Annotated in this window: 50 protein-coding genes and 1 pseudogene (1 of these 51 running past the window's edge); 33 read left to right on the forward strand and 18 right to left on the reverse strand. The window is 46.3% G+C overall.

Features of this window, described 5'->3' with window-relative positions:
* The 6 genes and pseudogenes from C942_RS20655 to gloA form a co-directional block, all read left to right on the forward strand.
* Window positions 1-419, forward strand: a pseudogene (locus C942_RS20655) (electron transport complex subunit RsxC); the annotation flags it as partial.
* 2 nt (window positions 420-421) lie between these two features.
* Window positions 422-1,468, forward strand: coding sequence for an electron transport complex subunit RsxD (gene rsxD, locus C942_RS20660; RefSeq protein WP_007469920.1), 1,047 nt, complete (start codon window positions 422-424; stop codon window positions 1,466-1,468).
* 11 nt (window positions 1,469-1,479) lie between these two features.
* Window positions 1,480-2,115, forward strand: coding sequence for an electron transport complex subunit RsxG (gene rsxG, locus C942_RS20665; RefSeq protein ID WP_007469922.1), 636 nt, complete (start codon window positions 1,480-1,482; stop codon window positions 2,113-2,115).
* The gene (locus C942_RS20670; protein WP_007469924.1) at window positions 2,112-2,804 is read left to right on the forward strand and encodes an electron transport complex subunit E; all 693 of its coding nucleotides are present in this window, start codon (window positions 2,112-2,114) and stop codon (window positions 2,802-2,804) included. The genes rsxG and C942_RS20670 overlap by 4 nt, the downstream gene beginning before the upstream one ends.
* A 127-nt stretch (window positions 2,805-2,931) precedes the next feature.
* Window positions 2,932-3,573 carry an endonuclease III gene (nth, locus tag C942_RS20675; protein ID WP_007469926.1) on the forward strand — a complete coding sequence of 214 codons (642 nt, stop codon included), beginning with the start codon at window positions 2,932-2,934 and terminating at the stop codon, window positions 3,571-3,573.
* Window positions 3,574-3,715: 142 nt separating this feature from the next.
* A complete protein-coding gene (gene gloA / locus C942_RS20680) occupies window positions 3,716-4,108 on the forward strand; it encodes a lactoylglutathione lyase (protein WP_007469929.1) in 393 nt (130 codons plus the stop codon).
* 76 nt (window positions 4,109-4,184) lie between these two features.
* Here the strand turns inward: gloA and C942_RS20685 are convergent, their stop codons facing one another.
* On the reverse strand, window positions 4,185-4,517 hold the full coding sequence (locus tag C942_RS20685; RefSeq protein ID WP_157372669.1) for a hypothetical protein: 333 nt from the start codon (window positions 4,515-4,517) through the stop codon (window positions 4,185-4,187).
* A 167-nt stretch (window positions 4,518-4,684) separates the two neighbouring features.
* Here C942_RS20685 and C942_RS20690 point away from each other — a divergent pair, with 167 nt between their 5' ends.
* Entirely contained in the window at window positions 4,685-5,296 is a 612-nt protein-coding gene (locus tag C942_RS20690) for a superoxide dismutase (protein WP_007469932.1), read from the forward strand.
* A 36-nt stretch (window positions 5,297-5,332) separates the two neighbouring features.
* On the forward strand, window positions 5,333-5,776 hold the full coding sequence (locus C942_RS20695; RefSeq protein ID WP_007469933.1) for a DUF2753 family protein: 444 nt from the start codon (window positions 5,333-5,335) through the stop codon (window positions 5,774-5,776).
* A 71-nt stretch (window positions 5,777-5,847) separates the two neighbouring features.
* On the opposite strand, the gene C942_RS20700 is transcribed toward C942_RS20695, so the two are convergent.
* Window positions 5,848-6,144 carry a hypothetical protein gene (locus C942_RS20700; protein ID WP_007469936.1) on the reverse strand — a complete coding sequence of 99 codons (297 nt, stop codon included), beginning with the start codon at window positions 6,142-6,144 and terminating at the stop codon, window positions 5,848-5,850.
* 135 nt (window positions 6,145-6,279) lie between these two features.
* Window positions 6,280-7,125, reverse strand: a complete 846-nt coding sequence (gene motY, locus C942_RS20705; protein ID WP_232428205.1) for a flagellar protein MotY — start codon at window positions 7,123-7,125, stop codon at window positions 6,280-6,282.
* Window positions 7,126-7,391: 266 nt separating this feature from the next.
* Between motY and rnt the strand changes: the two genes are divergently transcribed.
* The 3 genes from rnt to C942_RS20720 all read left to right on the forward strand — a co-directional run bounded on the left by rnt (window position 7,392) and on the right by C942_RS20720 (window position 12,201).
* Complete coding sequence (gene rnt / locus C942_RS20710) at window positions 7,392-8,057, forward strand: ribonuclease T (protein WP_007469940.1); 666 nt, start codon at window positions 7,392-7,394, stop codon at window positions 8,055-8,057.
* Between the two features lie 420 nt (window positions 8,058-8,477).
* Window positions 8,478-9,707 (forward strand): outer membrane protein transport protein, encoded by a 1,230-nt coding sequence (locus C942_RS20715; protein ID WP_007469943.1) that lies wholly within the window; start codon window positions 8,478-8,480, stop codon window positions 9,705-9,707.
* A gap of 55 nt (window positions 9,708-9,762) precedes the next feature.
* Window positions 9,763-12,201: a lipase gene (locus C942_RS20720; RefSeq protein ID WP_007469945.1), complete on the forward strand. Its 2,439-nt coding sequence runs from the start codon at window positions 9,763-9,765 to the stop codon at window positions 12,199-12,201.
* A gap of 68 nt (window positions 12,202-12,269) precedes the next feature.
* Here C942_RS20720 and C942_RS20725 read toward each other — a convergent pair whose 3' ends face one another.
* Window positions 12,270-12,875, reverse strand: coding sequence for a peroxiredoxin C (locus tag C942_RS20725; RefSeq protein ID WP_007469947.1), 606 nt, complete (start codon window positions 12,873-12,875; stop codon window positions 12,270-12,272).
* A 368-nt stretch (window positions 12,876-13,243) separates the two neighbouring features.
* Here C942_RS20725 and C942_RS20730 point away from each other — a divergent pair, with 368 nt between their 5' ends.
* Window positions 13,244-14,566 carry a Na+/H+ antiporter family protein gene (locus C942_RS20730; protein ID WP_036801357.1) on the forward strand — a complete coding sequence of 441 codons (1,323 nt, stop codon included), beginning with the start codon at window positions 13,244-13,246 and terminating at the stop codon, window positions 14,564-14,566.
* A 121-nt stretch (window positions 14,567-14,687) separates the two neighbouring features.
* On the opposite strand, the gene C942_RS20735 is transcribed toward C942_RS20730, so the two are convergent.
* Window positions 14,688-15,029, reverse strand: a complete 342-nt coding sequence (locus tag C942_RS20735; RefSeq protein WP_007469953.1) for a Grx4 family monothiol glutaredoxin — start codon at window positions 15,027-15,029, stop codon at window positions 14,688-14,690.
* 325 nt (window positions 15,030-15,354) lie between these two features.
* Here C942_RS20735 and sodB point away from each other — a divergent pair, with 325 nt between their 5' ends.
* A complete protein-coding gene (gene sodB / locus C942_RS20740) occupies window positions 15,355-15,939 on the forward strand; it encodes a superoxide dismutase [Fe] (RefSeq protein WP_007469955.1) in 585 nt (194 codons plus the stop codon).
* A gap of 87 nt (window positions 15,940-16,026) precedes the next feature.
* Here sodB and asd read toward each other — a convergent pair whose 3' ends face one another.
* On the reverse strand, window positions 16,027-17,145 hold the full coding sequence (gene asd / locus C942_RS20745; RefSeq protein WP_007469957.1) for an aspartate-semialdehyde dehydrogenase: 1,119 nt from the start codon (window positions 17,143-17,145) through the stop codon (window positions 16,027-16,029).
* 796 nt (window positions 17,146-17,941) lie between these two features.
* On the opposite strand from asd, the gene nhaC reads away from it, so the two are divergent.
* The 7 genes from nhaC (at window position 17,942) to fldA (ending at window position 28,581) form a co-directional block, all read left to right on the forward strand.
* Window positions 17,942-19,378 carry a Na+/H+ antiporter NhaC gene (gene nhaC, locus C942_RS20750; RefSeq protein WP_007469959.1) on the forward strand — a complete coding sequence of 479 codons (1,437 nt, stop codon included), beginning with the start codon at window positions 17,942-17,944 and terminating at the stop codon, window positions 19,376-19,378.
* 555 nt (window positions 19,379-19,933) lie between these two features.
* Window positions 19,934-20,665: a nucleoside recognition domain-containing protein gene (locus C942_RS20760; RefSeq protein WP_007469961.1), complete on the forward strand. Its 732-nt coding sequence runs from the start codon at window positions 19,934-19,936 to the stop codon at window positions 20,663-20,665.
* Window positions 20,665-21,126 carry a YjiG family protein gene (locus C942_RS20765; protein WP_007469963.1) on the forward strand — a complete coding sequence of 154 codons (462 nt, stop codon included), beginning with the start codon at window positions 20,665-20,667 and terminating at the stop codon, window positions 21,124-21,126. Before C942_RS20760 ends, C942_RS20765 begins: the two co-directional genes overlap by 1 nt.
* A 98-nt stretch (window positions 21,127-21,224) precedes the next feature.
* Window positions 21,225-22,361, forward strand: a complete 1,137-nt coding sequence (locus C942_RS20770) for a M20 family metallopeptidase (protein WP_007469965.1) — start codon at window positions 21,225-21,227, stop codon at window positions 22,359-22,361.
* Between the two features lie 566 nt (window positions 22,362-22,927).
* Window positions 22,928-24,277: a hydroxylamine reductase gene (gene hcp, locus C942_RS20775; RefSeq protein ID WP_007469967.1), complete on the forward strand. Its 1,350-nt coding sequence runs from the start codon at window positions 22,928-22,930 to the stop codon at window positions 24,275-24,277.
* Window positions 24,278-24,435: 158 nt separating this feature from the next.
* Window positions 24,436-28,005 (forward strand): pyruvate:ferredoxin (flavodoxin) oxidoreductase, encoded by a 3,570-nt coding sequence (gene nifJ / locus C942_RS20780; protein ID WP_007469969.1) that lies wholly within the window; start codon window positions 24,436-24,438, stop codon window positions 28,003-28,005.
* Between the two features lie 81 nt (window positions 28,006-28,086).
* Window positions 28,087-28,581, forward strand: a complete 495-nt coding sequence (gene fldA / locus C942_RS20785; protein ID WP_007469971.1) for a flavodoxin FldA — start codon at window positions 28,087-28,089, stop codon at window positions 28,579-28,581.
* A gap of 106 nt (window positions 28,582-28,687) precedes the next feature.
* On the opposite strand, the gene C942_RS20790 is transcribed toward fldA, so the two are convergent.
* The 3 genes from C942_RS20790 to yejK all read right to left on the reverse strand — a co-directional run bounded on the left by C942_RS20790 (window position 28,688) and on the right by yejK (window position 31,751).
* Window positions 28,688-29,074 carry a nitrous oxide-stimulated promoter family protein gene (locus tag C942_RS20790; RefSeq protein WP_332308711.1) on the reverse strand — a complete coding sequence of 129 codons (387 nt, stop codon included), beginning with the start codon at window positions 29,072-29,074 and terminating at the stop codon, window positions 28,688-28,690.
* Between the two features lie 117 nt (window positions 29,075-29,191).
* Window positions 29,192-30,481 (reverse strand): Hpt domain-containing protein, encoded by a 1,290-nt coding sequence (locus tag C942_RS20795; protein WP_007469975.1) that lies wholly within the window; start codon window positions 30,479-30,481, stop codon window positions 29,192-29,194.
* Between the two features lie 256 nt (window positions 30,482-30,737).
* Window positions 30,738-31,751: a nucleoid-associated protein YejK gene (gene yejK, locus C942_RS20800; protein ID WP_007469977.1), complete on the reverse strand. Its 1,014-nt coding sequence runs from the start codon at window positions 31,749-31,751 to the stop codon at window positions 30,738-30,740.
* 74 nt (window positions 31,752-31,825) lie between these two features.
* On the opposite strand from yejK, the gene C942_RS20805 reads away from it, so the two are divergent.
* Window positions 31,826-32,044 (forward strand): YejL family protein, encoded by a 219-nt coding sequence (locus C942_RS20805; protein WP_007469979.1) that lies wholly within the window; start codon window positions 31,826-31,828, stop codon window positions 32,042-32,044.
* Between the two features lie 46 nt (window positions 32,045-32,090).
* Complete coding sequence (locus C942_RS20810; RefSeq protein ID WP_007469981.1) at window positions 32,091-33,950, forward strand: DUF3413 domain-containing protein; 1,860 nt, start codon at window positions 32,091-32,093, stop codon at window positions 33,948-33,950.
* Window positions 33,951-34,017: 67 nt separating this feature from the next.
* Here C942_RS20810 and C942_RS20815 read toward each other — a convergent pair whose 3' ends face one another.
* Window positions 34,018-34,293 (reverse strand): hypothetical protein, encoded by a 276-nt coding sequence (locus C942_RS20815; protein WP_007469983.1) that lies wholly within the window; start codon window positions 34,291-34,293, stop codon window positions 34,018-34,020.
* Between the two features lie 155 nt (window positions 34,294-34,448).
* Here C942_RS20815 and C942_RS20820 point away from each other — a divergent pair, with 155 nt between their 5' ends.
* Entirely contained in the window at window positions 34,449-35,144 is a 696-nt protein-coding gene (locus tag C942_RS20820; RefSeq protein ID WP_007469984.1) for an SDR family oxidoreductase, read from the forward strand.
* 290 nt (window positions 35,145-35,434) lie between these two features.
* Window positions 35,435-37,054: a sensor domain-containing diguanylate cyclase gene (locus C942_RS20825; protein WP_007469988.1), complete on the forward strand. Its 1,620-nt coding sequence runs from the start codon at window positions 35,435-35,437 to the stop codon at window positions 37,052-37,054.
* On the opposite strand, the gene C942_RS20830 is transcribed toward C942_RS20825, so the two are convergent.
* From C942_RS20830 to C942_RS20850, 5 genes are all read right to left on the reverse strand, one after another.
* Window positions 37,051-39,036 carry a DNA topoisomerase III gene (locus tag C942_RS20830; protein WP_007469989.1) on the reverse strand — a complete coding sequence of 662 codons (1,986 nt, stop codon included), beginning with the start codon at window positions 39,034-39,036 and terminating at the stop codon, window positions 37,051-37,053. The genes C942_RS20825 and C942_RS20830 overlap by 4 nt on opposite strands.
* A 230-nt stretch (window positions 39,037-39,266) precedes the next feature.
* Window positions 39,267-40,361, reverse strand: coding sequence for a tRNA 2-selenouridine(34) synthase MnmH (mnmH, locus tag C942_RS20835; protein WP_007469991.1), 1,095 nt, complete (start codon window positions 40,359-40,361; stop codon window positions 39,267-39,269).
* Window positions 40,361-41,398 carry a selenide, water dikinase SelD gene (gene selD, locus C942_RS20840; protein ID WP_007469993.1) on the reverse strand — a complete coding sequence of 346 codons (1,038 nt, stop codon included), beginning with the start codon at window positions 41,396-41,398 and terminating at the stop codon, window positions 40,361-40,363. The genes mnmH and selD overlap by 1 nt, the downstream gene beginning before the upstream one ends.
* Window positions 41,399-41,532: 134 nt before the next feature.
* Window positions 41,533-42,081 carry an NAD(P)H nitroreductase gene (locus C942_RS20845; protein WP_007469995.1) on the reverse strand — a complete coding sequence of 183 codons (549 nt, stop codon included), beginning with the start codon at window positions 42,079-42,081 and terminating at the stop codon, window positions 41,533-41,535.
* A 220-nt stretch (window positions 42,082-42,301) separates the two neighbouring features.
* Window positions 42,302-44,314 carry an NADPH-dependent 2,4-dienoyl-CoA reductase gene (locus tag C942_RS20850; RefSeq protein ID WP_007469996.1) on the reverse strand — a complete coding sequence of 671 codons (2,013 nt, stop codon included), beginning with the start codon at window positions 44,312-44,314 and terminating at the stop codon, window positions 42,302-42,304.
* A 261-nt stretch (window positions 44,315-44,575) separates the two neighbouring features.
* Here C942_RS20850 and sppA point away from each other — a divergent pair, with 261 nt between their 5' ends.
* The 3 genes from sppA to C942_RS20865 all read left to right on the forward strand — a co-directional run bounded on the left by sppA (window position 44,576) and on the right by C942_RS20865 (window position 48,416).
* Window positions 44,576-46,429 (forward strand): signal peptide peptidase SppA, encoded by a 1,854-nt coding sequence (gene sppA, locus C942_RS20855; protein WP_007469999.1) that lies wholly within the window; start codon window positions 44,576-44,578, stop codon window positions 46,427-46,429.
* Between the two features lie 83 nt (window positions 46,430-46,512).
* A complete protein-coding gene (gene ansA / locus C942_RS20860) occupies window positions 46,513-47,523 on the forward strand; it encodes an asparaginase (RefSeq protein ID WP_007470001.1) in 1,011 nt (336 codons plus the stop codon).
* Window positions 47,524-47,732: 209 nt separating this feature from the next.
* On the forward strand, window positions 47,733-48,416 hold the full coding sequence (locus tag C942_RS20865; RefSeq protein WP_007470003.1) for a glutathione S-transferase family protein: 684 nt from the start codon (window positions 47,733-47,735) through the stop codon (window positions 48,414-48,416).
* A gap of 69 nt (window positions 48,417-48,485) precedes the next feature.
* Here the strand turns inward: C942_RS20865 and C942_RS20870 are convergent, their stop codons facing one another.
* Window positions 48,486-48,779 carry a YeaC family protein gene (locus C942_RS20870; RefSeq protein WP_007470005.1) on the reverse strand — a complete coding sequence of 98 codons (294 nt, stop codon included), beginning with the start codon at window positions 48,777-48,779 and terminating at the stop codon, window positions 48,486-48,488.
* Window positions 48,780-49,042: 263 nt separating this feature from the next.
* Here C942_RS20870 and C942_RS20875 point away from each other — a divergent pair, with 263 nt between their 5' ends.
* A complete protein-coding gene (locus tag C942_RS20875; protein WP_007470007.1) occupies window positions 49,043-49,864 on the forward strand; it encodes a DUF2989 domain-containing protein in 822 nt (273 codons plus the stop codon).
* 65 nt (window positions 49,865-49,929) lie between these two features.
* On the opposite strand, the gene msrB is transcribed toward C942_RS20875, so the two are convergent.
* Window positions 49,930-50,331 (reverse strand): peptide-methionine (R)-S-oxide reductase MsrB, encoded by a 402-nt coding sequence (gene msrB, locus C942_RS20880; RefSeq protein ID WP_007470009.1) that lies wholly within the window; start codon window positions 50,329-50,331, stop codon window positions 49,930-49,932.
* 349 nt (window positions 50,332-50,680) lie between these two features.
* Here msrB and gap point away from each other — a divergent pair, with 349 nt between their 5' ends.
* Window positions 50,681-51,676, forward strand: coding sequence for a type I glyceraldehyde-3-phosphate dehydrogenase (gene gap / locus C942_RS20885; RefSeq protein ID WP_007470011.1), 996 nt, complete (start codon window positions 50,681-50,683; stop codon window positions 51,674-51,676).
* Between the two features lie 386 nt (window positions 51,677-52,062).
* Complete coding sequence (locus C942_RS20895) at window positions 52,063-52,938, forward strand: D-hexose-6-phosphate mutarotase (RefSeq protein ID WP_007470013.1); 876 nt, start codon at window positions 52,063-52,065, stop codon at window positions 52,936-52,938.
* A gap of 72 nt (window positions 52,939-53,010) precedes the next feature.
* Here the strand turns inward: C942_RS20895 and C942_RS20900 are convergent, their stop codons facing one another.
* Complete coding sequence (locus tag C942_RS20900; RefSeq protein ID WP_007470014.1) at window positions 53,011-53,391, reverse strand: VOC family protein; 381 nt, start codon at window positions 53,389-53,391, stop codon at window positions 53,011-53,013.
* Window positions 53,392-53,923: 532 nt separating this feature from the next.
* Between C942_RS20900 and C942_RS20905 the strand changes: the two genes are divergently transcribed.
* The 3 genes in view from C942_RS20905 to C942_RS20915 are tightly spaced (at most 38 nt apart) and all read left to right on the forward strand, a layout consistent with a single transcriptional unit that may run on beyond the window.
* Complete coding sequence (locus C942_RS20905) at window positions 53,924-55,858, forward strand: PrkA family serine protein kinase (protein ID WP_007470016.1); 1,935 nt, start codon at window positions 53,924-53,926, stop codon at window positions 55,856-55,858.
* A 38-nt stretch (window positions 55,859-55,896) separates the two neighbouring features.
* On the forward strand, window positions 55,897-57,168 hold the full coding sequence (locus tag C942_RS20910; protein WP_007470017.1) for a YeaH/YhbH family protein: 1,272 nt from the start codon (window positions 55,897-55,899) through the stop codon (window positions 57,166-57,168).
* A 30-nt stretch (window positions 57,169-57,198) separates the two neighbouring features.
* Window positions 57,199-57,671, forward strand: partial view of a SpoVR family protein gene (locus tag C942_RS20915; protein WP_007470019.1) — the 5' end (the start) only. The gene runs 1,057 nt beyond the window's last position; only the first 473 of its 1,530 coding nucleotides appear in the window; the start codon lies at window positions 57,199-57,201; the stop codon falls past the right edge of the window.

Below are 57,671 nucleotides of genomic sequence, written 5' to 3' on the forward strand. Positions count from 1 at the left end.
CTGCGACTGCAGAAGCCACTGAGCCAACTGAAGCTAAAACAGAAGATCCAAAAAAAGCCGCTGTTGCCGCAGCAATTGCCCGTGCCAAAGCGCGCAAAGCAGCCAAAGAAGCGATACAGAAGCAACCTGAGACAGCTGACATCACTGCTGAATCTATTGCTGAGACGATTGAAGAAGTTGACCCGAAAAAAGCGGCGGTCGCTGCTGCCGTTGCGCGAGCTAAAGCCAGAAAAGCGGCGAAAGAGTCACTTAAAAATCAGTCGGAAAAAGCTGAAAGCTCAACGGATACAGTTGTCGACACTATTGATGAAGTCGATCCGAAAAAGGCAGCCGTCGCCGCAGCTATTGCTCGCGCTAAAGCACGCAAAGCAGCTCAACAAGCTGCAAAAGAAGCACAACAGAATAACGAGGAAAATTAATCGTGGCTTTTAATATTGCCAGTTCACCCCACACTCACAGCCGTCGCAGCACCAGCGATATCATGCGCACTGTGATCCTCTGTACGGCACTTGGTGTTGCCGCTCAGTGGTATTTCTTTGGCTGGGGTGTACTCATTCAGATCCTGCTGGCATCTTCCACTGCTCTTATCTCCGAAGCTGCAGTCATGAAACTGCGTAAACGCCCGGTATTACCGTACCTGCGTGATAACAGTGCTCTGCTGACCGGTGTATTACTTGGGATTGCTATTCCGCCGCTGGCGCCATGGTGGATTACGGTTATTGGCGTCGTCTTCGCCATCGTAATTGCAAAACACCTTTACGGTGGCTTAGGCCAAAACCTGTTCAATCCAGCAATGGTCGCCTACGTTGTTCTACTGATTTCCTTCCCGGTTCAGATGACAACCTGGCTGCCACCATCATCACTGGCAGCTTCACCGGTTTCGCTGATTGACAGCCTGTATGCCGTTTTCACCGGTTTTACTCAGGATGGTTACAGCGTACACCAGCTGAAAACCTCCTTTGACGGTGTCACCATGGCAACCCCGCTGGATACATTGAAAACGTCTCTGACCACTGGTCATACAACAACTGAGATCCTTGCAAACCCGGTATTCAGTGTTATTGCCGGCATCGGTTGGGAATGGGTGAACATCGGCTTCCTGCTTGGTGGTCTGGTTATGCTGAAAATGCGCATTATCCAGTGGCACATCCCGGCAGGCATGCTTGGTTCCCTGTTCGTAATCAGCACTGTGGCCTTTATGATTCACCCGGATGCGACAGCTTCTCCACTGATCCATCTGTTCTCAGGCGCAACCATGCTGGGTGCATTCTTTATTGCTACTGATCCGGTTTCGGCTTCAACAACGGTAAAAGGACGCCTGATCTTCGGCGCTCTGATTGGTTTGCTGGTTTACCTGATCCGCACCTGGGGCGGCTTCCCTGACGGTGTCGCCTTCGGTGTTCTGCTGGCAAACATGTGTGTGCCACTGATTGATTACTACACTCGTCCACGAACTTACGGTCACTAACAGGAGCTAGCATGCTAAATGCAATGAAGAAAAACGGCGGTGTGCTGGCTGTATTTGCTCTGCTGTCGACATCTCTGGTATCAGTTACCCACTTACTAACAGAAGGCCGAATCCAGGAGCAGCAGCAAAAAGAACTGCTTAAGGTGCTAAACCAAGTTATTCCGGCAGAAAGCCATGACAACGAGCTTTATAAAAGCTGTACTCTGGTAGCCAGTGAACAGTTTCTAGGTACACCGGAAGCCATGCCTGCTTATCTAGCGAAAAAAGAAGGCCAAGTCTCAGGCGTTGCTATTGAAGCCATTGCACCGGACGGTTACAACGGAGCCATTAAACTGATTGTAGGTCTTGATATTGAAGGCGTAGTAACTGGCGTTCGTATACTCAGCCACAATGAAACACCGGGACTTGGCGACAAAATCGATACCCGCATCACCGACTGGATTTACAGCTTTACCGGAAAAAAGCTAGAAGGTGAAAAAGATTCCCGTTGGGCAGTTCGCAAAGATGGCGGTGACTTTGACCAGTTTACCGGTGCCACTATCACACCGCGTGCTGTTGTCGGTGCAGTAAAGAATGTGTCGCTTTACTATCAGCGCCACCAGCAGGAACTGTTTAACCAACCTCTGAACTGTCAGGGTGAATCATGAGTATGAATAAAGAACTGATGAAAAATGGCCTGTGGAACAACAACCCGGCCATCGTTCAACTGCTGGGGCTGTGTCCCCTGCTTGCAGTCTCAGCGACTGTCACTAACGCACTCGGTCTGGGCATCGCTACCACACTAGTACTGGTCAGCTCAAACCTTATCGTTTCACTAGTTCGTAAATGGGTACCATCTGAAGTCCGTATTCCGGTTTTCGTAATGATTATTGCAGCGCTGGTAACCTGTGTTCAGCTGCTGATGAATGCCTTCACTTATGGCCTTTACCAGTCTTTGGGTATCTTTATCCCATTGATTGTAACCAACTGTATCATCATTGGCCGTGCTGAGTCTTTTGCCTCTAAGAATGACCCAGTTCCTGCGGTACTTGATGGTTTATGGATGGGCCTAGGTATGACTTCTGCGCTGGTTGTGCTGGGAGCAATGCGAGAGGTTCTGGGCAACGGCACCCTGTTTGACGGCGCTGATCGTTTATTAGGCGAATGGGCTGCATCACTACGTATCGAAGTATTCAGCTTTGACAGCAGCTTCCTGCTAGCAATGCTGCCACCGGGTGCCTTTATCGGCGTCGGCTTTATGATCGCCCTGAAAAACGTCATTGATAAGAAACGTGAACAGAAAGTCGCAGATAAAAAGCCGACTATCGAACGTGCTCGCGTAACTTCAGCGAACTAAAAACGAATAAAATCCGCAGCAGACCACATAAAACAGGCCGCTCACCCTGTTTCTGGCCCTACACCAGAGCAATGAGACGCTGCGGAGTCAGTCAATATTCAGATCAAGAAGCAATCAGGAAGCAATAATGAATAATCAAAAACGCGTTCAGATCCTTGAACGTCTTCGAGCTGAAAACCCACATCCAGAGACGGAACTTAACTGGAGTACTCCGTTCGAACTATTGATTGCCGTTCTGCTGTCAGCTCAGGCAACAGACGTTAGTGTCAACAAGGCAACAGATAAACTTTATCCGGTTGCTAACACGCCTCAGGCTATGCTGGATCTGGGCGTTGACGGTGTTAAGGAATATATCAAAACTATCGGGTTGTTTAATTCCAAAGCCGAGAATGTCATTAAGACTTGTAAAATCCTGTTAGAGAAACATGGCGGTGAAGTACCGGAAAGCCGTGAAGCACTGGAAGCTCTACCGGGTGTAGGACGCAAAACAGCAAATGTTGTGCTGAACACCGCTTTTGGCTGGCCGACTATTGCCGTCGACACCCATATCTTCCGCGTTTCTAACCGCACAAAATTCGCTATTGGTAAGAATGTCGATCAAGTTGAGCAGAAGCTGCTGAAAGTCGTTCCTAAAGAGTTCAAAGTTGATGTTCACCACTGGCTCATCCTGCACGGCCGCTACACCTGTGTAGCCAGAAAGCCACGTTGCGGCAGCTGCATCATTGAAGACCTCTGTGAATTTAAAGATAAAGTCTACCCGGATGAATAATCTCGAAAGGCCATTACGATTGTGTAATGGCCTTTTTCTTATCACATAAGATTATCAAAAATATTACCAATGATAATTTTTCATTGTTACAGACAGACGTTAATCTAACCCATATCAATATCAGCACATTACCGGAGTAATTATGGCAAACGGACGCATTCTTCATACCATGCTGCGCGTGGGCGATCTCGACCGCTCTATTGAGTTCTATACCGATGTCATGGGCATGAAACTGCTGCGCAAACACGACAACGAAGCATATAAATACACGCTGGCTTTTGTCGGTTATGGTGATGAGTCAGAAGGAGCCGTCATCGAGCTGACCTACAACTGGGGAACCACAGAATACGATATGGGTAATGCCTTCGGCCATATTGCTATCGGCGTTGAAGACATTTATGCCACCTGTGATGTTATTAAAACAGCTGGTGGTGATATCACGCGCGAACCAGGTCCAGTTAAAGGCGGCACGACGCACATTGCATTCGTTACCGATCCTGACGGCTATAAAATCGAACTGATTCAACGCAAATAATGACAAACTGACACTGATTTCCAAACAAAACAGGCAAAGTTCGGTAAACTTTGCCTGTCTATCTTTATTCTGATTTCTATTCTACTTTGCCAAAATACTCTGTGATAGTGGCTCTGAATTCGTTGTCCTTCGTCGGGTCATTAAACTCAATTGAGTAGTAAGGCATGATACTTTCCTTGAGCTGCTCACCAATCAGCAGCTCAAGATTTTCAACGCTGACAGTACTGGTGACTTCATAAGTATCAGCCATATTCAGTTCCATCTGCTCAGCTTCTTCAACAGTGATTTGCTTTGCCTTAATTTTGCTTGCCAGTTCACTTTCAACTTTATAGGCATCACTTCCAACTATTGTGTCATCGGCAAAGACAGAACCGACACCGAACATAAGAAGTACGAGTAATTTCTTCATTGCCACAGCCCTTTTGCTTAGTTTTGTCGATATATCGTTCTCAATGTAGTTCTTTTAACGACACCTTCAGCTCCAAAAATAAGAATGAGTAAAAGTGGCACAAACTTTATGGTTGATAATGAGAATAATTATCACTAACATAGTTAAAAAACCAAGAGAGTACGATCATGTCATTCACATTCCCGGAGCTCCCTTACGCCTATGATGCGCTGGAGCCATATATCGACACAAAGACCATGAAAATACATCATGGCAAACACCATAAAACCTATTTCGATAAATTCATGACGGCAATTGCCAACACTGAACTGGAACACCAGTCTTTCCACGATATATTTGCATCCATTTCTGAACACTCCCCCGCAGTCCGCAACCATGGTGGCGGCTTTTTCAACCACAATCTTTACTGGCAATGCATGTCACCAAACGGTGGAGGTCAACCCGGCGGCCTGCTGGCCGAAGCAATCAACTGCCATTTCGGCAGTTTCGAACATTTCAAAGAAGAGTTCTCAGAAGCAGCTGCCAATCATTTCGGTTCTGGATTCATCTGGCTCTGCGTTTGTGAAGGCCGGCTGGAAATCGTCACCACCAGCAACCAGGACAACCCGCTGATGGATATTTCCACTCATCGCGGCGAACCGATTCTGGCTCTTGATGTTTGGGAACACGCCTATTACCTGAGCTATCAAAACAAACGTCCGGAGTATATTGATGCATGGTGGCACGTAGTTGACTGGCCTCAAATAGAACAAAATTTTCTCGACTCTTTATACATATAACCGTTACAGGCATAACAAATTCAAAGGAGCCGAATCATGGATGTATCATGCTGGGAACGCCACACACTGCTGGCAACCAAAGCCGAAAAAGACAATCTGCCAATGATGTCTGTGATGCATTACCAGCTGGCGCTGGCAGAATCTCAACAGTTAGAACCTGTACACGGTACTGAAGATGAGCTTGAAGATTTACTGACTATCAAGGTAATTTCCTGCCATAACCTCGCCTCTTTCTGGCGAAAAGCCGGAGATAAAGAATATGAGCTGAAATATCTGCAGCTAGCCTCAGAACAAATCATGACCATGCTGCCGCAATGCCCGCACAAAGCTTGCAATGCCTTTGTTGATTCTCTTGGCTGCTGTAAATCGGCATTAATTGAGTTTCTGAAAAGACACCCTAACCCAATTGTCGCCCAACAGGTCGCAAACATGAATACCAGCACCCAATGCGAACTGATCGCCAGATTCAGACTTCAATAAAAAGTATATTTCCGGGGAAAAATAACAGGAAGAAAAAAGCGAGGTATAGACCTCGCTTTTAATTTATTTAGTTATTCTTTGTATTCAGTAACCATTGCCTGATAATGATCTTTGTTCCTGCGAGGAACAAAATACACTACCGAATAATACTCTGCAGAACGGTTTTCTAGATTTTTGATTATTTGATCATCAAGGCGTGCCATATCTTCAGTGTTATAAACCAAATAATAGGCCGATTTATTCAACCCCATAGCAGCGGCTTCAGCACGAGTTACCCTCTGTGCATCACCATTACCCAGAGCTGCATAAGCACCTGACGCAGATACTGCACCTAACGCAAACAACATAACAGCAAGAAGCTTTTTCATTCCGAAGCACTCCTTCCATTGAAGTCTCATTTTCAATGTAGCCGATAAATTCCAAACTGAACAATAAACTAATTAGCAAAGCGCAGGAGTTTAATCATCCAGTTTAAAATTTACACAGTGCTTGTTTCGTTCCGGTTAGATTATTGTTCTACCCAGAGAAATCACTACGCGACGGTTTTTATTGCGTCCAATTGGCGTTGAATTATCAGCGATAGGACGTCGCTTACCATATGCTTCGACCTGAATGCGATCTTTTGGCAGCCCCATTGCCATAAAATACTCTTCCAATTTTTTGGCTCGGCGTTCAGAAAGCGCCTGATTCACATTTTTACCACCAGTAGAGTCGGTATAAGTCGCCACCAGCACCAAATCAACATCATCGCTATAACGAACGAAATCAGCAATCTGTGACAATCGTTGACGCGAAGGTTTATTCAGCTCATCACTGTTCTTATCGTAATGCAGAACTGTAAAGGCAATATCTTCAAAACTGTATGGTAATAAATTATCAAGGCACTGGCTGAACTGCTGATATGGCTCCTGGAAAGACACAGCAGACAAAGCCACCTCAATACGTTTATCCCTGTGCTGCCAGTCCTGATAACCCAGTGTCGGATAACGCCCGCTTTCCAGCTCCGTAAGCATAGTCCAGGCCATCTGGCCGCCAATATAGCCATCAAACTGTTTAAAAAAAGTAATTCGGGTGATCGGCTCGGCCGCTTCTCCCGGCATCCAGCGAGGTGGCATAGATACCAGGCTGACATCACGGGTCTCCCCCATCGGACGTCGCATCTTCAATTCAAAATCGAGATTAATTTTCTTACTAGCACGAGAAATAAACTGGGCTTCACCGTAGTTCGGAATGTTATGCAGCATCCGGCACTCAAGAGGGGTATCTACCGCCACTTTCCAGTCTGACTGAGCTGGTGTAGCTACGTATTGCTTACTTGCCATCACCGGGCCACTTGCCGTTGCCGCCATCAGCACTGATGCCGACAAGCATAATGATATTGTTCTTTTGCCCATAATCTGATTTACCAGCTCAACCAAAATAACTGTTTATTGTATCGGATCCTGACAAAAAATCTTTAGGGTCACAATGGATACATTCAACCAAATACTAATGAAGAGACATTGGCTCCAACGACGTAAATACAATCCTGTCGGGTTCCCGATAAAGATTATAGGTTTAGCTCCCTTAATGAATCTGACATAATGCCCCCCTCATTTTTATCAACCGCAGTGCTATGAGCCAAGATAACGAACTAAACACGCTAAAAAGTCGCTTTCGCGGCTATTTCCCTGTCGTCATTGATGTTGAAACAGCCGGTTTTAACGCCAAGACCGATGCTCTGCTGGAAATTTGTGCCGTCACACTAAAAATGGATGAAGACGGCTGGCTGAAGCCTGCATCAACCCTTCATTTTCACGTAACACCATTCGAAGGGGCAGTCATCCATAAAGAAGCGCTGGAATTTAACGGTATCCGAGACCCATTCAGCCCGCTTCGTGGTGCAGTAGCAGAAGAAACGGCACTGAAAGAGATTTACAAACAAATCCGCAAAGAACAAAAGGCTGCTGGTTGCTCACGTGCAATCATGGTGGCTCACAATGCAAACTTCGACCACAGCTTTGTGATGGCTGCATCTGAACGTGCAAAGCTTAAACGCAACCCTTTCCATCCTTTTGCGACCTTCGACACAGCAGCCCTAAGTGGCTTGGCGTTCGGCCAGACTGTGCTTGCCAAAGCCTGCCGCACAGCCGGCATTCCATTTGATAATAAAGAAGCTCACTCCGCACTCTATGACACTGAGCGAACAGCCGAATTATTTTGTGAGATCGTTAACAAATGGAAGAAATTAGGTGGTTGGCCTGTTTTCGAATCTCAAACAGAAGAAAACCAAGAGTCTTAAAAGTTAAACACCTCAAACTCATCAGACCTGCTACCAGCCCGGTCCAGCCGGGCTTTTAGAATCCTCTTTCTAAACACGTGTTATAATTTAAACGCCCGTTTTAAACGTCATTTAATGAAATACCATTCAATTGGCGTTTTCTCACGAAAACAGTGTGTTACAGCGACTTAACATTCCCCATATGAATCCTTATACTGCTTAGCACTGTTTCATATCGTTTCAATTTGATTCGATGTAAGACTGCTGGCATCGGCATATTCGTTTTATGTCCTACCGATATAAATCTCAATGTCTGAGCAACATGGCTCGCTCTGGGTGCTACGCAATGAACCGATATGACCAGAAACGATGAAACTATAAATAGTCGTTTTCCTTCATGGAACGAAGAACAAGAAGCAAATCAAAGAGGCAAAAATAATAATGTCTAAGAAATTAAAACTTACCGCCGTTGCCGTAACGGCAGCATTAATGTCCATTAATGCCCATGCCGCTGGCTATCAGGTAAACGAACATTCCGCGTCTGGCTTAGGTAGAGCGTTCGCAGGTGAAGCAGCTGTTGCTGATAACGCATCAGTACTGGCTCGTAACCCGGCGGCAATGACTCTTTTCAAAACCGCAGAACTTTCCGGTGCCTTCACCGTCATCGATCCAAGCATTGATGTTGAAGACCAGACATTTAATCAAACAGCTAAAGATGTTGCTCCTTTAGCTGTAGTGCCTGCCGGTTACTATATCCATCCACTCAACGATAGTGTTGCCTTGGGTCTTGCACTGTTCTCCAGCTATGGCGTATCAACCGACTATCCTGACAGCTTTAACAATGGCACTGCAGCCGGTATGACATCACTAATAACCTTTAATGTTAACCCGAACGTTGCTTATCGCATTAATGAGCACTTCAGTATCGGTGCTGGTGTTAGCCTGGTTTATGGCGATGCCAAACTGGAACGCCATAAAGGAACAAAATTGGCTCTCTTACTTGGCGGCAAAGCAAGCGATAAAAGCATCGAAATGGAAGGGGATACCTTTGGCTGGGGCTGGAACATCGGCACACTCTATGAAGTCAATGACGACCACCGTTTTGGTCTAAGTTACCGTTCACAGGTAGATCTGGACTTTGAAGGTGATTTTACTGATTCTACCGGCCTTATTACCGATGCTAATAACAATGTTGTTACAGGTAAACTTGATGTTGTATTGCCAGCAATTGCTGAATTCTCCGGCTACCATGCAGTAAATGAACAATGGGCAATGCATTACAGCGTACAATGGATCCAATACAGTAAATTTGAAGAGCTACGAGCAACCAGCGATCAATGTAGTAATGGGCTTTGTATGCTAAAAGATGAAGACTACGACGATAACTTCCGGTACTCAGTTGGTGCAACGTATACAGTTAATCCGGACTGGACACTTCGCGCAGGTTTTGCTTTCGACGAACAAGCAGGTCGTTCAACCCTAAGTATTCCTGATACCGACCGCTATTGGTATTCCGCGGGCTTAACCTATAACGTCAACCCTGATATGTCATTCGACTTTGCATTTACCTATCTGGATGGCAAAGAGACCACCTTCCAAGAAGATGACAGTACTTTCACATCTTCAGGTGGTGCAATTCTCGCTGCCGCACAAATCAATTACAAATTTTAATTAATTCAGCAAAACCACCTGGTTTGCATAATGATTTGAATGATAGGAATAAACTATGAAAAAGAATTTATTAGCCGTATTGATTGCATCAAGCGTTGGCTTATATGGTTGTGGTAACGAAAGTGAACTTAGCGGTAACCCATCGATTGATCCAGTGATCGAAAAAAGCTTACAAGCCAAGACCCAAATCATCTTTGATATACTCAGTGAAGAAAAGAAAGTAGATTTCCCATCCTTTTTTGGTGTTGATACTTTCGATGGAACACTAGCGTCGGATAACTTTATTCTTGAGGACGGGAAGAAAAACGATAAATACTCTGAAAACTTCATCGGTGATCCCAGAACAGCCATGGGTAAAACCGATGGCTGGGGTATTCTTGAGCCAATCATCATTGATTTTGACGGCAGAGATCTGAAAGCCGAAACCGCAAATGCCGGCTTCGCGATAATTAAGTCATTTAATCCGCTATTAGAGTCAGATAGTACAAAACCGGAAGCATTAACCCCTGGTAAAGATTATTTTGTATCAACATCCGAAACAAAATTAATTGTTTCGTTGCTACGCCCACTTGAACCATCAGCGAACTATATGTTTGCAATAACAAATCACCTGAAAGACGCAGATAACAATTCTGTAGGAATGAGTCAAAGTTATGCCATCTTAAAAGACAAAAATAAGCCTATTTCTGAGCAGCTAAATAAACCTCAAGAGCTTGTTCACCTGACTGAAAACACTATCGCAGCGACGGCTGGCGTTAATAAAGATAATATTATCTTCTCAACCTGGTTCCCTACAGCCTCTGCTGGTAACTCACTGTTCGCAACAAAAGCAGCAATCGCTCTTTCAGCAAATTCTGTAAAAGAAACAACAAACCTATTACCCCCGACTCCAGGCAATGCCAATACTGTTTGGAACAATGGCGTTGAAACAACAGGAATGTTTTCCTTCTCGATACCAAGTAAAGATACAAGTTATGCATCATCAGATGTGACGAAATACACAGGTACAGTCAAACTGCCATACTTCTTAAGTGATACTAAAGATACAAGCCTAAAACCATACATGACTACAGCTTGGAGTAGTGCAACACCTAGCCTTCTTAAGATTTTAAATGTTCTTAAGAAAAATGATGCAACCAGTCAACTACTCTTAGGTCAACTGACAGGACCGGAGATTGGTATTACGAGTGAAGAGATTAATACGCTAATTTCTAACCCTAAAAACAAGTCAGTACTAATGTCCGTCATTCAAAAACTGGTGAATAAGAAACTATATCTTGACAGCGGTCATACCGTTCAGCTGGATAAAGAAAGACTGATTACTCAATATAGTCCAATTCCTCAGTTACGCTCGGTCGCTGATGTACCGTATAACCTATACATGCCAAAAGCTGGCCTGTGTTCAGATGATAGTAATATCCCAGTGAGTATCTTTACTCATGGATTTGGCGGTAATAAAGACAGCGCTGATTACTATGCACAGGAAACCTTATCGACAACCTGTCAGGCATTAATTGCCATTGATCAACCATTACACGGCGCTCGCTGGCCTGAAAAACCGTACAATGAAAGTGCTCAAATGCTGGGTTACATGAACCTTAAGTCTTTACCGGTTGCAAGGGACAATATTCGTCAGTCTGTTGCTGATCTCGTTAGCTTGAGAACATCGCTGGGGCTTCTTTTCGGTGCCAAAAAGTTACATGGTGCTGCTATTAACCCTATTTATGGTGAGCTTAGTAAGCTATCTCTAGATACCAATGACGGTAGCAAAGGCGTCGGTTATGTCGGTGTCTCTTTAGGGGGGATCGTTGGTATTGGTTATACAGCTACCATTGATAAGCCAGTCATAATTGATCAAAACACCGGTAACGTTGATATCGAAAAAGAGACAACACTATTTGGTGTTAGCCGCGCCCACTTTGATGTTCCAGGAGGCGGCCTTGCATACTTCTTATTTAATTCCGGAGCCTACGGCAACACTATTAAGGCGGCGTTAAAACAAGAAGGATATAGTGCATTTAAATCAGAAAGTTGTACTGGATTATCTGATTCAATGTGTGAAGTTTTATTCTTCAACTCATTCGCTATGGCAGCCCAAACAGTATTGGACACTGTGGATCCGGCTAATTTAATTAATCAAATCCAAACCCCGATTTACCTGTCAGTGGCTGAAGGTGATACGGTAATACCAAATGGTCCAATAACCAATTCCATTGTCAAGTCAATGGTAGCGGGTACTTTGCCATTAATTAAAAATAGCAATATTGATTTTAATGTGGTTCAAGGCCCTGTGAATGCAAATAGTGAAAAGCGTAATGCTGCGATTTACAAGCAAGACAATAGCTTCCATGCTGCTCTTATAAAAGAGCCATCAGGACCTCTTGCCCCATATGCTCCAGCTATTACTGATATGCAAACCAACTCTATCAACTTCTTGAGTAAAGGTGAGCTAACAGCTGATACAAACTACGTACACACCGAAATGCCATACTAAGCAGTGTAATTGCACCAAAAAGGCTAGCCTCCGGCTAGCCTTTATTTTAACTAAAATCTGTAACTTAATTACAAATCATCAGTATGCTCAGACAGGTATTTCGCCACACCTTCTGGTGAAGCATCCATCCCTTCTTTACCTTTTTCCCATTGTGCCGGGCAAACTTCACCGTGTGACTCGTGGAACTGAAGCGCATCAACCATGCGTAGCATTTCATCAATGTTACGACCTAGCGGCAGATCATTCACCACCTGATGGCGAACAACACCTTCTTTATCGATCAAGAAAGAACCACGGAATGCCACACCGGCTTCAGGGTGCTCAACATCATAAGCCTGACAGATTTCATGCTTGGTGTCGGCAATCAATGGATACTGAACCGGACCGATTCCGCCATCTTCAACCGCAGTGTTACGCCATGCGTTATGACTGAACTGGGAGTCAATTGACACACCAATCACTTCAACCCCTTTGTTCTGGAAATCAGCAAAGCGCTTATCAAACGCGATTAGCTCAGACGGACAAACAAAAGTGAAGTCGAGCGGATAGAAAAATACAACAGCAGCTTTACCTTTAATGTGCTCCTTCAGGTTAAACTGCTCAACAATCTCGCCATTTCCAAGTACTGCCGCAGCGGTAAAATCCGGAGCCGGACGGCCAACAAGTACACTCATTAACTAACTCCTTTTATCGATTACCGCCAAGGCAACCAGCCAACGCGGTAATATAGATGAAATGTAGCAGTAACATATTGTTCTGCTTGTGATTACACTTAACATCAATTGCTCACAAAGTATAAGCATTGGCACCTGACTCGGCTAAGAGATCGAACACATAACGATAAAATTCCTGCCTGACATCAAATTTTTCTCGACATGTTGCAAAATTTCAGGAAACTGGATGTTTTGAGCAAATAGCCAAAAAACATAATAAACCCAATACATATGCAAATAATGCCGTGTTGATCTTGAGAAAAATTATTCGACTAAAATGAATGATCAATTGATTCAACTTGGTATGTACAACGGATGGATCTAGTTTTATGAACCCAGTAGTCATTTCGGTATGCGTCATGCTGCTACTCGCTCTTCTGCGGGTAAATGTCGTGGTTGCGCTTACCTTCAGTGCCATCTTAGGTGGCCTAATAGGCGGGATGCCTTTAACTGAAACTGTTGCTGCTTTTGAAAGCGGCCTTGGTGGTGGTGCAACCACTGCGCTTAGCTATGCAATGCTAGGTACTTTTGCTGTTGCCATTTCTCGTTCGGGCATTACCGACGTGCTGGCCCAAAAAGTGATTAAGCGTATCAGCGGCCATGAAAATGCAGCGGCTGCAACCGGTGTTAAATATTCCGTTCTTTCCATTTTGGTGCTTCTTGCAATCTCTTCTCAGAACGCAATTCCGGTTCATATCGCGTTTATTCCAATCGTGATCCCGCCTCTTTTGCATGTCTTTGCGAAACTTAAGGTGGATCGTCGTCTGATCGCCTGTGTACTGACCTTCGGCTTGGTAACGCCTTACATGGTTCTGCCTGTTGGCTTTGGTGGTATTTTCCTAAACAACATTCTGCTGAAAAACCTTCATGAGAACGGCCTTGATGTCACTGCTAGCCAGGTTCCATATGCCATGCTTCTGCCTGCGATGGGCATGCTCTTCGGTTTGCTTGTGGCAACTTTCATCAGCTACCGTAAACCACGTGAATACTCTGAAGAGAAGATTCTGGCTACCGAACCAGAGCACAAAGAAATCAACATGCAGCATGTTTACATTGCTGTAGGCGCAATCATTGCGGCACTGGGCGCTCAACTTTACAGCGGCTCAATGATCATCGGTGGTCTGATTGGCTTTATGGTTTTCACCTTCGGCGGCGTGATCAAGTGGAAAGAAACCCACGATGTGTTCACCAAAGGTGTACACATGATGGCGATGATCGGTTTCATCATGATCGCAGCAGCAGGCTTTGCTTCTGTAATGAAAGCCACCGGTGGTGTTGAAACTCTGGTAAGTTCTCTGGCAGAAGTCATTGGTGATAACAAGCCGTTATCTGCACTTCTTATGCTGGTTGTAGGCCTGCTGGTTACCATGGGTATCGGTTCTTCATTCTCAACCATCCCTATTCTGGCAACGATTTATGTTCCGCTTTGCCTGACATTTGGCTTCTCTCCACTGGCAACGGTAGCTATCGTAGGTACTGCAGCCGCTCTGGGTGATGCGGGTTCACCGGCTTCAGACTCAACATTGGGTCCGACAGCAGGACTGAATGCTGACGGTCAGCACGAACACGTATGGGAGACGGTTGTACCAACCTTTATCCACTATAACATGCCACTGATTGCATTTGGCTGGCTGGCATCAATGATTCTGTAATCGGAATTCTTCGGATACTGCAATAAGGCCGCCTTCACGGGCGGTCTTTTCGTATTGAAATATGTAAAAAAAAGCCCCGATAAATCGGGGCTTTATTGTTTATAACAGTGGTGGCTGGGAATTATTCCTCAGCAGCTGCACCGTCACGGCGCTCTGCCGCTTCTTTAATCAATGGCTGTAGTTCGCCTTTCTGGAACATCTCGATGATGATGTCACAGCCACCAATCAGTTCGCCTTCAACCCATAGCTGTGGGAATGTCGGCCATTGTGCATAGGCAGGAAGTTCAGCACGAATATCCGGATTTTGCAGAATATCGACATAAGCAAACTTCTCACCACATGCCATCAGTGCTTGTGCTGCCTGAGATGAAAAACCGCAGCTTGGCAGTTTCGGAGAACCTTTCATGTAAAGCAGAATGGCGTTTTCTTCGATCTGCTTTTTGATCTTGTCGATAGTTTCCATAGCTTCCTCTTACGACGCTTACTTATAAGTTGAATTTCACAGACATCATTCTACTTGGTCATGCCTCTGAAAAAAATGCCTATTAATTGTATGGTTAATTTTTCCGCAGATTCACTCTGACGTTCTATTTTTTAGTATACAGGGCTTTTAATAAAGTAAAAACTTGCTAAAATACCTTCATAAAGTAAATTTTGTCGGACAGCACAAAGCTGAATCGGCAAAATAAGACTAAAATCAGTCAGTTTCAAAAAATAAGTAGGCACGAAGTCTACTGGAAGCAATGTCGCGGGGCATGACCCCGAAAACCAGAATGGAGAACCGAGCAATGGCATTTGAACTACCAGCTCTACCGTACGCAATCAACGCTCTTGAGCCACACATCTCTCAGGAAACTCTTGAGTACCATCACGGTAAGCACCACAACACTTATGTAGTTAAGCTAAACGGTCTAATCGAAGGCACTGAACTTGCTGAAAAATCTCTGGAAGAAATCATCAAGGCTTCAGAAGGCGGTGTCTTTAACAACGCAGCTCAAATCTGGAACCACACTTTCTACTGGCACTGCCTAAGCCCTAACGCAGGCGGCGAGCCAACAGGCGAAGTAGCAGACGCTATCGCTAAAGCATTTGGCTCTTTCGAAGAGTTCAAAGCGAAGTTCACGGATGCAGCTATTAACAACTTTGGTTCTTCATGGACCTGGCTGGTTAAGAAAGCTGACGGCTCTCTGGACATCGTAAACACCTCAAACGCAGGTACTCCTCTAACAGAAGAAGGCGTAACTCCGCTTCTGACTGTAGACCTGTGGGAGCACGCATACTACATCGATTACCGTAACGTGCGCCCTGACTACATGAACGCATTCTGGGCACTGGTTAACTGGGAATTCGTTGCGAAGAACCTGGCAGCTTAATCTCTCGTAGATTCAGCTCAGTGAAGCTCTATAAAAAACGCCTGCAATCGCAGGCGTTTTTTTATGACAATATATAGAAGGGAAATTTTATTGCTTTTCAGCCAAAAGAATTCGTAGAGTACGGCGAAGCGGTTCTGCGGCTCCCCATAGCAACTGGTCACCAACCGTAAAGGCATTCAGGAAATCATCCCCCATAGCCAATTTACGCAAACGGCCAACAGGAATAGAAAGCGTACCGGTTACTTTTGTCGGGCTCAGTTCCTGCATTGTGATATCGCGATCATTCGGTATCACTTTCACCCAGTCATTATGAGACGCGATGATCTCTTCAATTTCATCAAGCGGCACATTTTTCTTCAACTTCAATGTCAGTGCCTGACTGTGACAACGCATTGAGCCAATACGAACACAAGTACCATCAATCGGAATCGGGTTGTTATCCAGGCCAAGGATCTTGTTAGTCTCAACAGAGCCTTTCCATTCTTCTTTACTTTGGCCATTCTCGCGTTTCACATCAATCCACGGGATCAATGAGCCAGCAAGCGGTACACCAAATTCACTGGCCGGGAAATCAGGTGAACGCATAACATCTGCTACTTTACGGTCAATATCAAGAATAGAAGTGGCAGGATTTGCCAACTCGCTGGATACCGCATCATTAATCACGCCCATCTGGCTGATTAATTCGCGCATATTCTTAGCGCCGGCACCAGATGCCGCTTGGTAAGTCTGCGAAGTCATCCATTCAACCAAACCAGCCTGATACAGGCCACCGACAGCCATCAGCATCAAGCTGACAGTACAGTTACCGCCGACAAAAGTGTTTGTGCCAGAATGAATACCTTGCTTAATTTGCTCAAGGTTTACCGGGTCAAGAGCAATAATGGCTTCATCACTCATACGCAATGTAGAAGCGGCATCAATCCAATAGCCTTTCCAGCCAGCCTGACGTAATGCAGGATAAACTTTTTCAGTGTAACCACCACCCTGACAAGTAATAACGGCATCAAGCTGCTTCAGACTTTCAATGTCGAACGCATCCTGAAGCAAACCAGCATCTTTTCCAAAATTAGGCGCAGGAATACCGACCTGAGATGTGGAATAAAAGACAGGGTCAATAACATTGAAGTCTCCTTCTTCAACCATTCGCTGCATCAGCACCGAACCCACCATACCACGCCAACCAACCAAACCGACTTTCATCATTGTTTCCATGCTCCCTGATTATATTGCATATACGATTTGCCAGTTGGCAGAGCTATCTGGCCTGTTTATCCCCGGCAGGCGCAGATAGTTTTGCCCACTGACATCTGATTCATTCATCTATAGAGATTTAATCAGGGAAAAACAAGCATATTTTGCATGAATCGCAGAAAAAAGAAGCGAAAACCTGAATAAATTACAACATAATTACGTATTTCATTCGAATAAAACACATCGGATGAGATTAAAATTGACGCTATTAACGGGCCAGAAAGCAACCAAAAAATGAATATTTCCGCATCTAGAGCTTAAATATTCGTCTATTTTGCAGCCTATACATGATTCTTGATCGTTAACATAATAAATCTCATCAATTCACTATTTTTGAAAATCATCTCACACTCTGATAACCTATTAACCTTATCTATTTTGGGCTTTTTATCTGCACAAACCACTATTCAGTAGAGGTTAAGCCTGAGATAACAGGGATATTTAATAAAGGACTCGATAATTCAAAACAGCTAAAAAACAACCAAACCACAACAAAACACTTATTTTTAACATCTGATAAAAGAGTTAATATAAATTTTTTCCTTGTTCGCGGTGCTGGTTGGGTAAGCTCACAGAAAAACACAATATCTATCGCGGTGCTTGTTTCATTCAGATAGAGTAGCGCTGAAACAAGGCAAGTACCCTAATAAATGACATTAAGTCATAAAAACAATTAATAATTGGTCCCGAAATCACTTCGATTCAGGACCTTTACTTTTTACAGGCTCGAACTAACAAGGTTAGAAACATGGACAAACAGACAGTGAGACTACCATCACTAATGCAAGTTTTTCTTGCACTTGGTATTTTTCTTGCGCTGGCATTTTCTTTCACCGCAAAACTAGATCTACCAATCCAGCTAGCACTATATATTGGCTGGTTCGTTATCATGGCTCTGGGTGTCAAACTAGGTCACGACTACAAATCTCTTGAAAAAGCAGCAACTACCGGTATTTCAAACGGTCTTGGTGCTGTACTGATTCTGCTGGCAGTAGGTGCTTTGGTTGGTACCTGGATTGCCGGTGGTATCGTTCCGACTATCATCTACTACGGCCTTAAGGCTATCCACCCTTCTATCTTCCTGCTGGCGACTATGGTTATCTGTTCGCTGACAGCACTGGCAACCGGTACCTCTTGGGGTGCAGCAGGTACAGCTGGTATTGCGATGATGGGTATCGGTCAGGGTCTAGGCATTCCAGCTCCAATGACTGCCGGTGCTGTACTTTCAGGCTGTTACTTCGGTGACAAGATGTCTCCGCTGTCTGATTCAGTAATCCTGGCTTCTTCTATGTCTAACGTAGAAATCGTTGAGCACATCAAAGGCATGCTACCAATCGCGCTGATCAGCTACATCATTACAGGTATTCTGTTCACAGCAGTTGGCTTCCACTACTCTGGTAACGTGGACATGTCTCAGGTTGAGAGCGTAATCGCTGCAATGGATCAACAGTTTGTGATTTCACCGCTGTCTTTTGTTCCTGTGATTATCGTTCTGGCTCTGCTGGCAATGCGTCTTCCTTCATTCCCTGTAATCTCACTGGGTTCACTACTGGGTATCGCATGGGCTGTAATGGTTCAGGACATGGACCCACTGGCAGCATTCAACACAGCATGGGCTCCGTTCTCAATCAGCTCTGGTGTTGATTTCATCGACGCAATCCTGAACCGTGGTGGTATGTCATCTATGCTGGGCTCTGTAGCCGTGATCGTATTCGGTCTTGGTTTCGGTGGTCTGCTGGATAAAGTAGGTGTACTACAGACAATTGCTAAACTGTTCGAAAAACGCGTTAACTCTGCTGGTAGCCTGTCTGTATCGACTATCGCAACAGCCTTCCTGGGTAACGTATTCGGTTCAGCGATGTATGTATCACTGATCCTGACTCCGAAAATCTGTGCGAAGAACTATGACCGTCTTGGCTTCCAGCGTAAGAACCTGTCTCGTAACGCAGAATTCGGTGGTACGCTGACTTCAGGTATGGTGCCTTGGAGTGATAACGGTATCTACATGGCAAGTATCCTGGGTGTGGCGACGTTCTCTTACGCACCTTTCATGTGGTTAAGCTTCGTATGTATCATCGTAACCATCGTGTCTTCTTACATGGGCTGGTTCGTTGACCGCTGTGAACCAACAACTGTAGTTTCTGAAGAAAACGAAGAAAATGTTGCTGAGCAGCAAACGGCTTAATTACTTAGTCTCTATTAACGACAAAGGGCGCCTCAGGGCGCTCTTTTTGTTTATATGGACAGCTTTGATCAACCCGACTGATTTCGCTTCGCTTCTCTCTTCTCTCTTCTCTCTTCTCTCTTCTCTCTTCTCTCTTCTCTCTTCTCATTATTTTGTAAATATTTATTAATGAGCGCGATATTTTCATGGACACAACAAAAGCACCATTGTAAGTGATATTCCATAGCCATAATGGCAATATATATACCAACATAGCAATTGTTTAACTCAATAATAAATAAGGAAAATAAATATAAATAACTTCATTTACACACTCTTAAAGCCGCAAGAGTCGCAACCCCTCAAAAGTATCGATCTTGATCACAAATAAATAATTACACTCCACAAGCCTTGCACTTCAGTGGCACAGATTGACCCCAATCAATTACTTCACGTTGCAATTGACGAAAATAGCCTCGCTTCAACCATTAAGCGCAGGCACACATATCGCACTGTTGAATATAAAGCCTGTCAGTTTTCGCAGCAGCGATTTTTAGATTCCAACGAGGTTACACTATGAGCAATCCAGCGGAGCAAGGCCGCAAAGTAACGATTGGCAGTTATATTGCCCTCGCCTTTGCCGTCGTTTTTTTCTCAGGCCTACTTCAATCAAACCAGTGGTATGGTGTTTTCGACTTCACCACACTAAACGGCTCTTTTGGTCAGGTCGTTTATTCCGTCAATGAAACAACTGACGGCATTCAAACTGCAACTACCACGCTAAGAGGTAAAGGTGGCAGCGGTGCCCGAGATGGCTTCCTGTTCGCCCTGACACTGATCCCTACAGTTATGTTTGCTCTGGGCATGATCAATGTACTGGAACATTACGGTACATTGGATGCAACCCGAAAACTGCTGACACCTCTGCTTCGCCCATTGATGGGGATTCCGGGCAACTCTGGACTGGCACTTATCGCATCCCTACAAAGTACCGATGCCGGTGCTGCGATGACCCGCCAGCTGAAAGACGAAGGCCACCTGACTAAACGAGAGACAGATGTCTTTACCATGTTCCAATTCTCTGCCGGGGCAGCCATAGTTAACTTCTTCTCATCCGGGGCCGTGCTGTTCACCCTTACCAATATGGATGGTACACCAGCCGTCACATCATCTATCGGTTTAGCTGTTGCCATCATGTTCATCTTCAAGTTCGTCGGTGCCAATCTGTTCCGCCTCTACCTGAACATTACAGAAGGCAAAGAAGAGAAAACCAAGCAGCAACCTGAAATGAAGAAGGAAACAGCATAATGACCACTACAAAGAAACCTATGGTGACCGACATCTTCGTCGAAGGTGCTAAGAAAGGCTGGACAATCGCCACCACTTCCACACTTCCAAACGTTGTGATGGCTTTTGTGATCATCAAAGCGCTGCAAATCACAGGTGCATTGGATGCCATGGGCAGCCTGTTTTCCCCGGTTATGGCGATTTTCGGCCTGCCGGGTGAAGCGGCAGCGGTCCTGATTGGAGCCTGGATGTCGATGGGTGGTGCTGTTGGTGTTGTTATCACGCTATTCGATCAGGGAATACTGAACGGCCAACACATCGCGATACTGGCTCCGGCTATTTACCTGATGGGCTCACAGGTTCAGTACATAGGGCGTGTTATGGGACCTATCGGTACTGAAGGTCGCTACATCCCGGTAATGATCGCCATTTCTGTGCTGAATGCCTTCGCCGCCATGTTCGTCATGAACATTCTCGTTTAACTACTCCGGTTTAATACAGAGGGGAGAAAGGAGAGCCTCCCCTCTTATCTCTGTAGCAATTCACCCGGAAAATCCGGGGGGCTCTCTCAGGAGTTACTATGAATCACTCACTACAAGACTTTTCACTTCAGGAATACCTGAAAGAATTACGCCCGCTCATCGATGTAGACTGCGGAACCTTAACCAAGGACGGTATCGAAACTATCGTAAACCAGATGGCACAGAAATATCTGGATATGGGATGGTATGTAAAGCGGGTCAACTGTGGTGTTGCCGGAACCGGCCTTGAAATCCGCAATAAACCGGATCGTAAAGAAATTGATGTGATGCTGATTGGCCATATGGATACCGTATTCCCGATCGGTACTGCCGCGGCACGCCCGATGACCTTTGACGACAAGCGAGCCTATGGTCCTGGCGTTTCAGACATGAAGTCCGGTTTGCTCAATATCGTTTATGCCCTTCGAGGAATGGATAAAGAGATCCTGGATAAGCTTTCTGTTTGCATTTGCATGAACCCGGATGAAGAAATCGGCTCCCTCTATTCAGAAGACTGGCTGAAGACAGTTGCTGCCAACGCTAAAAATGTTCTCGTTGCGGAAGCGGCTCGTGCTGACGGCTCTTTGGTAAAAGCCCGTAAAGGTATGGCCCGCTACCGCCTGACGTTCTCAGGTAAAGCCGCTCATGCCGGAAATGACCCGCAAAACGGCCGCAGTGCGATCACCGAAATGGCAAACTGGATTCTGGGCATCAATAGCCTGACCAATTTCGAGTCCGGTACAACCCTGAATGTAGGTGTAGTTAATGGCGGTGCCGGGGCAAACATTGTTCCTGAGCGAGCCGAAGCCATTGTGGATATTCGCTTCTGGGATAATGATGAATACGCTGAAGCTGACGCTAAAATCCGTCAGATGGCAGAGACACCTTTTGTGGATGGTGTGACGGTGACGATCGATCGCGAAGCGCATAAACCGTCAATGGTCCCTTCAGAGAAAACACAAGCCTTGATGGCACTAGTCGAAGAAGCAGGCAGAGAGTTAGATATCAACATTAAATGGCAGGAGGTCGGTGGCGGCTCAGATGCTAACCTAACAGCAGTCATGGGGATACCGACCCTGGATGGCCTTGGTCCGGCCGGTGCCGGATTCCACAGTGCTGATGAGTATCTTGAGTTAGATTCGATTGAACCACGAATTCTGCTACTGCAAAAAGTACTAACTAAATTAGCCGGTTAAACAGTGCTATAACGACAAAGGGCGCCAGTTAGCGCCCTTTGTATAAAATCAATAGAAGTTAGCCGGAGCATTTCGCTCTGGTGTTTGTTTCGAATTATCATGTTTACTACTGTGGTAGCGCCTCATAAACTTTTCCCGCACAGTACACAGGTGTCTTTGGGATTCTTCGACTGTAGCTCTGCGAAGCTTCTGGTCCATTTTACACGCTTTCATCAACCACCTCGATGTTACATATTACGAATACACCAGTATTCATTACTTATCCCTAAGTGAACTAAGAATAAAGCCAAACATCATGCTTTATTCTGACCAAGAGTCCCCCTTAGAAAGGGCTATTGATATCCCCCTCAATAAAATAATATACCTTTTCCGGCAAGCTCAACCACTTTTACAAGATCCTGACAAAGCCTTACAGAAGTGCGATTTCCGGTGCAAAACCTAAAGTTTTATTTAAAATACACCTTATGATTTGGAAAGATGATCTGGATCAAAGACCTGGCAGCCGTACACCCGATATTCTCGCCACCTTAAAGATGCAATATAAATACACCTTTAAGGAAAGCATAATGTCGAACCTAGCAATGTTTTGCCACCAGTGCTCTATGGCCCAATCCGGCGGCTGCGGCAGCACCGGAAAAACCCAAGGTACCTGTGGTAAAGACGAAACTCTGTCCCGCCTGCAGGATATTATGATCTTCGGCCTGAAAGGCCTTTCAGCCTACCGTACCCACGCCGATGATCTGGGTGCTGATACCAAGTCAGTAGATGATGTTATTGCTGAAACCCTTTACTTCACACTGACAAACGTAAACTTCAGCTTTGAACAACATATCGCTCAGTTGATGAAAGTCGGCGGTGCCGGCAGCGAAATCATGTCTCGTTTAGGTGAAGCTCACCACGGTCGCTTAGGGATCCCTACTCCTGTTTGCGTACCGCAGAACAAAGCCGAAGGTAAAGGCATCCTGGTAACCGGCCATGATCTGGATCTGTTGGAACGCCTGCTGATAGCCACCGAAGGCAAAGGCATTAACATCTACACTCATTCAGAAATGCTACCGGCTCACGGTTACCCGGAGCTGCGTAAATACAGCCACCTGAAAGGCAACATTGGTAAAGCCTGGTTTGACCAAAAGAAACTGTTCCAACAGTGGAATGGCACAATCATCGTAACCACTAACTGTATCGTACCTCCGACAGGCCGAGCAGACTACGCCGACCGCCTATACAGCTATGGCATCGTCGGTATCGATAACTGCCGCACCCTGGAAGGCGATTTCGCGCCAATCATCGAACACACATTGAGTCTGCCGGATATTGAAGGCTTCGACAGCGAAGATACGCTGATGACAGGCCATAACTACAAAACTATTCTAGGCCTGGCACCACAAATTCTGGAAGCCGTAAACGAAGGTAAGATCAAACAATTCTTTGTTGTAGCTGGTTGTGACAAGCCAGGCAAACCGAACGATTACTTCCGCGACCTGGCCCTGTCGATTCCGGATGACTGCATTATCCTGACGTCATCCTGTGGCAAATTCCGTTTCAACGATCACGACTTCGGTACAGTTCCAGGGACTGAAATCCCGCGTTATCTGGATTTGGGTCAGTGTAACGACAGCTACGGTGCAGTAATGATTGCCCTAGCTCTTAGCGATGCGATGGGCGTACCGGTTAACGAACTGCCAGTAAACATTGTGCTGTCATGGATGGAACAAAAAGCCGTTCTGATCCTGCTGGCACTATTCAACCTGGGTATTCAGAACATTTACCTGGGCCCTAACCCGCCAGAGTTCGTTAACGAAGCCATTTTTGAATTCCTGCAAGCACAGTTCAACCTGCAACTGACAAGCAACGCTCAGGAAGATCTGGCGAAGATGCTGAACCCTCAGCCACAAATTGAGGTAGTGGAAGCGTAATTCGCCTTCCTGATTAATCTCACGGGCCGGCTTTACCCTACCCACTCAGAGGTCGGCCCTTCTCAAAAATAACGATAAACGCTGACGTCTACGGTACCTGTCTTACCGGACGCTACCGTCTCAGCCGGATATACAGTGCCTGTTCGCTGGAGTTAGTTATGTCTGAACATCCACGCATTAATAGCAAAACAAATACCTACAGTACGATGGATGGCAATGAAGCTGCCGCATCTATCGCTTACCGCTGTAATGAAGTCATCGGTATCTACCCGATTACGCCGTCCTCCCCAATGTCTGAAGCCTGTGAAGTTTGGGAAAGTCAGGGGAAAACCAACCTGTGGGGACAAGTTCCGCGCGTAATTGAAATGCAGTCAGAAGGCGGAGCAGCCGGCGCGGTTCATGGGGCTCTGATGGCTGGCTCAATGGCAACAACGTTTACTTCATCTCAGGGGTTATTACTGAAAATCCCGAACATGTACAAAATTGCCGGAGAGCTGACACCTTTTGTGATGCATGTTGCCGCCCGCACTATCGCGACCCATGCGCTATCTATCTTCGGTGATCACTCTGACGTCATGGCAGTTCGCCAAACCGGATTTGCGATGCTGTCAGCAAACTCTGTTCAGCAGGCCCACGATTTTGCACTTATCAGCCAGGCAGCCACGCTTGAAAGTCGAGTACCGTTTGTTCACTTCTTTGATGGATTCCGCACATCGCATGAGATCAATAAGATCGTCACGATCGACGATGACACGATCCGCCAAATGATCTCGCAAGAAGATGTCGATGCATTCCATCAGCGCGGGCTCACACCAGATGCACCAAGCATTCGCGGTACAGCTCAAAACCCGGATACCTTCTTCCAGGCTCGCGAAGCCGCCAACGGCTTCTATCAGGCATGTCCGGATATTGTGGCTGGAAAAATGGCCGAGTTTGCCCGCTTAACCGGCAGGGAATACAAGCTGTTTGATTATTATGGTCATCCGGAAGCAACGGATGTCATCGTGATTATGGGTTCGGCATCTTCAGCTGTACAGCAGGCTGTCGATCACCAGCTCACACTTGGCAAAAAAGTCGGTGTCGTGGCCGTTCACCTGTATCGTCCGTTTTCTCTGCAACACTTCGTGTCGGTTCTGCCAACCAGCGCGAAGCAAATCGCTGTGCTGGATCGCACCAAAGAACCAGGCGCAACCGGTGAACCGCTATACCTGGATGTTATCGCCACCATTCAGCAGGCTCATGCTGATGGTCAGTATCCGCATATGCCTGCCATTATGGGTGGCCGATACGGCTTATCATCAAAAGAATTCAATCCGAGCCATGTTGTCAGTATCTTTGATGCAATGGCAGAGCAAGCGCTGAGCCATAACTTCACAGTGGGTATCAATGACGATATTACCCATCTGTCACTGCCTTCAAAAATCACGCTAGATGCAGAACCGAAAGAGCGCCTGCGCGCACTCTTTTATGGCTTGGGTGCAGACGGTACAGTCAGTGCCAATAAAAACACCATTAAAATCATTGGTGAGAATACCAAATTACATGCCCAGGGCTATTTTGTTTATGACTCGAAGAAGTCCGGCGGTACAACTGTTTCTCATCTGCGATTTGATGCAAATCCGATCGAAGCGCCCTATTTGATTGATCAGGCTGAATTTATTGCCTGCCACCAGTTCCAGTTTATCGACAAACTGGAGATGTTCGAGCATGCAGCACATCAAGGTACCGTACTGCTAAACAGCCCGCATCCGGCAGAAACAGTATGGGAATACCTACCGCATGAAGTCCAGCAAGTCATCATCGAGAAGCAGCTTAATCTCTACGTCATTGATGCAGTAAAGCTTGCGCGTGAACTTGGGCTGAAAAACCGCCTCAACACCATCATGCAAACAGCCTTCTTTGCTCTGAGTGAACTAATGCCGCTGGAACAGGCCATCAGCCAGCTGAAGCAGGCGATAGAGAAAAGCTACGGCAAACGCGGCCCTGCAATTGTCGAAGCAAACCACAATGCTGTCGATGCGACCGTAGCCCGTTTACAGCAAGTCGTTATTCCGCAGCAGGCCACCAGCCTGTTCCGCCGCCCGCCAGTTGTGAGCGAAAATGCACCGGATTTGGTTAAGCGTGTCAGCGCCATAATGATGGCAAACAAAGGTGACATGCTGCCAGTCAGTGCTTTCCCAGTCGACGGACGTTGGCCGACCGCCACCAGCCAGTGGGAAAAACGCAACATAGCCCAAGAAATCCCTGTCTGGGAACAAGACCTGTGTACCCAATGTAATATCTGTACCCTGGTCTGTCCGCATGCGGCAATTCGTGCTAAAGCGGCTACTCAGGAAGCCCTGCAGGGCGCACCTGAAGGGTTCAAATATACCGAGTACAAACAGCGCGACTTCAAAGGGCAGCAGTATACTCTGCAGGTGTCCCCTCAGGACTGTACCGGCTGTAACCTGTGCACAATGGCCTGTCCGGCCAATGACAAAAACGATCCGTCGCGCAAAGCCATCAATTTAGCACCGAAGCAACCACAGCTTGAACAACAAAGCGAAAACTACCGCTTCTTCCTTGATCTGCCGGAACTGAAGCGTATCGACATCAAACGTATTGATGCCCGCACCAGCCAGTTATTACAGCCGTTGTTTGAATACTCCGGAGCCTGCTCCGGTTGTGGTGAAACGTCATACATCAAGCTGCTGACCCAACTGTTCGGCGATCGTCTGCTCATTGCTAATGCAACCGGCTGCTCGTCCATCTATGGCGGTAACCTACCGACCACACCATATGCGGTGGATAAACACGGCCGCGGCCCGGCTTGGGCTAACTCCCTATTTGAAGACAATGCCGAATTTGGCTTGGGCATGCGCTTGGCACTCAACAGCAAACGAGACTCAGCTCTTAGCCTGTTAGACACAGCCGCTGATTTCCTGCCTGCAGAACTTATGGAGCAAATTCATCAGGATGCGTTTGACAGCAGCGAAACCGCAGTAAACCGTCAACGCCAGAACATCGCCAGACTCCGGGCTGAACTGCCATACAGCCACAACCGGCTAAATAACCAGGCAGATGATCTGGTCGCCAAGAGCAACTGGATTGTCGGCGGTGACGGCTGGGCTTACGACATTGGTTTCGGCGGCTTGGATCATGTACTGGCCGGCAGTGATAACGTGAATGTTCTGGTCATGGATACCCAAGGTTACTCCAACACCGGCGGCCAACAATCGAAAGCGACACCGACCGGTGCCGTCGCCAAGTTTGCAACTCAGGGCAAGAGCAGCAACGGAAAGGATCTGGCACTGAATATGATGATGCACGGCAATGTGTACGTCGCCAAAATCGCCCTGGGTGCCAACATGAACCAGACCATTAAAGCACTTCAGGAAGCAGAAACTTATCCGGGGCCATCACTGGTTATCGCCTATTCGCCATGTATAACCCATGGCTTTGATATGGCAGAAGGTGTCGAACACCAGCAGCTGTTGGTTGAAACCGGACTATGGCCGCTGTTCCGCTTTGATCCGCGCCGAACAGAAAAAGGCCGGGCAGCTCTGCAAATGGACTCCAAGCCACCAAAGAAAGATGTCGAAGATCTGGTCAGCCGAGAAGCCCGCTTCACCCAAATCCTGCGCCGTAATCCGGAACAGTATCAGGCTAACCTTGAACGACTTCGCCAACAAGTCGCACACAAACACTTACTGCTGGCTCAACTTGGCCTGTGGAAAACTGAAAAATAACAACCATGTCCTGCACGGCTGTATCCACTGATTATGCGGGACAAGAATCAACTGAATTTAAGCGTAAAGCTGGAGATGAACATGACAAACATTGGTATCTTTTTTGGCAGTGACACTGGTAATACTGAAAAAGTGGCAGAGAAAATTGCCGCCAACCTTAACCTGGAAGCACAAGACATTGCCGGTAGCAGCAACGACATCTTTGATGACTATGATTTGCTGATTTTAGGCACCCCAACGGCTAACTACGGTGAAATGCAGCCGGACTGGGATTACTTTGTCCCGGAGCTGGAAGATGCAGATCTGAGTGGAAAGAAAGTTGCCTTATTCGGACTGGGTGATCAGGTAGATTATCCAGACAGCTTCCTGGACGCCATGGGCGATCTGGCTGAACTCATTACAGAAGCTGGCGGCGAGTTGATTGGTGACTGGGCAACCGAAGGCTACGAGTTCAACGACTCACGCGCGGTGAACGATGGGCGTTTTGTCGGCCTAGCACTGGATGAAGATCGTCAACCGGAATTGACCGATGATCGTATCGCGACATGGCTGAATTCACTTGGGCTGACCGCCTGATTCAAACCGAAAGATACAAAAAACAAAGGCTGCATCATGCAGCCTTTGTTTTATCTCTTCCTTATCAACAAGTTTTAAATTGCGAACCTGTACGGCTAAAAGAAAACTATCTTGATGATACTGGTTGTGTATTTACTGTTTCTACTGAACGGAAACAACTTAGCTTAAATTGCAGAGCCTGCCATGGACGTCGCCATGCAAATTTTGGCATAGACCAGCGCAACACATGAGTTAACTGAAGCCGCTTGGCCGGGTGATAACATTGGCTCTTACAATTTAGACAGTTAGGCTTATCCTCACCTAAGCGACATGCAGCCACTCGTGATTCAACATATTCGATTAGCCCTTCACATTCAGGACAAATAACTGCCCCACGGTGCAACGTTTTACAATACAAGCGAATCATCGCTTTTGCTGTGTCCAGTTCACGCTGCTGACGAACTGAATGTTTGCTTTGAACTATCATAGTGGCGGTATTATCCAGAGCCGCCATAAACTAAAATTGATAAAGATCAATTTTGCACCAAGATCAAATTTTTCCACTACAATTCAACAAATCTTATAGTATAAACCTCTGCGTTTTTCCCGTTATACAATCACCCTTTCCATTTCAGGCCATCTCTGTTGACTGTTCAGACAAATATTGAGCAGCTTCTTCCACGGTCCTGTCCAATAAACACTCCAGCCTTTTATATTCGGCATCTTCTACCCATTGACGGCGTTTATACCGAAATTCAATCAACTCCGCCTGCTGCTTCAAAGCATCTGCACTAATATTACCGGCGACCCCTTTGAGGCTGTGCACCAAACGTAGCGCATGTTCGCAAATATTATCCGGCTCACTGTTTCCGACTAACACAGCCAGCTTACTGACGTCATCAGCATGCTCATTGATAAAAATCTCCAAAAGGATTCTTGCAGACTCTGCATCGTCATCCATTGAGTGCAAAAAACAATCAACATTCAGAACAGGTGAAATCGATTCCTGCCCAGGTTCAACTTGAATATCAGGCACCTCATATGAATCAACCACCATAACCTCTTCTATCGCATTCATCTTATTAGAAGCTAAAATTACTGGCTCTTCATCTACTTCACTCACCTCTTCGATCTCGTACTCAGAAGCCACTTCAGATTCAAGATAAATCACCATCTGAGCATGTAACACAGTTATCGCCTCATCAAGCAAACCTATATCTTCAATATTTACCGGCTGTCCCTGCTTAATCGTACGTTCTATCTGCTCTGTAATTTCACGTAATTGCAGAGCTTCAAGGCTGCTGGCAACCCCTTTCAGGCTATGAGCGATTCGACATGCATCTTCTGTCTGCCCTTTTAACAAAGACTCAGAAAGCAAACTGGCATCATCATTATGTTCATCAACAAAAATCTCCAGCAGCATTCTCACTGCTTCCTGATCACCATCCATATTTTCAAGCAGCAGGTCATAATCCAGAATAGCTTTGGCATTCTGAACGTCTGAACTCTTAACCGATATATGGCTCTCAGCACTTTGCTCATCTGAAATTGCAGCCTGCTCTAGTGCTGGTTCAGTAGAGCTCAGATCATTTGATGTTTCTTGCTGGCTGAGCCGCTGCTTAAGCCAGTAATACCCGACAGCCAGCATCACTATGACTGCCACCATTACACCCAGCAAGACCGAAAATGAAACTGCACCCGCATCAAACCAGAACAATTTTAATGGCATCGAGTCTGGAAATAGCGACGTCAGTGCTGCAAAGCAAACAACAAGCAACAGACATCCGACAAAAAAGAAGGTTATCGACATCAATAAAGATAAAGAAATACGCCTCGAAGCTCCGACGTCAAACGAAGGCTTATCCGGAGTCCTGGCTTTTGAAAAGCCCTCAGCCATATCTCCTGTTTGTTTATCTCCCATGTCAGCTCCTGTTATCTCTGCGGAATGAGGCTATGGGCTACGCTGTAGATTAAAAAATGCTGATAAACCATTATAGAGCCCCAAAAAAGCACAACCAGTCCCATATAGTGTCTAGTAAAACTAACCTTAGTTAACTACCGCATTCCGTTCCACCATCATTATGCAAACAAGAGCACGGCATCACACAAATATAAAAAAACCACCTTATCGGGCAGACAAGGTGGTTTATTCACAAGACTGATGCTTAATTCAATGCTTAGTTCTCAGTATTCAAGCGGCGTTGCAACTGGTCTTTAAGGTTAGGTGGTGTACCTTTAATTGTCAGGGTGTCAGTATCTGCATCATAGAAAATACGCTCACCCAACAGCATACTGTCGAAGTTGATAGAGATACCACCGCCAGAACCAACAAATTTGGTCAGCTTACGCATAGTTGTACGATCTGCCGGGAAGCTCTCTTCCAGTTCATAGCCCTGGTTCGAGGTAAACTGGTAGAAATCTGAGCCATCATCAGAAGCAGGCAGCTCTTGTGCCAGTTCTTTAACCGTAACTTCTTCACCAGCTTGCAACTGACCATTACAGTATTCATAAACCTGCTTGCGATATTCCTGCTTTTCTTCTTTATCCATTCTCGAATCAGCACAGAAGTCTTCTACCGCCTGCATCAGAACCTGGTTCTGTTCTTTCACATCAAGACCAACTTCCGCCTGAAGGAAATCCAAGAAGAAATCGGCAATCTTACGGCCAACACGCCCTTTCAGGAACGTCAGATAGCGATTAGAGTCGGCATCAGTTTCCCATGACGAAAGATCAATTCGAGCAACGATATCCATTTTGCTCACATCAAGATAATCAGTCGCACTGATATCCAGCTGCTCTGTCACTTTCATACTGTGACAGGTTGGCAGCAAACCGATGAAAAGATAATCTGTCGCCAGTGACTGATATTCAGCCAGAACCAGGGTGCCCGCTTCTGCAAACGGATATTTCGCCAACTCTGCCTGCAGTCGCTGCGCCGACTGGCTGGAAAATGTCAGGAAATCCATTTCACCGGAGCGAACCTGCTTCAGCCAGTGGCAAAACTCACTGTCATCAGCAAAATGGGCGAAACCTTTGGCTCCCTTGCTACTGTAAATTCGGTGTAGTTCTGCAACCAGGTCCTCGGTCGCCTGATCATTTTCAAGCATTTGGTTTCTAAGATGAACTTCAAGCTCATCTTGCTCATTTTTTGTCAGCTGATGAAGAATGACGTTCGAAAGAGTAAGGCTCATAATGGAAAAGTTTCAGTTAATCTAAAGTGTAGGTTATTATAAGTCGCTTTCTTTAACATTAAACAAGACTTCTTATGCCAATTATTTCAAAATACCCAAATAAAAAAGTTGAACAAATCATTGAAGATGTGTTCGATGTACTAGAGAAGCATGATGCTTCAGCAGAACTTGCACTGATGATCATGGGCAACATTGCTACCAACATCATCAATGCAGATGTACCTGCATCGCAAAGGAAAGCAATCGCAGAGAAATTCGCCCAAGCTCTGCAGACCTCTATCAAAGAAGATTAAGCTTGTTTATAAGCGTCTCATATAAGACCGGGAATTACTGACATCTATGGTCACCAGCGGTAACAATTATAAAGACAAAGTGTCCCAGCTGATCAGCTGGGGGCACTGGTTCAGCTTTTTCAATATCATCGCAGCCATGCTTTTGGGCACGCGATATATTGTGCATTCTGAATGGCCTGAAACCATCATGGGACAGCTCTACCTTGGGTTCAGCTGGATCGGGCATTTTGGCTTCCTTGTCTTTGGCTTTTATATCCTCATTCTTTTTCCTGCCAGCTTCCTGATCCCGTCACAGCGCCTGATGCGCCTGTTTGCGGTTTTGGTCGGTACTGTAGGGCTGACAGCACTGCTGCTGGACACCCATGCCTACGAATCGCTGGAATTGCACCTGAGCCCCTTAGTTTGGGACCTGCTGCTAAGCGGAGAGAAAACGGATCTGAACGCCCGCTGGCAATACCTGTTTATTACCGTTCCGGTAATTTTCCTGATGCAGTTAATTCTGTCGGAATGGCTGTGGCGCAAACTCAGGAAGCTAACCCGCAAACATGTCGGTGTTCCGATTGCCGCTGTTTTCGGCCTATGCTTCCTGAGTAGTCATCTGATTTATATCTGGGCGGATGCCAACCTCTACCGCCCGGTAACCATGCAGCGTTCAAACTTCCCGTTGTCATACCCAATGACAGCAAAAACCTTTATGGAAAAACACGGGTTACTTGATCGCCAGGAATACAGCAAACGCCTGGATGCCCAAGGCGTTGAGGAAAGCGAACAGATTCGTTATCCGATTGAAAAAATAACCTTTAATGACCAAGGTACAAGACAAAACGTTCTTCTAGTGGTAGTTGACGGCCTACGTAGCGATATGGTCAACACTGAAACCATGCCATACCTTGCTGCATTTGCGCAGCAAAACCAAAGTTTCAGCAACCATTTCAGTGCCAGCAATGAAAATGCCGGCAGCCTGTTCGGCCTTTTCTACGGTCTGCCTGGCGGTTATATGAACAGTATTCGCTCTACAGGCAATACTCCGGTTCTACTGAATACCCTAAGCAAACGTGGCTATGAATTCGGCCTGTTTAGCGGAAACGGTTTTGGTACACCGATTTATGAAGAAGCCATTTTCAACGGCAGAAAACTGCATAAAAATAGTGAAAGTGCAGATACAAGATACAGTGATAAGCAAGCAATTACTGATTGGAAAGCTTGGCTGGATGAACAAAAGGTTGATAAACCATGGTTCAGTTATATTGAGCTGGCCACTGTGGAAAACTTTGAAGAAGGCGGTAACTACATTCCGCGATTCAAGCCTTCACTGGGCACAACCAATCTTACCGCCGGCCATGCCGATACCAGCCAGCTTCTGAAAAACAGCTACAAGAATGCAGCCTATCATACTGATGAACTGCTGATTGATATCTTTGAAAAACTGGTTGCAACCGACAACTTGGCTAATACCATCGTTATTGTTACAGCCAACCATGGCACTGAGTTTAATGAAACCGGTACTAACAGTTGGGGAGCTAACAGTAACTACAGTAAATACCAGCTTCAGGTTCCGCTGGTTATCAGCTGGCCGGACACAGTTCCAGCCGTAACAGAGCGGGTCACCAGCCATCTGGATATTGTTCCTACCCTGATGGAATCACTGCTGAACACAACTACGCCGACAACGGCATACTCCAGCGGGATCAATCTTTTTGAGCCAAACCCGGAACGTCGCTGGGTTCTTGCTGGTAGTAAAAAAGATATTGTGGTGTTGCAGAAAAATACTGTCACCGTTGTCGACAAATACGGCAATTACCGTGTGTATGATCAAAACTACCAGTTGAAAGATGAAGGCAAACCGAAGCTTTCAACCTTGATGCAGGTAATGCACGAGCTCAAGCGTTTTTACCCAGTTAACTAAGTACGCAAACAAGCACAAAGGCAGCCCCATGGCTGCCTTTTGTTTTTCGGACACATAACAATTATGCTCAATAGTAATCAATATTACCGGCATAGCATTGATCGTAGCCGTCATCCCAGCCATTAGCATATTTTTTGTCCCTTTCTGCTCGCTCTGGATCACGACGAAATCCATCCTTAAAAGTCTGTGCTTCTTCCTTCCTACTGCTACAACCATCCTGGTAACCATCAAGGTAGTTACGGGTAAAACCCAGCTCCATTAATCTGTCATGCCGGGTATCCGCGCAGCTGATCAGAACCAGCGAAAGGCCGATGATCCAACCTTTCCGTAATAAAACAAGCATGCAACACTCCCTGAAAATAAGCATTACATATCATAATATGTAAGCCGTTCTCAGCAGACTGTCTTAGTTTCGACACTTCTGCTACTTTTAGTGCAACGTCTACTCCATGAGCTAAACAATGGCTCCAATGAGTTCAGAAGAAACAGAGAGTAATAATGAAGAAAAATGTCCTGATCACCGGTGCAAACCGTGGTGTCGGCCTGGCGCTGGTTAATGCTTATCTGAATGCCGGGTGGCATGTCTTTGCCTGTTGCCGCCAACCAGACTTGGCTACAGAATTACAACAACGCCAAAATGAAACTGAAGCCCTGACTCTACTTGCGCTGGATGTTACCGATCATCAGGCCATTTTATCGCTTAGCCAACAAATGGCTGATATCCCTTTGGATTTGCTGATAAATAACGCTGGCTACTACGGACCTAAAGGTTATGGTTTTGGAAACACTGATGCCGATGAGTGGAGAAAAGTCTTTGAGATCAACACTATTGCGCCGTTAAAACTAGCTGAAGCGTTTTATCCGCAGTTGAAATCAGAAAATCCGGGCATCATTGCCTGCATGTCATCAAAGGTCGGCAGCATGACGGAAAATACCAGCGGCGGCGGCTATATTTACCGTTCGTCAAAAGCAGCACTCAATTCGGTGGTTAAAAGTCTCTCCAACGACCTGCTACCTGAAGGTATTATCTCCGTTGCCCTTCACCCTGGGTGGGTCCAAACAGAAATGGGCGGGCCTAATGCTTTAATCGCCCCCCAAACTTCTGCGAAAGGCCTGATGCATGTAATCAATAACCTTTCAAAAATAGATTCCGGCACTTTCCTTGATTATCAGGGTAAAGCTGTTGCCTGGTAACAATTAGTTGTTCACATTCACGATCTGTTCACTCTTACGCCGGAAGTATTTTTCTTCCGGCAACATTGCTTTTTCAGATATCTTTCCAACATAACGCTTGTCTAACAACGGGCAAATTCGATCTGCCAACAAACCTAAAATTAAACAGTCTAAGTTGTGCAATGACTCGCAATTTACAAAAATGCAATTATTTTCACATCAATATGTGTGATTAGCACGAACAATAATTTCACTGATCGTTAAAAATACTGCCATCAACAAATAGTAATATCCAAAATGGACAGCTGACGTTGGCAGAAAATGAGCGATTGAATACGTTTTACCACCACCTGATGAGTGTCTGGGGAAAAACACACGGCCTACGGACAATTTGTGAGCTCACTTGCAGGCACTTAGCCGAAGATTTCGCTGCCACTCAGGTACAACTTATTGTTGCCTATCAGGCCCGCTGGAATACCTTGCTGAGAATGGATGAATCAGGGATCCACTACCAATTTCCACCAACAAAGATCAAAGAAAACAATCGAATCCCTTTTTCTCAAATCACACACACTATCCGGATAAACAACGCCCGTCTAGACAACATAGAAAATGGTTGTCGGTTGTGGTTGCCGCTGGAAAGGCGCTCAGTCATTATCGGCCTTCTGATCATCGACTTGCCAAAAGATCCCCATTTGCAATGCTCTGATTTCAACTACTTGGCTACATTGCTCGCTTCTGAACTGGATGCGGGTTTGCTCAGTGAAAGTATCGAACATGAGCACCATGGCCGCCGAACAGCTGAACGTGAACTGCAAATCAGCCAGCATGAACAACAGGCTTTACAGGAGCAACTACAGGCCCTGCATGACATCTCATTCAAGCTTTGGCGTGCGCGCTCCATTGATGACATGCTTTTTACTGCTGTTGACGAAGCCAAGAAAGTACTCCATGTCGACCGGATGGCAATCTTTTTGTGCAAAGGGAACAACCTAATGCAGGGTACTTATGGTACCGACCTGTTTGGTAACACCATTGATGAGCAATACTTTGAATCAAAGATTCCAGATGACTATTGGTACACTAACAACAAACAAGTACTGAAAGAGTACCTTTCAGTCAATGAAAACACCCCGCTCTATCATGATTTCAAGCAAGTGGGATTTGGATGGAATGCCTATATCTCCCTATGGGACGAAGATAGTCCTGTAGGTTGGATAGCCTGTGACAACCTACTGACAGGAATGCCGTTTCTCAGTTATCACCGCCAGCTGTTAAAGCAGTTCGGCTTCATAGTTTCTCAACACCTGGTACGCAGGCAAGCAGAAGAAAAGCTGATAAAACTGAACAAAGAGCTGGAGCAACGAGTTCTGGACAGAACTGCTGAACTGGAGCGAGTGAACGGGCAGCTTGAAAAAATATCCCGCCTTGATCCCCTGACCTCTGTGTCCAACCGCAGGGTGTTTGATCAAAGGTTTAGGGAAGAATGGTTACATGCAAGTCGCCACCAGCAACCATTGTCACTTCTGCTGATCGATGTGGATCATTTTAAGTCTTATAACGATAATTATGGTCACGCCGCCGGAGACCGATGCCTGAAGATGATTGCCAGCACCCTGGAATCACTTGAGCGGCGCTCAGGCGCTTTGTTTGCCCGTTATGGCGGTGAAGAATTTGTCCTACTGCTGCCTAATCAGGATCAGTTCAGCGCTGGTTATATCGCCCAGCGTGCGTTACATGCCATCCAAATGCTGGAAATCCCGAGAATCAATGGTGCAGACAGTGCTGCGACCATTGTCTCGATCAGTATCGGGGTCAACACTATTATCCCGACAGAAAATAATTCTCCGGATATATTCTTCAAAAAAACTGATAAAGCGCTTTATCAAGCAAAGGATAATGGTAGAAACCAATTCTGCGTCAGCAGTTAACCAGCTTTCTTCTTCGTGGCTTTTCTGGTTCCTGCACTAGCTGTCGATTTCGAGCCGGACTTAGCAGTGCCTTTACGATATCGACGCTTCTTCCCACCTTTAAACGGTTCCGGCGATTTCAGCTCGCGAAGGCTTGGCGGCACCTCGCTTTGTCTGACGTTATCCATCATCAGCAACAGCCTTGACTGGAGGGCATCCATAAAAGGCTGATAAGCACATTTCTTTTCCGCCATATCCTGCAACTGATGCTCCCAATGTGCCGTCATATCGGGATAGGTTGCCTCATCCGGCAGCGCATAAACCAGACCACGACCAGCTTCAGTTGCATGAATACTCTTTCCCTGACGCATCAGTAACTGACGTTTAAACAAGGTATCCAAAATGCCGGCCCGGGTGGCTTCGGTGCCGAGACCATCTGTTTCCCGCAATATCTTCTTCAGCGATGAATCAGAAACAAAACGAGCAATACCTGTCATCGCCTGCAAAAGTGTTGCTTCAGTAAACGGCTTTGGCGGCTCTGTCATCTTGTCTTTGATTTCACCATCCTGACAAGTCAGCACTGTTCCCTTTTCCAAAGGTGGCACCTTATCCGCCAAATCTTTGTCCTCGGTTGAATCATTACGTCCCAGCAGTTCGCGCCACCCAGGACTCATCAACTGACGCCCCTTGGCAATAAAGAGTCCACCAGCAATCGTAAAAGCCAGTTTCGCCTCGCTATAAACCGCTGGCGGATAAAACTGCATCAGATACTGGCGGGCAATCAGCTGATAAACTTTATTTTCGCTGCTGCTCAAAGCCGCAGCGTTCACTGCCTTAGGGGTAGGAATAATCGCATGGTGAGCGTCTACTTTCTTATCGTTCCAAGCTTTGGATTTCAAAGAAGTATCAGCACCGTTTACCGCGTTGCTCAGCTCACCAGCATTATTGGCGATAGCCTGGCAGACATCATTTGCCTGCCTGAAATGATCCACCGGTAAATAGCGACAGTCAGAGCGAGGGTAAGTGATCACTTTATGCTTTTCATAAAGCGACTGACAGTTTGCCAGTACATCGGCAGCACTCATACCGTAACGCTTGGCAGCGTCGATCTGCAATGCTGAAAGTGAATAAGGTAAAGGCGGAGCCTGCCGGGTTTCTTTTCGTTCAGACTCTGTAACCTCCGCAGGTTGCCCCTTAATTCGACCAACAACATTTTCACACAACTGTCGGTTGAGAATCCGCCCATCTTCATCCTGCCAGGGTTTGCAGGCATCACTTGGTTTCCAGCGCGCACGGATCATGATGTCCTGATACGGAATCAGGGCAAACACTTCATAAAATGGCTTAGGAACAAAATTGGCAATTTCGTCATCACGGCGTGTCACCAGTCCCAGAACCGGAGTCTGCACCCGTCCAACAGACAACACGCCACGATAGCCGCCCTTCTGACCCAGCAGGGTATAAGCCCGTGTCATGTTCATACCATAAAGCCAGTCCGCACGAGAACGGGCCAAAGCTGAGACAGATAGCGGGATAAAGTCCCGGTTGCTGCGCATCTTACCTAATGCACGCTTCACTGCCGCCGGGTTCAAATCTGAAATCAGCAACCGTTGCATATTGGCTTTCTTGCTTTGTGCCAGTTTAACGTAGTCGATCACTTCATCAACCAACAACTGCCCTTCCCGATCCGGGTCTCCGGCATGAACAACTTCCGATGCTTTTTTTGCCAGCTTTCTGACCACAGAAAGCTGCTTACTGGCCGACTTTCTCGGTGCCAGTTGCCATTGCAGAGGAATAATCGGCAAATCACCCATATTCCATTTTTTATATTTCTCATCATAGGCATCAGGCTCAACCTGCTCAAGCAAATGCCCTATACACCAGGTCACGATGTCTCCATTGCCTACCTCGATATAACCGTCATGGTTTTTATGGGGACGAGGTAATACAGCCGCAATGGCGCGACCTAGGCTTGGTTTTTCAGCAATATACAAACGGGTCATGGAAGTTGTTCACTCATTCTTTTGAGCTGAACTATAAGAAAAAAGAACGATGAGGACAAGAAATACTGGATATAGATACAGGAGAAACAAATTCGAGATGCGACAAATACTAAAGGGAAGAGAAACGAAGTAAACAGTAACTTCGCTTCTCTTTACCATTAGGACTTAATTTCGATCCGGTGGCTTAAAATAAAGCCCCTGATACCGGATATTGAAACCAGAACCCCAACCTACTTCGTTTTTTCAACCAGCCAGTCTTTAACTTCATCGTACTCGCCACGGAATACGATTCGGTCAGCTTTCTTACTCAGCTGATAGGTGTACATAGGATCATAATATTCAACCAGCAAAGGTCTTAGCCAGTCGTCATGGCCATCAAGAGAGCCGTTAATCTGCATCGCTTTAACAGCCTGCTGCTGAACATTAAGCAGCGCTTCATAACGCTCCAGACCAAGACGCTTGCGAATACCGAACATCCCGCGAGCCAGGTACTCAGCAAAATTAATCCAGCCTAGCTCTTCGCCGTCACGGGCAACGAAATCACGCTGCATCCGCACTACATAATCATCGATAAGTCGGCCAATACGGACATCAACCGGATCATTAACCACGGCAATCTTTGCATGCTGCATCGCTTCATTCAGCGCCAGCGGAACATTGGCAGAGCCGATAATTCGACCTTCGTCTTCATAAACGAAATGAGTAAAACCGCGCTCCTGCTTTTTCAGCATTTCAACAGCCAGCACGTTCTCGAAGTTAATCTGTGTACGTTGCTCTGTGACATAGCGACCGAATGATGAACCGCGATGATTTGCTGCCCCCTCAAGATCAATACCGTTTCCCAGTTCATTGACCATGATAGTTTTACCGCAACCTGTGTTACCACCGATTAGCGTCATCGGCTGTGCTGCAACCTGTTCGATAGTATCGATCAGAAAACGTCGCAGTGCTTTATAGCCGCCAACGATCTTTGGGTACTCAATACCGGCTTCTTTCAGCCACTGCTGAGTGATTTCCGAGCGCAGACCGCCACGGAAACAGTAAAGGTAACCATTCGGGTTCGCTTCACAGAATGCCTTCCACTGAGCAACACGCTCAGCTTTGATGTCACCATGAACCAGCTCATGCCCCAAAGCAAGTGCTGCTTCCTGCCCTTGCTCTTTATAACAGGTACCGACAGCTTCCCGTTCAGAATCCAGCATCAAAGGACGGTTTACCGAGGTCGGAAACGCGCCTTGAGCAAACTCAACCGGAGCTCGCATATCCATCAGCGGCGTGTCGTTGACAAAAAGTTGTCGGAAATCTTCACAATTAGGGCGTGACATTAGCAAATCTCAATCAGGGTTTTCTCGCCATTCGCTGGCATCAGTTCACCAATTGCATTCAGCTCAATACCATGGCGCTCAGCCACAGCTTGCACTTCCTGCTCCGCTTCCGGCGTAACAGCCAGCAGCAAACCACCTGATGTCTGAGGGTCACACAGCAATGCCATCTGCTGATCGCTCATTTCACCGATACGGTGACCATAGCTGGCAAAGTTACGACCAGTACCGCCAGGAACACAGCCCTGACCGATATAGTCAAACACACCCGGCAGGTGCGGAACCTGATTAAACCAAACTTTGGCTTTCAGCTCACTGCCTTCACAGATCTCGTTCAGGTGACCCATCAGGCCAAAACCGGTTACATCCGTCATAGCCTTCACACCAGCGATATCGGCAAAATCTGCACCAGGCTTGTTCAGCTTGCACATCCAGTCACGAGCAAGGCCAACATGCTCATCTGCCAGCTTGGATTTTTTCTCAGCCGTGGTCAGAACACCGATACCTAGTGGTTTGGTCAGGTATAGTTTACAGCCAGCTTCTGCCTGGTTGTTTCGTTTCACACGGTCTGTATCAACGATACCGGTTACCGCCAGGCCGAAAATCGGCTCAGGTGCATCAATAGAGTGACCACCAGCAAGAGAAATACCAGCCTCACGACAAACAGAACGACCACCTTCAATAACTTGCTGGGCAATTTCAGGTGCCAGCACATTGACGGGCCAGCCCAGGATCGCAATCGCCATGATTGGCTTACCGCCCATCGCGTAAATATCGCTGATAGCGTTAGTTGCTGCAATTCGGCCGAAATCAAACGGGTCATCAACAATAGGCATGAAGAAGTCAGTGGTGCTGATCACTGCACTGCCGTTGCCCAGATCATAGACAGCAGCATCGTCTTTACTTTCATTACCTACCAGCAGGTTAGGATCTGCAAATGGGGTGAGTTGAGTTCGGAGAATAGTATCAAGAACTTGGGGAGAAATTTTACAACCACAGCCTGCACCGTGGCTATATTGAGTTAGGCGAACATTTTCCATGACACGCTCCGGGATAATGACAAGAGCGAAGAATTCTACTCCTGCGGCTATACCCTGTCACCATTCTGGATCAAAAAGGAGCCACTGAACGCTGTCAGCGGCTCCTTTTAAGTGATTATTCAATCAATTTCGTCTCAGAGATACTCGACAAACTGCTTCAGGTCACGCTCCTGCACTTTAGCTTCCCGGCAACCCGGTGTACCCAAATACAAGAAACCGGCGATCAAATCCTCTCCCTGAACACCTAAAGCCTCACGGACAACGGGATGATAAGCCCATTTACCGGTTCGCCAGTATCCGGAAAAGCCCTGAGCAACCGCAGCCATTTGCATCGCCTGGACCGCACAACCGGCAGAAAGGTGTTGTTCAATCACTGGCACCTTTTCATGTTCAGTCACTTTCGCTACCACGGTAATAACCATAGGTGCACGAAACGGCGCTTTGCCTGCTCTCTCAATGGTTGCGTCATCTGCACCGTCTGCCTTAGCCGCTTCGACTAGAATATCAGCCAGCTTTTGCAAACCTTCACCATGAGACACAATGAACCGCCATGGTGCCAGTGCCGCATGGTCCGGAGCCCTCAGCCCTGCACGTAAAATATTATCCAACGCATCATCCTGAGGTGCAGGCTCCATTAGCTTCGGTAGTGAGCGACGACTTAACAATAACGAGAGTGCTTCCATAACAACCTCATAATGAAAATGATTATTGTTTTTACAATATCATACTTAACGAATTGTTAAACCCTTGAGAATATAAGGATTAGGAGCAAAAAAGAGGGGCTTAGAAATGAAAAAGAGTTACGAGGAAAAGCATACCTTACCCTGGCTAAGTAAAACGGCTCACCTCGTAACTCGTAGCTGAAACGTGTTGCTACACTTACACGCTGCCTTAAATTAGTTGTTACATCTTGGCGACAAGCTCAACACCTTGGCGAATCACTCGCTTGGCATCAACCTCGCCCGCCACATCTGCCCCACCAATGACGTGAACATTCACATTCATTTCACGTAACTTATCTGAGATATATTCAACGGATGTCTGCCCGGCACACAGTACGACATTATCGACATCCAGTACCCGAGACTGACCTTCTACGGTAATATGCAGACCCTGATCGTCAATCTTGTCGTAGGAAACACCACTGAGCATCTCAACACCACGCTTTTCCAGTACCTTGCGGTGAATCCAGCCAGTGGTCTTACCCGGCCCTTTACCCATCTTTCCCGAACGTCGCTGCAACAACCAGACCTGACGCTGACTGACATACTCGTCAAACGGATACAATCCTCCCGGATGCTCTAGGGTTTTATCAACGCCCCAATCCTTAAGCCAATCATCAAGCTCCTGATTTTCCGGTTCAGTCAGCATGGTTGAAACATCCACCCCGATACCGCCAGCACCAATAACAGCAACCTTTGAGCCCATCGGCACCTTGTCGCGGATCAAGGTCTGATAATCAATAACTTTCTCATGATCAACGCCGGGAATATTCGGCTTACGAGGCTGAACACCGGTGGCAACAATCACTTCGTCGTAATCTTTCAGTTCATCAGCCTGTACCGCATGACCCAGTTTAACGTTGACGTTTGTCTGCTCCATGCGGCGAACGAAGTAGCGAATAGTCTCTTTGAACTCTTCTTTGCCGGGGATCTGCATCGCCAGATTAAACTGGCCACCGACATGATCGTTCTTTTCAAACAAATCGACCTCAAAACCTCGTTCTGCAGCAGCAACCGCACTGGCCATACCGGCCGGTCCGGCCCCGACTATCGCAATACGACGCTTGGTTGCAGCCGGAGTCAACACCAACTCTGTCTCATAACAGGCCAGCGGGTTGACAAGACAGCTGGCCCGTTTACCGACAAACACATGATCAAGACAAGCCTGATTACAGCCAATACAGGTATTAATGTCATCAGCGCGGTTCTGTTCAGCCTTAACAACAAAGTCAGGGTCAGCAAGGAATGGACGCGCCATCGACACCATATCGGCCTGATTCGAGGCCAGAATATCTTCGGCAACCTGTGGGGTGTTGATCCGGTTACAGGTCACCAGTGGAATGTTCACTTCATCTCTCAACCTTTCGGTTACCCAGCTAAACGCGGCACGCGGCACCTGAGTGGCAATCGTCGGAATACGAGCCTCATGCCAGCCAATACCGGTATTAATGATGGTAGCCCCGGCAGCTTCAAGCTCTTTTGCCAACTGAACCACCTCTTCGTGAGTACTACCCTGTTCAACCAAATCCAGCATAGAGAGGCGGAAAATAATGATGAAATCACGCCCGACACGCGCACGAACGGCTTTGACAAGCTCTATCGGGAAACGCATACGGTTTTCATAGCAGCCACCCCATTCGTCATGACGATGATTAGAACGTTTACAGATAAACTGATTGATCAGGTATCCCTCTGATCCCATTAACTCAACACCGTCATAACCAGCTTCGCGCGCCAGCTCTGAACTGCGGGCAAAAGCATCGATGGTTTTGAGGATTTGACGGTTACTCATTTTACTCGGTGTGAATTTCGAGATAGGAGAACGAATAGCCGATGCACTCACAGCAAAAGGATGCATCGCATATCGCCCGGCATGTAACAACTGCAAGGCGATCTTACCGCCGGCACCATGAACCGCATCAGTAATTACCCGATGCGCCCTGGCCGCCCGAGCCGAACTGAACTCTGCGCTTAACGGATGTAACCGTCCACGGAAGTTCGGAGAAAAACCGCCTGTAACAATTAAACCAACACCGCCACGCGCACGGGCAGCATAGAATGCAGCAAGTTTTTTAAAACCGTCACGAGCCTCTTCAAGGCCTGTGTGCATAGATCCCATTAACACACGGTTACGCAACTGAGTGAAACCAAGATCTAACGGCGCTAACAAATGAGGGTAAGATTTATCGTCCATGGCTTCCAATCTTTCGTTGTTATGGTCTGACCAGTATATAAATCAAACAAACAATTTTCAAACACTTGTTTACATTACTGCAACATTATTTTCTCATGGCAGTTCATAAAATTACTGAACTCCATGATATTTCCTGTCGACAATTCGCAGCAGCCGCAATACTTAATAGAGGGGGACATGTGTACATACAGATTATTACTGTAATTACTTGTTTACTAAGTTAGGATAAAAGCAATACCTATCACATCATCAGGAATGTTAATGAAAGTGATATTCAAAGGAATTGGAAAAATATTCCGAGCTATATGGAAACTAATCAGTTTTACGCGACAACTGATTTTAAACCTGTTCTTTTTATTCTTTATCGGCATTATTTTCTTTGCGTTCAGCCAAAGTGGTGAAAAGCCTAGCTTGCCAGAAAAAGCCGCTCTGGTTCTGGATTTATCCGGACCAATAGTTGAGCAACGCACTTATATCAATCCGGTAGATCAGCTGACGAGCAGTGCCTTGGGCCAGCCACCGGTTCAGGAAAACGTTCTGTTCGATATCGTTGACACCATTCGTGCTGCATCTACTGATAACAGGATCACTGGCCTGGTGCTGAACCTGAAAGGCATGGCAGAAACCAATCTGACCAAGCTGCGTTATATCGCTAAAGCGATCGAAGAGTTCAAGCAAGCAGGCAAACCAGTTTACGCTGTTGGTGACAACTACAAACAAAGCCAGTACTACCTGTCTAGCTATGCTGACAAAGTGTTTATGTCACCTGACGGTGGCGTTCTGCTTACAGGCTACGGAAGTTACACGCTTTACTATAAGAGCCTGCTGGAAAAGCTGGATATCAATACCCATGTATTCCGTGTCGGCACTTACAAGTCGTTTGTCGAACCTTACACCCGCGACAGCATGTCTGATGCAGCCCGTGAAGCAAACACAACCTGGCTGAACCAGTTATGGGCAGCCTATACCACAGATGTCGCCAAGAACCGTCATATTGATGTGGCTTCCCTGACTCCAGAGCTGAGCAGCTTCGTAGAGCAACTGAAGAGCGTTAAAGGTGATTTTGCCAAACTGAGCCTGAAAATGGGTCTGATCGATGAGCTAATCACCCGCCCCGCGCTTAGCCAGAAACTGATTGAGGAATTCGGCAGTGACGGCGAAAACAGCTTTAACCAAATCAGTTACTACGATTACCTACCAACAGTCTTCAATACTGATCTGCCAAGCCCTAACCAGGTGGCAGTTGTCGTTGCCAGCGGCGCAATTGTTGATGGTATACAACGTCAGGGCACCGTAGGTGGTGATTCAACTGCCGCCCTGCTGCGTGAAGCTCGCCTTGACGACAATGTAAAAGCGGTCATTCTGCGTGTAGACAGCCCGGGAGGCAGTGCCTTTGCATCAGAAGTGATCCGCAATGAAGTTGATGCATTGAAGCTGGCAGGCAAACCTGTTGTAGTCTCCATGTCCAGCCTGGCAGCATCCGGCGGTTACTGGATCTCATCTAGCGCCGATAAAATCCTGGCACAACCTACAACCATCACCGGCTCTATCGGTATCTTCGCCATCATGACCACATTCGAAAAAGGCCTTGAGAACATGGGGATCTATAACGACGGTGTCGGAACTACCCCATTCTCAGGCGTCGGCGTTACCCGCAAGCTTCCTGATGGCGTTGCGGAAGTGTTCCAGCTTGGCATTGAGCATGGTTACCAACGCTTTATCGGCCTGGTAAGCCAATACCGCAATATGTCCTTAGAAGAGGCGGATAAGATTGCTCAGGGTCGCGTATGGACAGGTCAGGACGCACTGAAACTTGGCCTTGTCGATCAGCTGGGTGATTTTGATGATGCTATTGCAACCGCGGTCGAACTGGCCAAACTGGACAGCTACGAGCTGCGCTGGATGGAAGAGCCGCTAAGTCCTGCTGAAATGCTTCTACAGGAGTTTGCTTCTGAAGCTCGTACTCAGTTAATGAGTATGGTCTTTGGTGAATTGCCGGCAGCAATTCAACCGATTACACAACAAGTTGTAACAGACCTGACCACACTCAGTAACTTTAACGATCCAAAAGGCCAATATGCATTCTGCCTGAACTGCAGCAATATTGAAAAGTGAGACCAGCCCGGCACATGCCGGGCTTTTTTTACTGCGCACAGGTCGTATAATGCGACCACCGAATCGTATGTCTGTACCAGATTATGGAAAGAAAACACATTTACATTGCTTACACCGGCGGCACCATTGGGATGCAGAAGTCTGATCACGGCTATGTGCCGGTAGCGGGCTTTATGCAGAAGCAGCTGGAAAGCATGCCGGAGTTCCAACGTCCAGAGATGCCGAAATTCACCATCCATGAGTACGAGCCACTGATCGACTCATCGGATATGTCGCCAGCGGATTGGCAGCGCATCGCAGACGATATCAAAGAAAACTACGACGAATATGACGGTTTTGTCATTCTACATGGTACGGACACCATGGCTTATACCGCTTCAGCACTGTCGTTTATGTTTGAAAACCTAGATAAGCCAGTTATTGTTACAGGCTCGCAAATTCCTCTGGCAGAACTTCGTTCTGACGGCCAGAGTAACTTGCTGAACTCACTTCATATTGCGGCTAACTACCCAATCAATGAAGTGACCGTGTTTTTCAACAACCAGCTAATTCGTGGTAACCGTAGTACCAAAGCCCACGCAGATGGCTTTGGCGCCTTCATTTCTCCGAATATGCCACCGCTGCTGGAAGCAGGTATCAATATTCAGCTTAATAACGTTGAGCTGGATAAGAAGCCGGAAGGCAAGTTCAAGGTTCATAACATTACACCACAGCCAATTGGTGTAATTACTATGTACCCGGGAATCTCGCCTGAAGTGATCCGTAACACACTTCGCCAGCCAGTAAATGCGATGATCCTGCTAACCTTCGGTGTTGGTAACGCACCTCAGAACCCTGAGCTGCTGGCCCAATTGAAAGAAGCAGCGGATCGTGGCGTCATCGTGATGAACCTGACCCAATGTCTGTCAGGAAAAGTCAACATGGGTGGCTATGCGACCGGCTGTGCACTAGCTGATGCAGGTGTTCTGAGTGGATACGATATGACTCCGGAAGCCACGCTTGCCAAACTGCACTTCCTGCTAAGTCAGGATCTGCCACTTGAAACCATCCGCAGCCTGATGCAGCAAAATCTGCGGGGTGAGTTAACTCACTAAGTTCGACAGTTACCGAGAAAACGGGAGCCAATTACGGCTCCCGTTTTTTGTTTTGTGATCCCAGCCAGATTCCTTCTCTTATCTTACTGTTTTCACATACTCAATTCGCACATTCGCTATTGCACCAATTTATCTTGGCTACACTTTATACCAATTAATCAACTTCTTCTGTTGGTTGTAATTACGTTCAACTAGCCCGGGATAATAATATGATTTTACACGGTGCTGCGATTTCCCCTTTTGTCAGAAAAATCATGCTCGCCCTTTCTTACAAAGGGATCGCCTACGACCTGCAACCACTCAACCCTTACCTTGAAAAAGAGCTGGCTCAAAAACGACACCCAATGGGAAAGATCCCTGTGCTGGAACATGACGGCAGCAACATTATAGATTCGACAGTCATCGCGCACTACCTTGATGATATCTGTCCGATACCACCGCTTTACCCGGGCAACGCCGCATCGAGAGCCCAAATACGCTGGCTTGAAGAATATGCTGATACCCGCCTGACATCGCTTATTGGTGGCGTGCTGTTCTACCAGAAAATCATGCGGGGAAAAATGCTCGGCAAGGAAGTGGATCACGATGCCATAGCTCAGTGCCTTGAGCATCATCTGCCACAAGTTCTCCAATACCTCGAAGAACAACTACCGAAGGAAGGATATGTAGGCGACCACTTTTCTATGGCTGAGATCAGCCTCTGGAGTATTTTCCGTTCAGGCTGGATGGCGGGACTAAGACTAACCCGATACCCGAAATTACAAACCTATCTGGCGAATATCGAAAAAGAGCCCTGGATTGCGAATCTGATCAGTCAGGAAGACCATGAGCTGGGCAGTTTTTATTGTGAGCCAATGATTTTCGACAACCATCAAGGCAGTAACGACGCTTAAGGCGGGGAATAACACCAGGCTCATTCCTGTTGATGAGCCTGATGTTACTGTTCTTAAAGTTACATCAGGCTAAATTTGATTGTGCTTGAAACGGGCAATGTCATCTTGCTCAGACTCCTCAACCCCAAAATCACGTTTAAGCTCAGCCTTGGATTTAAATTTCATCTCACCACCGGCAGCTACAGACATGTGTTCAGGGTTAATATTATGGCGTGACTGATACAGCATTACCGCCTGCATAGCAGAATCCCGTTGCTCTTGCGTTAATGGCGTTCCATCAGTCCATTTGCCTAATTCAACCGCAGTAACAATTCGCTGATATACATCCGGGGTCATTGAGTTGAGCAGTTGTTCTAACTCCATTTGAAACTTCCTTTCTAATCCGCTGTAGATCTGATTATCATTTTTCTCAGTTCAGACACTATGCCAAACATCAAGTCTCTTCACCTAACAATTTTGTATATTCCTAACAGATCACAAGTTTTTTTGCTCCCATGATCACAATGCTTAAATAATCGGTCAGGTGGACGTTTTTAATTTATGTATAGGTTAAAATAACTTTGCTCAAAAATCGCACTTTATGGATCCCTTGCCGCCAACTATGGCTGGCACTGATAATTATGCTCATGGCCCGAACAATACTAACCAATTATAAATTATGGCTTCCGGCACTTTGTCTGACGCTACTCAGCGGCTGTTACGAACGACACCGTTCAACGGACAGCCTTTGCGAAAGCTACCCGCAAATTTGTGCCGATACCAACCTCAATGACGGGCAATGCCGACTTCAGCGAACCAAGCTTATCTGGCAACGTTATGATGTGCTGAAGGATCCGACAGATATTGAAAAGTTCAAAGAACTCAAATTCACTTACGAATACCAGAAATGTTTAGAATTCGCGGCTAGGATTGAGCCGACTGAACTGAAAGAACGCAAAACCAACCGTACCAATGCGCTGCTGGCCAGTTACAAGAACATCGATCGACTTAATACAGAGCTGGCGTACTCAACCGATCCGGAGATTATTTACTACCGCCTGACACAAGGTGATAAAAGCGCACTGCGTCAATTTTTACTTCTGGAAGGCAAACCGGAAATGGAAACACCAGAGCTACAACTGGCACTGGCGACCTTCTATACCGATAAAGACAAAGAAAAAACCATCAGGTTGCTTAAACACGCTCTGGAGTTATATCAGAAAGGACAGACCATCAAGCCGGAAATCATTCAATCATTGGCCACCTTATCTCACCAGAACAAATCAACTGATAAAGCGTACCTATGGGCAAAAGTGGGTAGTGAGCTTGGCATGCCGGTCGCCAGCCAGAAAAAACTGATCTCCTTCTACCCTATGCCGGAAGAACAGCGCCAACAACTCGATACACAAGCTAAAAAGATTTCGGAAGCGATTCAGGACGGTCGATTCAAAGCACGAATGGCTAACTGAACATATACATTATTAAGCTTCAACTAAAAGAAGGGCTCTAGAGGCCCTTCTAAAAATCTCTTGTATTACTTCCCCTCACTTTCTTCCGAAGAAAATATCAGCGAAACCGAGTTAACACAGTAACGCTCCCCGGTCGTTTGTGGTCCATCCGGGAAAACATGACCAAGATGACTGTCGCAATTGGCACAGCGGATTTCGATCCGACTCATACCATGACTATGATCCTCAAGGTAACGAATCGTCTCCGGGCTAATCGGCGCATCAAAACTCGGCCAGCCACAACCAGAGTCATATTTGTTGTCGGATTTAAACAACGCATTGTTACAACAAGTGCAGTGATAAACACCCGACTCACGATTGTGAAGCAGTGTTCCAGAAAACGGAGGCTCTGTTCCCCGCTCCCGACATACGTGATATTGCTCTGTAGTTAAAGTTTCACGCCAATAAGAATCTGATTTTTCTGACATTACTTACCCTATTATTATTAATTCCCTTTCCGAGCCGAGAAATAATGTTGCCAATTTACCGCACTGTGGCACATACTTTCTGCTCGTATGGTTCTTTCATTTACTCTGCTCATTTAAGCATAATTTAATTGAGCTGAGAGTGGATATTAAAAGTTAACAACAGCAACGATGGATATTCATACAGTTTCCGTTTAAATTTGCATCGTTGTAGTGGGAATGTAAAAAAAATCCGAACTTTTTTTTGACCTCACGCAATTTAAGTTCGTTTTTGACTTGCAGCGTCACGTTAGATTCTGTAATTTTACTACCAGTTATCTTTCATTAGAAATTAAGTTGTGGAGCAACTGTAATGACTATCAAAGTAGGTATTAACGGTTTTGGCCGTATTGGACGTTTTGTTTTCCGTGCTTCTGTAGAGCGTAACGACATCGAAGTTGTTGGTATCAACGACCTAATCGACGTTGAATACATGGCTTACATGCTGAAGTACGACTCAACTCACGGTCGTTTCAACGGTACTGTAGAAGTTAAAGACGGTAACCTAATCGTTAACGGTAAAACAGTTCGCGTAACTGCAGAACGCAACCCAGCTGACCTTAAGTGGGGCGAAATCGGTGTTGACGTTGTTGCAGAAGCAACAGGTATCTTCCTGACTGACGAAACTGCTCGTCAGCACATCACTGCTGGTGCGAAGAAAGTTGTTCTAACTGGTCCTTCTAAAGACGCTACTCCAATGATCGTAATGGGTGTTAACCAAGACACTTACGCAGGTCAGGATATCGTTTCTAACGCGTCTTGTACTACTAACTGCCTAGCGCCAATCGCTAAAGTTCTTAACGACAAGTTCGGTATCGAATCTGGTCTTATGACTACAGTTCACGCGACTACAGCTACTCAGAAGACTGTTGACGGTCCTTCTGCTAAAGACTGGCGTGGCGGTCGTGGTGCTTCTCAGAACATCATCCCATCTTCAACTGGTGCAGCTAAAGCTGTAGGCGTTGTTCTTCCAGAACTAAACGGCAAACTAACTGGTATGGCTTTCCGCGTACCAACTGCTAACGTTTCTGTTGTTGACCTAACAGTTAACCTGAAGACTGGCGCATCTTACGAAGCTATCTGTGCAGCAATGAAAGAAGCTTCTGAAGGCGAGCTGAAAGGTGTTCTAGGTTACACTGAAGACGCAGTAGTTTCTCAGGACTTCATCGGTGAAGTACAGACTTCTGTATTCGATGCTAAAGCTGGTATCGCTCTAACTGATAACTTCGTTAAAGTTGTATCTTGGTACGACAACGAAATCGGTTACTCAAACAAAGTTCTAGACCTAATCGCTCACATCTCTAAGTAATGTAAGCTTTTAGCTAGGATTCAAAAGGCGGCGCTACGGCGGCGCCTTTTTTGTATCTGGTTTTTGTGGAATGGCAAAAAACCACCAGCTCATAAGCAGCGATGGGTACACATAAGAAGATAAAAAGGCTAATACAAACAGCCTCAGCGCTGATCAACTGACCTTCTAATTGCGTGTTTTTGTTCCAATAACCTATCATAATCTCATTTCACAACGGCAAAATACCGTGAAGTAGGTTCAACTTTAATTACAAATTTAACAAATAAATTTTAATCTTTGCAGATATTTTTTATATAAAAATAAGTTTTTATTAGAATGGTTTTTTCTTTCGGTTTAGTAAAAACCAACCAAATGAGAATTTAGATACTGTTGAGGAATACAATCTGATGGATATACGTAACCTTCCAGCAATTGCGGTTCTGTCTGATGCTGTAACTGTGTGTGAGTTTCAGGGCATCAAAATTATCCGAGTAATCCACGAGACGGCTGAAGCAGGGATTTCTCTTCATGGCGGACATCTGATCTGGTACAAGCCAGCCGATGAGGATGATGTGATCTGGCTGAGTGAGAAAGCTGAGTTTGATACCAGCAAAGCTATCCGTGGGGGCGTTCCTGTTTGCTGGCCGTGGTTTGGCAAAGCAGGTACTCCATCACATGGCTTTGCCCGTAACAGCCAATGGTCATTGAAGGAACACAGAGAAAATGAATATGGTGTGATTGTAGCTCTGGAACTGGAAGACAGCGAAGCCACCCGCGAAATCTGGCCGCACAAATTCCATAATCAACTGACGTTTGAATTCGGCCCGCAACTAAAAGTTAGCCTGACTTCAACCAATACCGATGACGCTGACTGGTCTTTCTCCGGTGCCCTGCACTCTTACTTCCATGTAGGCGATATCAAAGATGTGGTTATCACAGATATGGGTCAGTCTTACCTGGATAATATTCAAAACGGCAAAGCATGCCAGGGTGATGAAAAGCTGACATTTACCCAGGAAACTGACCGCGTCTACACCCAACCTCAAGATACGGTAACAATTAGTGACAGTAAGCTGTCACGCAAAATCCTTGTGACCAACGAAGGTCATAATGCTGCTGTGATCTGGAATCCATGGCAGGAATTGTCAATCAGCATGGCTGATATGGCAGACAACAGCTTTGAAACGATGGTTTGCGTGGAATCAACAATCCACGGCGAAGGGGTAACTTTGGTGCCGGGTGAATCTCATACCCTGACTACACATATTGCAGTAAGCAAATAAGACAAAAGTCTGACTAATACTTGCCGCATAACTGAAAGCTACCAGTCATGCGGCATTTATATTCTTAGCCTCTCAAGCCATCATATGCGTATTTGCCTCAATTAAAACCCAGCCGTTCCCGTCCGGATCGGCAAAAGTAGCAAATCGACCGCCAATGATAGTCACGATTTCAGATAGAGGCACTCCTCTTTCACTCAGTTCACTATGGGTTAAGTGAATATCATCGGTCTGCACTACCAGGCCCTGAACTGATCCCGCCTTCATTCCCCCAAATGGTGTCACCAGACTAATCGTTGTCTCTGCCCCTTTAGGCGCAAGCTGAATCCAACGTTTATGGTTATCTGCCTGATGATCGCGAATTAACTGAAAACCCAGTGCATCACGATAAAACAATAAAGCCTGATTCTGATCAGAAACAGGAATTGAAACCGTATCAACGCGAGAAATCCCCATCAATTTTCTCCCTAACTGTTCTCTGCTTTTCTAGCTTAAGTCAGGGTCTTTGATTTAGCTCACAAAATAAGCACCTGGCATAATTACTCTGTATCAGCAAATATAAAACCAGTTACTTATCACATCAAAATACGCTTCTCTCAATTTCTTACAAAATGCGATATTGAACCATTCGATTAAGCAAATCATCTATTTTTCCGCATAAAAACACCTTTCGATTAGTTGATATAACTAGCATGGGAATAATATCCGCCATTTGTGACTATTCACCCACCAAATCGCCAAGATCACATCTTTGCAACATTGTCACGCGGATTTTTTAAATAAATACCCTTGCACATAACAATTTATAGGAGGATAGTAAGTTTATGTATGAGCTAGCAAGGCCAACGTAAAAAGGAAATTTAGTTTATAAACCAACAACTCAGTGGAGCAATTTGATCAGTTAGGTCTAGTCTTAAGATATGAGGGACTTGAAAGATTTTATCTTCATCCTCTCTAACTGATTGAAGAACGATTCAGGGGGCATACCATGAGTATTTTTGACCACTATCGTCAACGCTATGAAGAAGCCAAGGATGAAGAGCTTTCATTGCAAGAATTCCTTGAGATCTGTCGTAACGACCGCAGTGCTTACGCCAACGCAGCTGAACGCTTGCTGATGGCAATCGGTGAACCAGAAATGATCGATACCGCTCAGGATCCACGTTTGAGCCGTCTTTTCTCTAACCGCGTCATTTCCCGATACAAAACGTTCCAGGATTTCTATGGCATGGAAGAAGCCATTGAACAAATTGTTTCTTATCTCAAACATGCTGCGCAGGGTCTGGAAGAACGTAAACAGATTCTGTATCTGCTAGGTCCGGTTGGTGGTGGTAAATCATCACTGGCAGAAAAACTTAAGAGCCTGATGCAGAAAGTGCCTGTCTATGTACTGACAGCTAACGGCGAACGCAGCCCTGTTAACGACCACCCATTCTGCCTATTCGATAAAAACGAAGACGGAGATCTTCTTAATAAAGAATTTGGTATTCCGGAGCGCTACCTGAACACCATTATGTCGCCATGGGCAGCGAAACGTCTTCATGAGTTTGGTGGTGATATCACCAAGTTCAAAGTTGTTAAAGTTCGCCCTTCTATCCTGGATCAGGTTGGTATCGCCAAAACTGAACCAGGCGACGAAAACAACCAGGATATCTCATCACTGGTCGGTAAAGTTGATATCCGTCAGCTAGAGCACTTTGCCCAGGATGATCCGGATGCCTACAGCTACTCCGGAGCCCTTTGTAAAGCTAACCAGGGCTTGATGGAATTCGTTGAGATGTTCAAGGCTCCGCTGAAAGTACTACACCCGTTACTGACTGCAACTCAGGAAGGTAACTATAACGGTACTGAAGGCCTGTCTGCCCTGCCATTCGACGGTATTATTCTGGCTCACTCCAACGAATCAGAATGGCAAACCTTCCGAAACAACAAGAATAACGAAGCATTCCTTGACCGTGTATTCATCGTCAAAGTGCCTTACTGTCTACGAGTTTCGGAAGAAATCAAAATTTACGAAAAACTGTTGCAGAACAGTGAATTGTCTGCGGCACCATGTTCACCTAGTACCTTAGGGATTCTGGCCCGTTTCTCTGTTCTGTCACGACTGAAAGAGCCGGAAAACTCCAGTCTCTACTCGAAGATGCGGGTTTATGACGGTGAAACCCTGAAAGATACGGATCCAAAAGCCAAGTCTTACCAGGAATACCGTGACTACGCTGGTGTGGATGAAGGTATGGCAGGCCTTTCGACCCGTTTCGCCTTCAAGATCTTGTCGCGCGTATTCAACTTCGATCACTCTGAAGTTGCTGCAAACCCGGTTCACCTGTTCTATGTTCTTGAGCAGCAAATCGAGCGTGAGCAGTTCCCGCAAGACCTGGCTGAACGCTACCTTGAACACCTGAAAGGCTATCTGATTCCGAAATATGTCGAGTTTATCGGCAAAGAAATTCAGACCGCTTATCTGGAATCTTACTCCGAATACGGCCAGAACATCTTCGACCGTTACGTCAGCTACGCTGACTTCTGGATTCAGGATCAGGAATACCGAGATCCGGAAACCGGCCAGCTGTTCGACCGTTCAGCACTGAATAATGAGCTGGAGAAAATCGAGAAACCGGCAGGTATCAGTAACCCTAAAGACTTCCGTAACGAAATCGTCAACTTCGTACTTCGTGCCCGTGCCAATAATGCAGGCAAGAACCCGAACTGGACCAGTTACGAAAAGTTGCGCACAGTGATTGAGAAGAAAATGTTCTCGAATACTGAAGAACTGCTTCCTGTTATCTCCTTCAACGCCAAGACCTCCACAGAAGAGCAGAAGAAACACGATGATTTCGTCGCTCGTATGATGGAGAAAGGCTATACACGTAAGCAAGTACGCCTGCTATCCGAATGGTACCTGCGCGTACGTAAGTCTTCGTAAACAGCCGTGGATGATTGGGATGAATAAGGGGGGAGCTTATGGCGCATTTTATAGACCGCAGGCTCAACGGTAAGAACAAAAGCACAGTAAACCGCCAGCGTTTTCTGCGCCGACATAAGCAACAGATCAAAGAATCAATTGCTGATGCGGTAAACAAACGCTCGATTACTGATGTGGAAAGCGGTGAAGATATTGCAATTCCTTCCCGTGATATCCGCGAGCCAAGCTTTCACCAAGGCCGTGGTGGACAACGTGAAGTTGTCCACCCGGGCAACGACCAGTTCAGCCCCGGCGATCGCATTGAACGCCCCCAAGGAGGGGCGGGTCAAGGCGGTGCTGGAGAAGGACAGGCCAGCCCTGATGGTGAAGGTCAGGATGACTTCGTATTCCAGATTTCAAAAGACGAGTACCTGGACCTCTTGTTTGAGGACCTGGAACTGCCGAATCTGGAGAAAAACCAGCTAAACAAAATTGTCGAATGGAAGACTTTCCGCTCCGGCTACAAGTCTTCGGGTGTGCCGGCCAATATTGCCATTGTTAAATCTTTGCAGAATTCTCTGGCTCGCCGTACAGCAATGACAGCGGCCAAACGACGCCAGCTACGCGAGCTGGAACAAGCGCTTGATGACCTGATGAACACCGAACCCGCGAAGCCGCTTGAAGAAGAACGTGTAAAACAGGAAATCAAAACGCTGCGTGAAAAGATCAGCAGTGTACCGTTTATTGATACCTTTGATTTACGTTACAAAAACTATGAACGTCGACCTCAGCCCACCAGCCAGGCAGTTATGTTCTGTCTGATGGACGTATCCGGTTCAATGGATCAGGCCACCAAAGATATGGCAAAACGTTTTTACATCCTGCTGTATCTATTCCTAAACCGAACCTATAAAAACGTCGATGTCGTGTTTATTCGCCACCATACTCAGGCCAAAGAAGTAGACGAGCATGAGTTCTTCTACTCCCAGGAAACCGGCGGCACCATTGTCTCCAGTGCTCTAAGAATGATGGATGACATTATCAAGAAGCGGTACTCACCGGCTGAGTGGAACATCTATGCTGCTCAAGCTTCGGACGGTGATAACTGGGCTGATGATTCACCCGGCTGTCGAGAGCTGTTGGACAAACAGCTTCTGCCTGTATGCCGTTATTATTCTTATATTGAAATTACCCGTCGGGCCCACCAGACACTATGGCGGGAATATGAAGCGCTACTGGGAGGCCACGGCAACTTTGCGATGCAGAACATAAGGAGTGTGGAGGACATCTTCCCTGTCTTCAGGGAGCTTTTCAAAAAGCAAGTCCACTAGGTGTCAGCTATCGCTTTAGGGGAGCGTGTTATGGTAACAGCCACTAAATCCAAAACACTCAGTGATGGTCCGGACTGGACATTTGATCTGCTGGAGCAGTATCACAAGGAAATTAAGCGTGTAGCCGATTTTTATCGGCTGGACGCCTATCCTAACCAGATTGAGATCATTACTGCAGAACAAATGATGGATGCCTACTCAAGTATCGGTATGCCCATCAACTACCACCACTGGTCATTCGGTAAGCGTTTTATCGAAACAGAGCGTGGCTACAAGCATGGTCAAATGGGGTTAGCTTACGAGATCGTTATCAACTCCAACCCTTGTATTGCCTATCTCATGGAAGAAAACACCATTACCATGCAGGCATTGGTAATGGCGCACGCCTGCTATGGCCATAACTCTTTTTTCAAAAACAACTACCTGTTCAAAACCTGGACCGATGCCAGCTCAATCATCGACTACCTGCTATTTGCCCGTAAGTACATCACGGAGTGTGAAGA

The organism is Photobacterium marinum (genome assembly GCF_000331515.1).
In the GTDB taxonomy this organism is placed as follows: Bacteria; Pseudomonadota; Gammaproteobacteria; order Enterobacterales; family Vibrionaceae; genus Photobacterium; species Photobacterium marinum.

What these genes read in the sequence shown, in the direction of transcription:
- rsxG (WP_007469922.1), top strand. Translation starts at nt 1,480, where the DNA reads ATGCTAAATGCAATGAAGAAAAACGGCGGTGTGCTGGCTGTATTTGCT.
- C942_RS20670 (WP_007469924.1), top strand. Translation starts at nt 2,112, where the DNA reads ATGAGTATGAATAAAGAACTGATGAAAAATGGCCTGTGGAACAACAAC.
- nth (WP_007469926.1), top strand. Translation starts at nt 2,932, where the DNA reads ATGAATAATCAAAAACGCGTTCAGATCCTTGAACGTCTTCGAGCTGAA.
- gloA (WP_007469929.1), top strand. Translation starts at nt 3,716, where the DNA reads ATGGCAAACGGACGCATTCTTCATACCATGCTGCGCGTGGGCGATCTC.
- C942_RS20685 (WP_157372669.1), bottom strand. Translation starts at nt 4,517, where the DNA reads ATGAAGAAATTACTCGTACTTCTTATGTTCGGTGTCGGTTCTGTCTTT.
- C942_RS20690 (WP_007469932.1), top strand. Translation starts at nt 4,685, where the DNA reads ATGTCATTCACATTCCCGGAGCTCCCTTACGCCTATGATGCGCTGGAG.
- C942_RS20695 (WP_007469933.1), top strand. Translation starts at nt 5,333, where the DNA reads ATGGATGTATCATGCTGGGAACGCCACACACTGCTGGCAACCAAAGCC.
- C942_RS20700 (WP_007469936.1), bottom strand. Translation starts at nt 6,144, where the DNA reads ATGAAAAAGCTTCTTGCTGTTATGTTGTTTGCGTTAGGTGCAGTATCT.
- motY (WP_232428205.1), bottom strand. Translation starts at nt 7,125, where the DNA reads ATGGCGGCAACGGCAAGTGGCCCGGTGATGGCAAGTAAGCAATACGTA.
- rnt (WP_007469940.1), top strand. Translation starts at nt 7,392, where the DNA reads ATGAGCCAAGATAACGAACTAAACACGCTAAAAAGTCGCTTTCGCGGC.
- C942_RS20715 (WP_007469943.1), top strand. Translation starts at nt 8,478, where the DNA reads ATGTCTAAGAAATTAAAACTTACCGCCGTTGCCGTAACGGCAGCATTA.
- C942_RS20720 (WP_007469945.1), top strand. Translation starts at nt 9,763, where the DNA reads ATGAAAAAGAATTTATTAGCCGTATTGATTGCATCAAGCGTTGGCTTA.
- C942_RS20725 (WP_007469947.1), bottom strand. Translation starts at nt 12,875, where the DNA reads ATGAGTGTACTTGTTGGCCGTCCGGCTCCGGATTTTACCGCTGCGGCA.
- C942_RS20730 (WP_036801357.1), top strand. Translation starts at nt 13,244, where the DNA reads ATGAACCCAGTAGTCATTTCGGTATGCGTCATGCTGCTACTCGCTCTT.
- C942_RS20735 (WP_007469953.1), bottom strand. Translation starts at nt 15,029, where the DNA reads ATGGAAACTATCGACAAGATCAAAAAGCAGATCGAAGAAAACGCCATT.
- sodB (WP_007469955.1), top strand. Translation starts at nt 15,355, where the DNA reads ATGGCATTTGAACTACCAGCTCTACCGTACGCAATCAACGCTCTTGAG.
- asd (WP_007469957.1), bottom strand. Translation starts at nt 17,145, where the DNA reads ATGATGAAAGTCGGTTTGGTTGGTTGGCGTGGTATGGTGGGTTCGGTG.
- nhaC (WP_007469959.1), top strand. Translation starts at nt 17,942, where the DNA reads ATGGACAAACAGACAGTGAGACTACCATCACTAATGCAAGTTTTTCTT.
- C942_RS20760 (WP_007469961.1), top strand. Translation starts at nt 19,934, where the DNA reads ATGAGCAATCCAGCGGAGCAAGGCCGCAAAGTAACGATTGGCAGTTAT.
- C942_RS20765 (WP_007469963.1), top strand. Translation starts at nt 20,665, where the DNA reads ATGACCACTACAAAGAAACCTATGGTGACCGACATCTTCGTCGAAGGT.
- C942_RS20770 (WP_007469965.1), top strand. Translation starts at nt 21,225, where the DNA reads ATGAATCACTCACTACAAGACTTTTCACTTCAGGAATACCTGAAAGAA.
- hcp (WP_007469967.1), top strand. Translation starts at nt 22,928, where the DNA reads ATGTCGAACCTAGCAATGTTTTGCCACCAGTGCTCTATGGCCCAATCC.
- nifJ (WP_007469969.1), top strand. Translation starts at nt 24,436, where the DNA reads ATGTCTGAACATCCACGCATTAATAGCAAAACAAATACCTACAGTACG.
- fldA (WP_007469971.1), top strand. Translation starts at nt 28,087, where the DNA reads ATGACAAACATTGGTATCTTTTTTGGCAGTGACACTGGTAATACTGAA.
- C942_RS20790 (WP_332308711.1), bottom strand. Translation starts at nt 29,074, where the DNA reads ATGGCGGCTCTGGATAATACCGCCACTATGATAGTTCAAAGCAAACAT.
- C942_RS20795 (WP_007469975.1), bottom strand. Translation starts at nt 30,481, where the DNA reads ATGGGAGATAAACAAACAGGAGATATGGCTGAGGGCTTTTCAAAAGCC.
- yejK (WP_007469977.1), bottom strand. Translation starts at nt 31,751, where the DNA reads ATGAGCCTTACTCTTTCGAACGTCATTCTTCATCAGCTGACAAAAAAT.
- C942_RS20805 (WP_007469979.1), top strand. Translation starts at nt 31,826, where the DNA reads ATGCCAATTATTTCAAAATACCCAAATAAAAAAGTTGAACAAATCATT.
- C942_RS20810 (WP_007469981.1), top strand. Translation starts at nt 32,091, where the DNA reads ATGGTCACCAGCGGTAACAATTATAAAGACAAAGTGTCCCAGCTGATC.
- C942_RS20815 (WP_007469983.1), bottom strand. Translation starts at nt 34,293, where the DNA reads ATGCTTGTTTTATTACGGAAAGGTTGGATCATCGGCCTTTCGCTGGTT.
- C942_RS20820 (WP_007469984.1), top strand. Translation starts at nt 34,449, where the DNA reads ATGAAGAAAAATGTCCTGATCACCGGTGCAAACCGTGGTGTCGGCCTG.
- C942_RS20830 (WP_007469989.1), bottom strand. Translation starts at nt 39,036, where the DNA reads ATGACCCGTTTGTATATTGCTGAAAAACCAAGCCTAGGTCGCGCCATT.
- mnmH (WP_007469991.1), bottom strand. Translation starts at nt 40,361, where the DNA reads ATGTCACGCCCTAATTGTGAAGATTTCCGACAACTTTTTGTCAACGAC.
- selD (WP_007469993.1), bottom strand. Translation starts at nt 41,398, where the DNA reads ATGGAAAATGTTCGCCTAACTCAATATAGCCACGGTGCAGGCTGTGGT.
- C942_RS20845 (WP_007469995.1), bottom strand. Translation starts at nt 42,081, where the DNA reads ATGGAAGCACTCTCGTTATTGTTAAGTCGTCGCTCACTACCGAAGCTA.
- C942_RS20850 (WP_007469996.1), bottom strand. Translation starts at nt 44,314, where the DNA reads ATGGACGATAAATCTTACCCTCATTTGTTAGCGCCGTTAGATCTTGGT.
- sppA (WP_007469999.1), top strand. Translation starts at nt 44,576, where the DNA reads ATGAAAGTGATATTCAAAGGAATTGGAAAAATATTCCGAGCTATATGG.
- ansA (WP_007470001.1), top strand. Translation starts at nt 46,513, where the DNA reads ATGGAAAGAAAACACATTTACATTGCTTACACCGGCGGCACCATTGGG.
- C942_RS20865 (WP_007470003.1), top strand. Translation starts at nt 47,733, where the DNA reads ATGATTTTACACGGTGCTGCGATTTCCCCTTTTGTCAGAAAAATCATG.
- C942_RS20870 (WP_007470005.1), bottom strand. Translation starts at nt 48,779, where the DNA reads ATGGAGTTAGAACAACTGCTCAACTCAATGACCCCGGATGTATATCAG.
- C942_RS20875 (WP_007470007.1), top strand. Translation starts at nt 49,043, where the DNA reads ATGGCCCGAACAATACTAACCAATTATAAATTATGGCTTCCGGCACTT.
- msrB (WP_007470009.1), bottom strand. Translation starts at nt 50,331, where the DNA reads ATGTCAGAAAAATCAGATTCTTATTGGCGTGAAACTTTAACTACAGAG.
- gap (WP_007470011.1), top strand. Translation starts at nt 50,681, where the DNA reads ATGACTATCAAAGTAGGTATTAACGGTTTTGGCCGTATTGGACGTTTT.
- C942_RS20895 (WP_007470013.1), top strand. Translation starts at nt 52,063, where the DNA reads ATGGATATACGTAACCTTCCAGCAATTGCGGTTCTGTCTGATGCTGTA.
- C942_RS20900 (WP_007470014.1), bottom strand. Translation starts at nt 53,391, where the DNA reads ATGGGGATTTCTCGCGTTGATACGGTTTCAATTCCTGTTTCTGATCAG.
- C942_RS20905 (WP_007470016.1), top strand. Translation starts at nt 53,924, where the DNA reads ATGAGTATTTTTGACCACTATCGTCAACGCTATGAAGAAGCCAAGGAT.
- C942_RS20910 (WP_007470017.1), top strand. Translation starts at nt 55,897, where the DNA reads ATGGCGCATTTTATAGACCGCAGGCTCAACGGTAAGAACAAAAGCACA.